This is a genomic window from Gordonia desulfuricans NBRC 100010, from assembly GCF_001485495.1.
GTDB classification, from domain to species: domain Bacteria; phylum Actinomycetota; class Actinomycetes; order Mycobacteriales; family Mycobacteriaceae; genus Gordonia; species Gordonia desulfuricans.
The window spans coordinates 1-54,295 of the sequence record NZ_BCNF01000057.1 but is presented as its reverse complement, the minus strand read 5'-3'; the positions used below and the strand labels follow the sequence as shown (position 1 = coordinate 54,295).

Genomic DNA, 54,295 nt, shown 5'->3' with positions numbered 1-54,295 from the left:
TCGGGCCCAGGTTTTTCCATCTGGATCGGTGGATTCAGGTTGAGCCGCTGAGGAGCGTAGCGACGAGACGTGTCGAAACCTCTGTTGGCCGAATTCGGTGGCGTGACCACCTTGGAGGTGGTCGATTCCTGACGTCGGGTTGCGGGGATTTCGACTCGGGTCCTCGCTACGCTCGGTCCCGGCTCAATCAACGTGGAACGCCCGGCTCAATCAGCTTGCCCCACACGATGGTTGAGCCGACGAGGAGCGCAGCGACGAGACGAGTCGAAACCTCAGACAGCCGAACTCGGAACCGGACCACCTCAGAGGTGGTCACCACCCCGAGGAAACCCACAGAGATTTCGACACGGGTCCTCGCTACGCTCGGTCCCGGCTCAATCATCAAAGGACGCCCGGCTCAATCATCAACAGGAATCACCAGCTCAATAGCCAACGCCCAGTTGATGGTTGAGCTGAACCCGGGACGGTTACTGCTGGCGGTCGAGGACGGCGAGCCAGGCGTCGGGGCCGTCGAGGGTGATGCCGTCGATCCGCGCCTGCTCCTCGACCGCCCGGACCTGATCCATCAGGTCCAGGGTGCGTTCGCGCGCCTGCGCCTCGACACTGTCGTCACCGGCCACCACGGTCACGGTCAGCACCGCCGGGTCGATCCGTTCCACCGGATAGCCGGCCGCGGTCAGGCGCTCGAGCACCTTCTGCGTCAACGCGAGGGCCGGCGCCGTGGTGGCGATCCCGTCGAGGACCGAACCGCGCTGCTTCTCGGCGGCCTTGCGTTCCTCCCACTCCCGGATCTGGGTCTCCAGATCGGAATGCTCCCCCGACAGCACGCCCGGGGTACGACCGGACACCTTCTGGGTGAAGCTGCGCGCCACCGCGTCGATGTCGAACGGCGCCGCAGGATCGTCGGCGGCGATACGCGCATGGAAGAGCACCTGCAGCAACAGATCCCCCAACTCTTCGCGCAGGTCGGCCTGATCTCCGCCGTCGATCGCGTCGAGCAGCTCGTAGACCTCCTCGAGTAGATACCGTCGGAGCGAGGCGTGGGTCTGGGTGCTCTCCCACGGTCCGTTGCGGCGCAGGGTGTCCATCAACGCGACCGCCTCCAGCAGATCGCTACCGGCCGGCACCGCCGACGCGATCACCTCGTCGCCGTGTGCGATCCGGGCCTGCACCAACGGGTGCGCGGCGTCGGTGGACACCAGCGTCCCCGCGGTGTCGGTCTCGACGAACACCGGCTCGAAATGATCGAGCTGCCACAGGATCGACGTCGGGACGTCCTCGGTGACGAACACCGCACCCGCCAGGTGGGTGCGGGCCCGCACCGGGATCATGTCCGGTCGATGCGGGTCGAGCAGGACCACCGTCATCGGAATGCCTTTCGCCGTGGTGCTGGTCGGTTCGGAAGAACCTCTGCGGTAGACGTTAGTGCGTCAGCTCAGTCATCCAGTGGTTTGAGCGTCTTGAGGAATGTCACCAGATAGTCGATCAGCTCCTCGTCGCGCAGCCGCGCCGACCCGACACCCCCGGTACGCGGGATCGGCAACGTGACCAGCTCGGTGGTCGCCCGGTACGTCGCCGCCGAGTACAGCCTCTTGAGCCGGACCTGCTCACTGTCGAGCAGATAGAGCGGCGAGATCTTCACGTTGGTGCCGACCGCACCCAACTCGGCGATCCCGCGCTCACGACACCGCAACCGCAGCCGGGCGATCGCCGCCAACCGGGTGGTCTCCACCGGCGGCTCACCGTAGCGGTCGAGCAGTTCGGCCATCGCCGCGTCGACGTCGGCATCGGAGCCGGCCGCGGCGAGCTTGCGGTAGGCCTCCAGACGGAGCCGGTCGGAATCGACGTACTCCACCGGGATGTGGGCGTCGACGGGCAGATCGATGCGGACCTCGGTGGTCTCCTCGGTGGTCACCGGCTTGCCGTCGGCGGCCGCACGATAGGCCTCGACCGCCTCGCCGACCAGCCGGACATACAGGTCGAAGCCCACACCGGCCACGTGCCCGGATTGTTCTGCACCCAATACATTTCCGGCACCGCGCAGCTCGAGATCCTTGAGCGCCACCGCCATTCCCGCGCCCAGCTCGTTGTTCTGGGCGATGGTGGCCAGCCGGTCGTATGCCGTCTCGGTGAGCGGCTTCTCCGGACTGTAGAGCAGATAGGCGTAGCCCCGCTCGCGGCTGCGTCCGACGCGGCCACGCAGCTGATGCAGCTGCGACAGACCGAGGTTCTCGGCGCGGTCGACGATCAGCGTGTTGGCGTTGGAGATGTCCAGGCCGGTCTCGATGATGGTGGTACACACGAGCACGTCGAAGTCGCGGTTCCAGAACCCCGACACCGTCTTCTCGAGTTGATCCTCGTTCATCTGGCCGTGGGCCACCACGACTCTCGCCTCGGGCACCATGTCGGCGATCTGCTTGGCGGTCTTGTCGATGGTCGACACCCGGTTGTGCACGTAGAACACCTGCCCGTCCCGCAGCAACTCGCGGCGGATCGCGGCAGCCACCTGCTTGGGTGCATAGGCACCGACATAGGTGAGCACGGGGTGCCGTTCCTCCGGCGGGGTGAGGATGGTCGACATCTCGCGGATGCCGGCCATCGACATCTCCAGGGTGCGCGGGATCGGCGTCGCCGACATGGTCAGCACGTCGACGTGGGTACGCAGGGACTTGATGTGTTCCTTGTGCTCGACGCCGAATCGCTGTTCCTCGTCGACGATCACCAGCCCGAGGTCCTTCCAGATGACACCGGTCTGCAGCAGACGATGGGTGCCGATCACGATGTCGGCCTCACCGGAGGCCATCTCGGCGATGATCTCCTTGGACTCCTTGGCGTCGGTGAACCGGGACAACCCCCGCACCCGTACCGGGAAACCGCTCATCCGCTCGGCGAAGGTCTGCAGATGTTGTTGCGCCAGAATGGTGGTCGGGACGAGTACCGCGACCTGTTTGCCGTCCTGGACCGCCTTGAACGCCGCGCGTACCGCGATCTCGGTCTTGCCGTAGCCGACGTCGCCGACGATCACACGGTCCATCGGGACCGCCTTCTCCATATCGGCCTTGACCTCACCGATCACCGTCATCTGGTCGACCGTCTCGGTGAAGTCGAACGCATCCTCCATCTCGTGCTGCCACGGCGTGTCCGGGCTGAAGGCATAGCCGGGGGCGGCGTGCCGCGCCGCATAGAGCTGGACGAGTTCACCGGCGATCTCGCGAACCGCCTTGCGCGCCTTGCGTTTGGTGTTCTGCCAGTCCGAACCGCCGAGCTTCGACAACGACGGCTGCTCACCGCCGACATACCGCGACAGCTGGTCGAGGGCATCCATCGGCACATACAGCCGGTCACCGGGCTGCCCCCGCTTGCCCGCGGCGTACTCGAGCACGAGATATTCACGGCGCGCGCCGGATACGGTGCGTTCGATCATCTCGACGAACTTGCCGATGCCGTGCTGGTCGTGCACCACCAGATCGCCGGCACTCAGGGCGAGCGGATCGACCTGGTTGCGCCGTTTGGCCGGGAGCTTGCGACCGTCACGGACGGTGGCGACCCGCGATCCGGTCAGATCGGCCTCGGTGACGACGACCAGCCCGGCCGACGCCGCGATGATGCCGTGCCGCAGGGTTCCGCCGTAGACGGTGACCTCCCCCGGCGCCGGACGCGCACCCGGCTCGGCGACGGTGTGCGGGACCTCGGCGTCGGCGAGACGCTCGGCGATTCGCTGTGCGGTTCCCTTGCCCGCCACCACGATTGCGGCGGGCTTGCCGGTGGCGACGTGTGCTCGCAGCGTGGTGAACGTCGCGGCGATCTCGTCTTCTTTGCCGTGCGGGGCCGGGCCCGGCTGGAGGTCGAGCTCGAGTTCCTCACCGAACCCGGTGGACAGCGGGCTGATCGTCCACCACGGCCGTCCGGCCTCGAGGGTCGCGGCGAGTACGTCGTCGAGCGGCCGATAAGCACTGGCCTGCAGGTTGATGCCGGTACCGCCCTCGGCGCCGCGCCCGTCGATCGGGGCGGTGGCCCCCATCGCCGCGGCATTCCACGACGCCTCGAGGAACTCCGCGCCGGTCGCGGCGAGATCGGCCGCCCGGGTGCGGACCTTCTCCGGGTCGAGCACCAGGACACGCGTGCCGCCCGGGACCACCTCTGTGAGCAGCTGCATGCGTCCCTCGACGAGCGCCGGGATCAGCGCCTCCATACCCTCCACCGGGATGCCCTCGGACAGTTTGGTGAGCATCTCGGCCAGCGAGGCGTCGCCCGCGTTCTCCGCGGCGAGATCGGCGGCACGGCGCCGCACCCGGTCGGTCAGGACCAGTTCACGGCAGGGGTGGATCTGCACCACCGATGCGTCGACCTCGGGCTGACTGCGCTGATCGGCCACCGAGAAGGCCCGCATCTCGCTGATCTCGTCGCCCCAGAACTCCACCCGCACCGGATAGTCGGCGGTGGTCGGGAAGACGTCGAGGATGCCGCCGCGGACCGCGAACTCGCCGCGGCGACCCACCATGTCGACGCGCTCGTAGGCCATCTCGACGAGATCCTCGAGGAGTCTCTCGAAGTCGAGCTCGATGCCCTCGCGCAGGATGATGGTCCGGACCTCCCCCAACCCCGGGGCCATCGGCTGCACCAGCGAACGCACGGTGGTGACGATGACCCGCAGCGGATGGTCGCCGGGCACGGCGAGGCGATGCAGCACGGCCAGTCGCTGACCGACGGTGTCGGCGCTGGGTGACAGCCGTTCGTGCGGCAGGGTCTCCCAGGACGGGAACTGCGCCACCGACGCCGGGTCGTCGAGCAGTTCGCGCAGTTCGGCGGTGAGATCGTCGGCCTCACGGCCGTTCGCCGAGACCACCAGCAGCGGCGCCGGCGTGGCCTGTGCGAGCGCGGTGACCACGAAGGGCCGGGCGGCGTCGGGGGCGGTGATGTCGAGGCGATCGGTGTCGCGCCGGTCGGCCAACGCCGCCAGAGACGAATCCGAGCAGGTGACCGCGGCTAGCCCGGAGAGGGCGGGTGAGGACGACACTCTTACAGATTCTAAGCCGTGACCTCTGGTCGACACCGGCGGCATCCGGACGCCGGAACCCGCCGTCGCCCACCCGGGCGAACATCGCGGAAACAAAACGGACCGGAGTACTGTTTTGTAGGATATGACCATGTCGGAAGCACCGTCACGCACCCCAGCCCTGTTCCTCAGCCACGGGGCCCCACCGCTCGTCGACAGCAAGCGGTGGGTCGGCCAGCTCACCGAGCTGTCCGGCGAGCTGCCCCGCCCCACCGCGATCCTGGTGGTCTCGGCGCACTGGGAAGCCGCCCCGCTGACCATCGGCTCCACCGACCCGCACACCCCGCTGACCTACGACTTCTGGGGCTTTCCCGAGCGCTACTACCGGACCACCTACTGGTCGCCCGGCGCACCGGAGCTGGCCGCACGCGTCGCGGCGATGATGCCCGACGGCGAACCGATCGCCCACGACCAGCGACGACGCCTCGACCACGGCGCCTACGTACCGCTCACCGTGATGTACCCCGACGCCGAGATCCCGGTCCTGCAGATCTCGCTTCCCACCCTCGATCCCGAACGGCTGATCTCCCTCGGGCGGCGGCTGGCCCCGCTGCGCGACGAGGGCGTGCTGATCATCGGCTCCGGATTCACCACGCACGGTCTGCCCTACCTCACCGACCCGCGCCCGGAGGCCACCCCGCCGACCTGGTCCGCGGAGTTCGACGCCTGGACCCACGAGCGTTTCGCCGCCGGCGACGTCGAATCGCTCATCGACTTCCGCCGGCGCGCCCCGGGCATGCCCTATGCACACCCGACGATCGAACACTTCGCGCCGATGTTCGTCGCCCTCGGCGCCAGCGACGACCCCGAGCAGCATCCCGACCAGGTGATCGACGGCTTCTGGATGGGACTGGCCAAACGCAGCATCGTGCTGAACTGACCGGTCCGGCTCCCGCTAGTCCGCGGCGGGTGCCGCCTCGTCGGTGACCGGCGCCTCGTCGGTGACCGGTACCTCATCGGGTCCGGGCGGGCCGTCGGCGGTGGTCCGCGCGGTCTGCTCGGAGTAGTCCGGGCCCACCAGGTGCGGATGCGGATCGAGCCGCGTCAGCCCGTTCCAGCACAGGTTCACCAGGTGGGCGGCCACCACTTCCTTCGACGGTTCGCGGACATCGAGCCACCACTGCGCGGTCACCGAGACCATGCCGACCAGCGCCTGCGCATAGAGCGGAGCGAGCTTCGGATCGAATCCACGCCGCTCGAAATCACCGGCCAGGATGTGCTCCACCTGGCTGACCGCATCGTTGAGCAGACTCGAATAGGTGGTGGCATCGCTACTGGCCGTACTGTCGCCGCGCACGAGAATCCGGAACCCGTCGGTGCGTTCCTCGACATACGTCAGCAGGGCGAGGGCCACCTGCTGGATGCGGTAGAGGGAGCGGTTGCGGGTCAGTGACGACGTGACCATCTCCAGGAGGGTCTCCATCTCGCGGTCGACGACCACCGCGTACAGCCCTTCCTTGCCGCCGAAATGCTCGTAGACGATCGGCTTGGAGACCCCGGCACGCTGGGCGATCTCCTCGATCGACGTCGCCTCGAAGCCCCGCTCGGCGAACAGCCCCCGGGCGACCTCGATCAGCTGGAGCCGACGCTGTGCGCCGGTCATCCGCGAGCGGGGGGCGCGCTGCACCGCGCCGCTCTTGTCGGGGGGTCGACTCACTGCCATGGATCCACCTTATCGAGCGGTGACGACACCGGCCGACACGTCGTATCCCGTCCGATTCCGATCGCGACGAGCCGAAGTGACCAGACTGTGACCTCATCGATATGTTCCCAGGTAGTCACAGCGGGATCACGGACGAACCCGCCGCGGTGGTCGACCGATCCCACCGAATGGGACGGATTCACCAATTGTCCCGTCTACGGTCAGTTGAGGACCCGCCCAGATGTGGCGGGCAGTCACCGGCGCCCATGGAAGGGGTTTCGATGTGCATCTCTGGGACTACATCAGCAACCACGCGAGCAATCTGACCTTCCTCACCTATCAGCATGCGTCGCTGGCGTTTCAGACCGTTCTGATCGGAACGCTCATCGCGATCGTCGTCGCCGTGGCCGTCTATCGACTCTCGCTGGGGTCTGCCCTGACCCTGACGACCAGCCGTGTGGCGCTGACGATTCCGTCGCTCGCCCTCCTCGCACTGCTGATCGTTCCCTTCGGCCTCGGGGTCGTACCGTCGTTCATCATGCTGGCGTTCTTCGCGACGATGCCGGTGGTCGGCAACGCCATCGTCGGCCTGCGCTCGGTACCGCCGGCCGTGGTGGAGTCCGCGCGCGGAATCGGGTTGCCGCGCTGGCGGATTCTGCTCACCGTGGAACTGCCCATCGCATGGCCGGTGATCCTCACCGGGATCCGCGTCTCCACCCAGATGATCGTCGGTGTCGCGGCGATCGTCGCCTACGTGCTCGGCCCGGGGCTCGGATCGTTGATCTTCAGCGGACTTTCGCGCCTCGGCGGCGCCAACGCACTGGAAATGGCCTTGACCGGAACGATTCTCATCGTGATCGTCGCACTCGTCTTCGACGCGTTGCTCGTTCTGCTCGGTCGGCTCACCATCTCGAGGGGACTGACATGACACCACCGGACACGGTCACCGGAGCGTCCATCACGCTCGACGGCGTCGTGAAACGCTATCGCGGACAAGCCAAACCGGCAGTCGAGAAGCTCGACCTCGAGATCGAGGCCGGCCACATCGTGGCCTTCGTCGGACCGTCGGGATGTGGTAAGACCACGACGCTGAAGATGATCAACCGCCTGATCGAGCCCACCGAGGGACGCATCTTCATCGGCGGGCGCGATGTCACCCGCGAGAACCCCGACAAACTGCGCCAGTCCATCGGATACGTGATCCAGTCCGGCGGGCTGTTCCCGCACTGGGACGTCGCCAAGAACATCGGCGCCATCCCCCGCGTGCTCGGCTGGGACCGCAAACGCATCACCGAACGCACCGAGTACCTGCTCGATCTCGTGGGCCTCGACGTCGCCGATTTCGCCCACCGGCTGCCCAAGGACATGTCCGGTGGCCAGCAGCAGCGCGTCGGTGTGGCCCGTGCGCTGGCCGCCGATCCGCCGGTCCTGCTGATGGACGAACCGTTCGGCGCGGTCGACCCGATCACCCGGGTTCGATTGCAGGACAGTCTGATCGGAATCCAGAAGGAACTCGGCAAGACCATCGTTGTCGTCACCCACGACTTCGAGGAGGCCACCAAACTCGGCGACGAGGTGCTGATCCTGTCCGAGGGTGGCCACATCGAGCAGTACGCGACGCCGGAGGAGATCCTCGCCAACCCGGCCACCCCGTTCGTCGAGGAATTCGTCGGATCCGGTGCCACCCTGGCCCATCTCACCCTCGCCCGTGTCCGCGACGTCACCCTCGACTCGGTGGTCACCGCCCGCGTCGGCGAGTCCTCCGAGGCGGCTGTCGGTCGTGCCCGTGCCGCCGGACAACGGTGGCTGGTCACCGTCGACGTCCACGGACGTCCGCTCGCCTGGCCGTCACTCGACGAGGTGGCCACCAAACCCCAGGTCAACGCATATGTCGACCACCGCCTGCCGGTGGTGGCGTCGTCGTCGACGCTCAACGACGCCCTCGACAGCATGCTCGCCGCCAGCCAGGGCGGCACGCTGGTCACCGATTCGCGCGGGGCGGTGATCGGTTCGCTCGCGATCGGGTCGGTCATGGAGATCATCCAGGGCCGCATCGCCGAGGTCCGCGACGACGACCACTCCACCTACACCGAACACACCGAACACACCGAAGGCAGCGAACAGACATCTGACGGCAGACCGACCGGGGACAGCGAACCGACCGAGAGCGGCGCCTCGTCATGACCGCCCTGTCCGCCCGGTTCCGGCGTCTGCCGATGGACGTGTGGTTCGAACCACTGCTCATCGTCGTCGTGGGCGCGGGCTATCTGATCTGGTATCTGAACACCACCTTCACCGAGACCGAGAGCGCCGCCCTGACCTGGTCGAGCCTGCAGACGACCATCCTCGACCACATCAAGCTCACCGCGGTGGCGACCGCGATCGTGGTGGTCATCGCGATCCCGCTCGGGATCGTGCTGACCCGCCCGTGGGCCAGGCTGCTCAACCCGATCGCGATCAACCTCGCCAACGTCGGGCAGGCCGCGCCCGCCGTCGGTCTGCTGGTGCTGTTCACGTTCTGGCTCGGCACCGGTTTCCGCACCGCGGTCATCGGACTGGTGGTCTATGCGGTGCTGCCGATCCTGCAGAACACCATCGTCGGCCTCCGGCAGGTCGACCAGCGCACCGTCGAGGCCTCCCGTGGGATCGGGATGTCGGCGGTACGCACCCTGGTCCTGGTGGAACTGCCCCTGGCGGTACCGGTGATCCTCAACGGCGTGCGCACCGCGCTGGTGATCCTGGTCGGCACCGCCACCCTGAGTACCTTCATCGGCGCGACCAGCCTGGGCACCCTGATCACCACCGGGGTGACCCTGTTCCTGCCGAAGCTCCTCATCTCCGGCGCCATTCTGGTGGGCCTGTTGGCGCTCATCGTCGACTGGCTCGGCCGGCTCGTCGAGCTGGCCGCGACCCCACGGGGGATCTGATGCTCATCGCACGGCTCCGCAACACGACACTCGGACTCGCGGTGGCGATCCTCGGCGTCCTCACCATCGCCGGGTGCGGTCTCGTCAGTTCGTCGGGCACCTTCCACGAGGCGAAACTGCCGGACGGGAAGACACCGCTGGCCGGTGCCCAGATCACCGTCACGTCCAAGAACTTCACCGAGAGCATCCTGCTCGGCAAGATCGCCGCCACCTATCTCGCGGCGGCGGGTGCCGATGTCAGCGACCTCACCAATGCGCCCGGATCGGCGTCGAGCCGGCAGGCGATGCTCAACGGGAGTGCCGATCTCGCCTGGGAGTACACCGGCACGGCGTGGGTGACCTACCTGCACGAGACCGACGTGATCGCCGACCCCACCGAACTGTGGCAGAAGGTCCACGACGTCGAACTCGCCGAGAACCACCTGGTGTGGCTGCCGCCGGCGAACTTCAACGACACCTATGCGTTCGCGATGTCCTCGGCCACCGCGCAACGCCTCGGGATCACCCGGATGTCGCAGATCGCCCAGCTGCCGGTGTCCGAACGCACCTTCTGCGTCAACGAGGAGTTCTTCTCCCGCCCCGACGGCTTCCTGCCGATGCTCAAGACCTACGACATGCCCTACAACACCCCCGACGGTGTGCCGTCGGGCAATGTGACCCAGATGGACTCGGGTGTGGTCTACACCTCCACCGCGAAGAGCTCACCGTGCAACTTCGGGATGGTCTACACCACCGACGGACGGATCAAGAACCTCGATCTGACGGTTCTCGAGGACGACGAGCACTTCTTCCTGCCCTACAGCGGAACCGTCGTGGTCCGCGAGGACGTCCTCGACGCCCACCCGGAGATCGCGCAGTTGATGGCCACCGTGTCCGAACGCCTCACCGACGACCTGCTGCAGGAACTCAACGGCCGCGTCGACATCGACGGCCAGGATCCGTCCGACGTGGCCTACGACTGGCTCGTCAGTGAGGGACTGATCACCTGACCGCCCGGCACGTGCGGTCAGTCCTTGGTCGAGAACGCCCGCCGCACCGCTTCCAGGGTGTCGCGGTGCGCGATGTTCATCTGGTCCTCGGTGAGCGCGGCCACGGTCAGCTCCGAGCGCACCGGCTCGGTCCGGATGCTGTCGAGCAGCAGTTCCCGGTAGCGACGCCAGGTGCCGGGTACCGCCGACTCGGTGACCTCGGCGACCGCGGTGAGCATGGCCACGATCGCGAACATGTCACTGGCCGCCAGATCCGGGCGCAGCACACCGGCGGCCACCGCCCTGTCGAACACCGCCCACGCCTGCTCACCGAGGTCGGTCTTGAGTGCGGCGATCTCGGGCTGCTCGTGATCGGAGCGGGTGATCACCGCCCGCAGCCCGCGGTCGGCGGCCATCGATCCGACGACACCGTCCACCATCTCCACCACACCCGACCACGGGTCGGGGTTGTCGCGCGCTGCGCGGGCATGGTCGACGACCTCGTGCAGATGCTCGACGAGCACGCCCGCGATCAGCTCGTCACGGTTGGCGAAGCGCCGGTACACCGTGCCCACCCCGACACCGGCATGCTCGGCGACGTCGTCGAGTGAGACGTCGAGTCCGCGGTCGGCGAACAGTTCCCGCGCGGCGGCGATGATGCGCCGCCGGTTGCGTTCGGCGTCGACGCGCAGCGGACGCCGGTTCTGCTCTGATCCGCTCCCCATCGTCACAGGCTAGACGCTCGACATACCCGGTCCGAGGGCGGTGCCGGGTCCGATCTGTCGGATACCACGGTCCCCGGCGCGACCACACCGTCCGAACAGTCGACACATCCATCCACCGACTGCGAGTCCGGCTGCCCCGACGTCCGATGAGCGGGTAGCGTACCCGCAAAGAACCGGCGCCCAGGTGGCAGGAGGACACACCGCACGATGCATGACCCTGCCGATCGGAGTGGCTCCACGCTGGGTGACTACACCCTCGAGCGGCTCCTGGGTCGCGGCGCGATGGGCGAGGTCTATCAGGCCCGCGACGAGCGCCGCGGACGCACCGTGGCGTTGAAGCTGCTGGCGCCGCAGTACGCCGGGGACAGTGTCTTCCGCGAACGGTTCCTCCGCGAGTCCCGGATGGCCGCACAGCTCAACGACCCGCACATCATCCCGATCCACGACTGGGGTGAGATCACCGGACATCTCTTCCTCGACATGCGCATCGTGTCCGACGGTGCCGATCTGCGGGGTCTGCTGGCAGGTGGGCCGCTGCCCGCCGATCAGGTCGTGTCGATCGTCGAACAGGTCGCCCACGCCCTCGATGCGGCGCACGCGGCCGGACTGGTCCACCGCGACGTCAAACCCGACAACGTCCTGATCGACGGCGGCGACTTCGCCTACCTCACCGACTTCGGGCTCGCCCAGACCACCACCGATCCGCGACTCACCGACACCGGTGCGGCGGTCGGGTCGTTCGCCTACATGGCGCCGGAACGATTCGGTGCGGGCAACATCGCCACCCCCGCCGCCGACATCTACGCCCTCACCTGTGTCCTCGTCGAATGTCTGACCGCTGCACCGCCTTTCGGCGCGGGCGATCTCCAGATACTGGTGGCCGCCCACCTGAACCAGCCACCACCGGTACTCGGCAGCCCCTTCGATCCGGTGATCGCGCGCGGGATGGCGAAGAATCCGGTCGACCGGTTCGCCACGGCCGGCGAGATGGCCCGCGCCGCACGCGATGCCCTCGAGGGACGTCTGGTGATGCTGCCTCCGCCACACGCACAGGTCCCGCATGCGGCCGCCCCGATGCCCTCGGCCCCACCGGTCCCGCCCACCCCGCAGGGGCTGCCGGGCGCGAATCCCGGCCTGCCGCCGATCATCCCGATCCCGCCGGTGGCACCGCAGATCACCGGTGCCGGTCCGGTCCCGTTCGGGCAACCGGCCCCGATGGCCGGACCGTCTGCCACATCGGGACCCCCTGCGATGTCGGGACCACCTGCGATGTCGGGACCCCCGGGACCACCTGGGCCCTACCGCCCCGACGACTCCGGCGTCCGGGTCGCGGTGATCGTCGGCGCATCGCTGTTCGTCCTGCTGATCGTGCTGGTGGTGGCGGCGATCGCGATCATCGTCTCCTGACGTCCCCGCGCATCCGTTCCATCCAGGCGGCCAGTTCGGGATCGTCCATGCCCGAGACGATGGCGCGGAAGTCGTGGTCGTTCTCGTCCTGCCCGAGTTTGAACGTCGAATGGACCGCGTCGACGTGCGCGCGGAACGCGGTGATGTAGCGCCGCAACAGGTCATAGCGCTCCCCCATCTCCGACGGCTCCCACGGCTCACGGTGGTCGGCCTCGACGGCGGTCGCGAGCGTGCTCAGTGCGTCGTCGAGCTCGTCGGGAACCATCTCGATCCGCGCCCGCACCCGGATCACCGCGTAGTTCCAGGTGGGACCCCACGTCGGATCGCCGACCAGGCGCGGCGAGATGTAGCCCTGCGGCCCCTGGAACAGGATGGTGACGGTGGGGTCGTCGGCGAGTACCGCGAGCATGGGGTTGCGGCGGGACAGATGCCCGAACAGTGCATCGAGTTCGGTGCCCGCCATCTCCGGCAGCAGCGGCAGCGGTGTGGCGGTGAACGGGTCCGCGGTCGGGATGACCCAGGCGAGCGGATAGGCGCGGATCAACGCCTCGACGTCGCCGGGATGGTGCGGCGGATACTGCGGGTAACCCATGGGTTCAGTATCACCGTGGGCTCGGAGGAGGGCTCCGGCCGGTGTCCCCCGGGCCGACGACACCGACGCCGCATTCCCTGGAGATGATCGTATGATCAGCGAACGTGCAGACAGAGTCGCCGCCGTGGGCGTCACCACCGGATCAGTTGGCCCGCGAGTTCTCTTCCGGACCAGACGGACTCAGCGCCGACGCCGCCCATGCCGCGCTCCCTGCCACCCGCGCGCGTGCAGTGTCGACGTCGCACGCCAACTCGGCCTGGCGTCTGCTGGTGCACCAGTTCACCAGCCCGATCATCCTGATCCTGGTGGTGGCCACCCTCATCTCGGGGCTGCTCGGCGACTGGCTCGACGCCGCCATCATCCTGACGATCGTGCTCCTGTCGGGACTTCTCGACTTCGTCCAGGAACGCGGCGCCCAGTCGTCGATGGACCGGCTGCTCGGCACCATCCGGTTGTCGGCGACGTGCCGGCGCGACGGCGCCGAGGTCGAGGTCCCGTTCGACGAGGTCGTGCCCGGTGACGTGATCGTCATCCGTGCGGGCGACATCATTCCGGCCGACGCGGTGGTGGTGGCGGCCACCGATCTCCAGCTCGACCAGTCGAGCCTCACCGGTGAGACGTTCCCGGCGACCAAGTCACCTCAGGTCCTCGACCCCGGGACCGAACTCGCCGACCGCGCCAACATGGTCTTCGCCGGCACCCACGTCCAGTCCGGATCGGGGCGGGCGATGATCGTGGCCACCGGTCGGGACACCGAGTTCGGTGGCGTGGCAGCATCGTTGGGGAAGAAGCAACATCCGACCGGATTCGAGCGCGGGATGACCCGGTTCGGCCTGCTGTTGACCCGGGTGATGGTGGTGCTGGTCGCGGTGATCTTCGTGGTGAACCTCGTCCTGCATCGCGCAGTGATCGACTCCGCCCTGTTCTCGTTGTCGCTCGCGGTGGGACTCACCCCGCAGCTGCTGCCCGCCATCGTCGGCCTCTCCCTGGCACAGGGATCGAAGGTCATCGCCCGTCATCGGGTGATCATCAAGCGACTCAACGCGATCGAGGATTTCGGCGCGATGACCACGCTGTGCACCGACAAGACGGGCACGATGACCCTCGGCCGGATCGACCTGTCCGGGGCCCTCGACCTGACCGGTCAACCCGATGCCGGCCTGCTGCGTGTCGCCGCGCTCAACGCGACATTGCAGACCGGTCTGGTCAACGCGATGGACGCGGCCATCGTCACCGCGGCGACGGCCGCCGGCGTCGACCTCGACGGTGCCCGGGCGCTCGGCGAGGTGCCCTACGACTTCGTCCGCAAGCGTCTGTCGGTCCTGGTCGACGACCGGGCCGGGAGTGCCGGCCGCCCGCTGCTGGTCACCAAGGGCGCGGTCGAGAAGGTCTTCGAGGTCTGCGACACCGCTCGGACCGCCGACGGCCTCGTCCCGCTCGACGATGTGATCGCGTCGGTCCGCGACGTCGTCGCCGGGCTCGGAGCGCAGGGATTCCGGGTGCTGGCGGTCGCGACAAGGGAATCCGCGTCCGCGGCTGTGGAGATGGGTCCGGCCTCGGAGACCGGGCTGACCCTGGTCGGGCTGCTGAGCTTCGCCGACCCGGTGAAACCCGACGCGGCGAGCACCGTCGCGGGCTTCGCCGACGCCGGGGTGACTGTCCGGATGATCACCGGTGACGCACTGCCTGTGGCCACCCACATCGCCGGCGAGCTCGGCCTCGATCCTCGGGCGGTGATGACCGGTCGGCAGATCGACGACGCCGACGACGCCGAGCTCGCACGCCGACTGCCGGCCGTCCGCGTGTTCTGTGAGACCACCCCGCACCACAAGGAGCGGATCGTCACGGGTCTGACCGCCGCCGGGCAGATCGTGGGATACATGGGCGACGGGATCAACGACGCCCCGGCGCTGCACGCCGCCGATGTCGGGATCTCGGTCAAGGGCGCCGCCGACGTCGCCGCGTCGTCGGCGTCGATCGTGATGCTGGAGAAGGACCTTCGCAGCCTGCTCGACGGGATGCGTGCCGGGCGTCGCACCTTCGCCAACACGATGAAGTACATCCAGATGACGACGAGCGCGAACTTCGGGAACATGATCTCGATGGCGATCGCGTCACTGGTGCTGCCGTTCCTGCCGTTGCTGGCCGCGCAGATCCTGGCGATCAACCTGCTGTCGGATCTGCCCGCGGCGGCCATCGCGACCGACCGCGTCGACGATCGGCAGGTGGCCTCGCCGCAGCGCTGGGACATGCGGTTGATCGTCAACTACATGGTGGTCTTCGGGGCGATCAGCTCGATCTTCGACCTGGCCGCGTTCGCGGTGCTGCGGCTGGCGGTCGGCGCCGGGGAGAGCGAGTTCCAGGCCGCATGGTTCCTGGCGTCGGTGCTGACCGAGGTGTTCATCCTGTTCATCCTCCGGACCCGCGGTCCGGCTTGGCACAGTCGTCCGAGCGGCATGCTGATCGGGTTGTCGGCGGGTGTGGTGGCGGTGGCCTTCGCATTGGTGCTGACCCCTGCCGGCACCATCCTGCGGTTGTCGGTGCTGCCGCTGTCGCTGGCCGCGCTGATGCTGGCGATCGCCGTGGCCTACGCGGCGGCCACCGAGATCGCCAAACCACTGTTCTGGCGACGCAACGAGCATCTCGCCCGACGGGCGGGCGTCGAGTCCGCCTAGCGGGATTCACAGGCCCTCGGGTTCGGGGCCACCCGCCCGCCGAGTCTCGACCACACGCCTCGGGCCTGTCGTACGTTCGGGTGGATCGTCGCCGTTGGTCATTGTGCTGCAGGCTGACACACGCCGGGGTGCGTGCAGTCAGTCGTGATGACCGACCGATCGGCACGGGCGCCGGTTTTCTCCCCACCAACGCCGGGGGGTGCGACACACCTTGGTGGCCGCCCACGTCGGCGTGCGCAAAGGCGTTCTGGCATATCGGAAACTCGGGTTCAGCACCGACTCGCCGACCGTCGACGTCTGTGATCGATTCCGAGTGAAGCTGCGAACTACGTTGTGCCACTTACCACCACGAGCCGCCTGCATATGCCACGACTCGACAGTTGACCGGCACTGCAGGCGTAATCGGCAGCGCGTCGGTGAGCGGCGGACTCCCGGCCGACCCGATGGAGATCCTGGCCGAACCCTCGCCAGACCCAGGCCGGTGCGGGTGACACCTGATCGGAATCGTTCGTCTTTCGTATGGCCACGTGCGACATCCGCGAGACATCCGCATCCAACGAATGGAGCGTAAGCAAAACCAGCTCTGGGCTGGCCGTGCCCGCTGCTCCCCCACCAGGGCTCGAACCTGGAATGCCTGAACCAAAATCAGAAGTGTTGCCGATTACACCATGGGGGAATACTGCGCAGACGATTGTGCCACAGGCCTCGCCGCGCAGCGTGATCGGTACCGGCAGAGCGCGATACCGATCGGCGATCAGTCCTTGGGGCCACCGGCGACGTAGATGACCTGGCCCGACACGTAGCCCGCACCCTCGCTGGCGAAGAACGAGACGGTGTGCGCGATGTCCTCGGGCACGCCGACGCGGTTGACCGGGGTCTGGCCGGCGATGGCGGCCTTGAAGTCCTCGAACGGCACACCCATGCGGGCGGCGGTCGCGGCGGTCATCTCGGTCTCGATGAAGCCCGGGCCGATCGCGTTGGCGGTGACACCGAACTTGCCCAGCTCGATCGCGAGGGTCTTGGTGAAGCCCTGCATGCCGGCCTTGGCGGCCGAGTAGTTGGCCTGGCCGCGGTTACCGAGCGCCGAGGTCGACGACAGGTTGACGATGCGGCCCCAGTTGGCGTCCACCATGTGCTTCTGGCAGGCCCGGCTCATCAGGAACGCGCCGCGCAGGTGCACACCCATCACCGCATCCCAGTCGGCGACGGTCATCTTGAACAGCATGTTGTCGCGGATGATGCCGGCGTTGTTGACCAGCACGGTCGGCGCACCGAGTTCGGCGGCCACCTTCTCCACGGCCGCGGCCACCGACGCCTCGTCGGACACGTCCGCGCCCACCGCGATCGCCTTGCCGCCGGCCTCGGTGATCGCCGAGACCGTGGCCGCACAGTCCTCTTCCTTGAGGTCGAGCACCGCGACGGCCAGGCCGTCGTCGGCCAGCCGCTTGGCCACCGCGGCCCCGATCCCCCGAGCCGAACCGGTGACGATTGCAGTCTTCTGAGCCATTGAGTTCTCCTTCATGGTCGAGCAGTCGATGTGATGAGAGTCCCACTGGTTTCTATCAGGCGGTGCGACGCGCCGGGGGACGAGACCACGCCCAGGAGGCGACTCAGTACTATCGGTCCGTTGCCGCGCCGACCGCTGTCGGCACCTGGCCTCCCCGGGCCAGACAGGAATCCCGACATCGGAGTCCGTCATGTCACAGACGTCCCAACCGACGACCGCCGTCATCGTCCTCGCTGCGGGCGCGGGCACCCGGATGAAGTCGAAGACCCCCAAGATCCTGCACGCGCTGGCCGGTCGCACCCTGGTCGCCCACGCCCTGCACGGCGCCGCCGAACTGGATCCGGCCCACCTGATCGCCGTCGTCGGCCACGAACGCGAACGCGTCTCGGCCGAGGTGCAGGCCGTCGCCACGCAGCTCGGCCGGCCCGTCGTCCTGGCCGTGCAGGAGCAGCCGCTGGGCACCGGCGATGCCGTGCTCGCCGGGCTGCGGGCACTGCCCGACGACTTCACCGGCACCGTGCTGGTCACCGCCGCCGACGTGCCACTGCTCGACGGCGCCACCCTGGCCGCGCTGGTCGCCACCCACTCCGGCGACGACGGTGCGGCGGTCACGCTGACCGGCTTCGTCGCCGCCGATCCCACCGGCTACGGGCGGATCCGTCGCGACGCCGACGCCGCGGTCCGCGCGATCGTCGAGCACAAGGACGCCGACGCGGCCGAGCTCGCCATCACCGAGGTCAACGCCGGTGTCTACGCCTTCGACGCCGCCGTGCTGCGCGCCGCACTGGGCAACCTGTCCACCGACAACGCGCAGGGCGAGTACTACCTGACCGACGTGGTGGAGATCGCCGACAGCGACGGCCAGACCGTGCGCGCACACATCGTCGACGACCCGATCCTGGTGGCCGGCTGCAATGACCGCGCCCAGCTGTCGGAGCTGGCCGGTGCCCTCAACCGTCGGATCGTGCGGGCCCATCAGCTCGCCGGGGTCACCATCGTCGACCCGGCGACCACCTGGATCGACGTCGACGTCCGGATCGGCGCCGACACCCGCATCGAGCCCGGCACCCAGCTGCAGGGCGCCACCGTGATCGGCGAGGACGTGGTGATCGGACCCGACACCACCCTGCGCGATGTCTCCGTGGGCGACCGCGCCCAGGTGATCCGCACCCACGGCAGCGATGCGGTGATCGCCGACGACGCCACCGTCGGACCGTTCGCCTATCTGCGTCCCGGCACCGACCTGGGCGCCGGCGGCAAGATCGGCACGTTCGTCGAGACCAAGAACGCGCGGATCGGCGCGGGCAGCAAGGTCCCGCATCTGACCTACGTCGGCGACGCCACCATCGGTGACGAATCGAACATCGGGGCGTCCAGTGTGTTCGTGAACTACGACGGGGTGAACAAACATCAAACGGTGATCGGCTCACACTGCCGCACCGGTTCTGACAACATGTTCGTCGCACCCGTACGGGTCGGTGACGGCGCCTACACCGGTGCGGGTACCGTCGTGCGGGACGATGTCCCGCCCGGGGCACTCGCGGTGTCCGCGGGTCAACAACGCAACATCGAGAACTGGGTGGTTCGCAAGCGGCCCGACACCGCTGCGGCCCGAGCCGCCCGTGCATCGGGTGCCGACCGGTCCGACCCCGACGGCTCCTGACCCCGGTGCAACCGGCAGCCCATCGTCCACCACGGCCCACATCCGTTCGAGTAGAAGAGTTTTCATGACCTGGACCACCGATAACCAGAAGAACCTGATGTTGTTCTCGGGACGCGCCCACCCCGAGCTCGCACAGGCCGTCGCCGACGAACTGGGCATCAAGGTCACCCCGCAAACCGCACGGAACTTCGCCAACGGCGAGCTGTTCGTCCGGTTCGAGGAGTCCGTCCGTGGGTCGGACGCATTCGTCCTGCAGAGCTGCCCCGCCCCGCTCAACGAGTGGGTGATGGAGTCGCTGATCATGATCGACGCCCTCAAGCGCGGCTCCGCCAAGCGCATCAGCGTGATCCTGCCGTTCTACCCCTACGCCCGTCAGGACAAGAAGCACCGCGGCCGTGAGCCCATCTCCGCCCGGCTGATCGCCGACCTGATGAAGACCGCGGGCGCCGACCGCATCATCACCGTCGACCTGCACACCGACCAGATCCAGGGCTTCTTCGACGGCCCGGTCGACCACATGCACGCCCTCGGCCAGCTCGCCGACTACGTGCGCTCCAACTACGGCACCGACAACATCGCCATCGTCTCCCCCGACTCCGGTCGTGTGCGCGTGGCCGAGAAGTGGGCCGACGCCCTCGGTGGCGCACCGGTGGCCTTCATCCACAAGACCCGCGACCCGCTGGTCGCCAACCAGGTGGTCGCCCACCGCGTCGTCGGTGACGTGCAGGGCCGCACCTGCGTGCTGATCGACGACATGATCGACACCGGCGGCACCATCGCCGGCGCGGTCAGCAAGCTCAAGGACGCCGGCGCCGGTGACGTCGTCATCGCCACCACCCACGGCGTGTTCTCCGAGCCGGCCACCGAGCGGCTGGCCAGTTGCGGCGCCAAGGAGGTCATCGCGACCGACACGCTGCCGATCCCGGAGTCCAAGCGCTTCCCGACGCTCACCGTCCTGTCGATCGCCCCGCTGCTGGCCCAGACCATCCGCGAGGTGTTCGAGAACGGTTCGGTCACCAGCCTGTTCGACGGCATCGCCTGACCGGTCACCGTCCGGATCACTCACCGCGCCGGGTCGTTCCTCGTGAACGACCCGGCGCGGCTGTTTTGGTGCGTCCCCCGGAGCCGGCGCGTGCCGCCGCCGGGTCACGATGCCGGTGGCGGCCGGGCTGATCACCCGGGCCGACGGTGCGGCGAGGACGGCCCGGGTGATCTCGTCACGCAATCCGGATGGTGGCTTCGCAATCCGGATCGATGTGGTGTGACCTCGGTCATAGATTGGGTTCCACGGCACACGTCCACCGCCTTCCCACCGATCGAGAAGGTGCCGAGCCACGGAGGCTGATCCCCATGAACGAACGCACGATGCGCAGCATCTTCGGCCAGTTCGCCAGTGGTGTCACCGTCATCACCTGCACCGACGACGAGGGCGAGACCCACGGCGCCACGGTGACGGCGTTCACCGTCATCTCCCTCGAGCCGCGGCTGTGTCAGGTGACACTCACCCGCCGATCCCCGGCGTGCGGATACCTCCACGACGCCCCGTTCGCGGTGAACATCCTCTCCGCCGACCAGCTCGACACCGCGATGCACTTCGCGGGCAAACCACGGGTTCCCGGACCCGAGTGGAGCTCGACGTGGCCGGTCCCGGCGCTCACCGGCAACGCCGCGACACTGATCTGCAATCCCTGGGCGTCCTATGACGGCGGCGACCACATCATCTTCGTCGGCGAGATCGTCGACGCGCACGTGGACACATCGTCGGAACCACTCCTGTTCTACCGCAGCAAGTTCCACGATCTCGGCGAGACGACGGCGACCGCCGCCCACTGCAGCGACCTCGACGACCCGCACAGGCGCTGGTTCGGCGCGACGGCCAGGTTCACCCCCACCTGCGTGCCCATCCCGGACTCCGTCCCCGCCTGACGCATCGACTCCCGACGAGTGAGGACACCATGACCGCCATCGACCTCTCCCCCGACACCGTCGTCGACCGCTCCGGGCATCCGATCACCCTCGGCTCCGGGAGCGCGGCCACGGCCTTCGTCGAGCACCACATCGACGCGATCGACGCACGAGAGTTCCCGGGCCCCACGGGAAGTGTCGAGGGTTCGTACTACCTCGCCGATGCCCCGCTGCTCCCCGCCAGGTGCACCCTCCCGATGCGCTCACGCGACCGGGCGCAGCCCCCACTGGTGCTGTACGGCCAGGTGCTCGATGTCTCGGGTGCGCCGGTACCCGGAGCCACCCTCGAGATCTGGCACGCCGACGCCGAGGGCCACTACTCCGGGTACACCCGGCACGTCCCCGACTGGAATCTGCGGGGCACGGTCGTGACCGACGGTGCGGGACGCTATGAGATCACCACCATCGCGCCTGCGCCCCAACAGATCCCGGCCGACGGCCCGACCGGGACGTGCGGCGGGGCAGCAGACCGGCATCCGCGGCAACCGGCACACCTGAATCTGCGTGTGTCCGGCAAGGGGCAGCATCCGGTCATCACCCAGCTCTACCTCACCGGTGATCGACGGCCCGGCGGCGATGTCACCCCGGCGGCCGGGCCCGGATCACTCCTCGACCCGGAACCCGATGAGCAGGGGCGTGATTCGGTACGTCACGACTTCGTCCTCGACCCCGGGTGACACGACCTCGTCGCCCGGGGCACACGGCTCCGGGCGACGATGTCGTGGCGCTACAGGATCTCGTCGAGCTTCTCGAAGGGCCTTGGAATCCGGGTTCCCTTGTCGGTCACCACGATCGGGCGTTCCACCAGAATCGGATGCTGCACCATCGCATCGAGGATCTCGTCGTCGGAGGCCTCGGCGAGACCGAGTTCGGCATACAGCGCCTCCCGCTTGCGCACCGCCTGCTTCGGCGTGAGCCCCGCGTCGGCGAACAGCTCCACCAGTCTTTCGCGCGTGTACGGCTCGTCGAGGTACTTGACGATGGTCGGTTCGACACCGGCGTCGCGCAGCGCCTGCAAGGCCTTACGCGAGGTCGAACACCTCGGGTTGTGATAGATCGTCGCATCCACGCTCACACCGTACCCGCGGACCGGCCGGCCATCGCAGCACTCAGGGCCGGTTCGTGGACACCGCCCCCGGCGCCGGCAACGGTGTCACCAGCGACGGCACCGCCAGGGCCGCGAGTCCCCGCAGCAGCGCCTTGGTCATGTCGAGGTAGTCGAAGTAGTCGCGCCACACCACGATCTGCGCGTTGCGCACCTCGAATCGCCCGCACACCCAGAACTGCAGGTGCAGACGTCCCAGCGAGATCTCGTCGATCCGTTCGGTGAGCACCACCGTGCCGTCCTCGGCGATGTTGACCATCTCGAGGTTGAACCGCAGGCGGGCCGGCTTCATCGCGGCAAAGATCTTGGCCACCTTACGTTTTCCACGAACGGTGGGTAGCGAGACGTTGGTGTAGTCGATGTTGTCGGCGACGTCGAGCATCGCGGCGTCGACGTCGCCGCGGGCGAGCGAGTCGAGGAATCCGGTGACGATCTCGATCGGGGTCCGTGAGGTCATGACGGCCAGTATGCCCGCGAGCACATCACACGGAGCACCTTTTCGCCCGGGACGCGCTCGGGGGCATCCGGCCCCGGATATGACATCGGCGCAGGTGATCGGCTATCCTTTTCGGGTTGTCTCGGCGAGGGTGAGCAGTCACCGTTATCGGCGCGACCACCACACATCTGTTCCGGTGCCCTCTCTGTGCGCATCGTGGCGGTCGTGGGGCGGCGTGTCTGCCGGGACCCGACCACCGACCGGCATCCGAGCCGGCCGCCCACAAAGGAGATGCCCATGGCAACCGAGACCAACAACATCGCCGTCACCACCCGCACCGAGAAGGGCAAGGGTGCCGCCCGTCGCGCCCGTGCCGGCGGCCAGGTCCCCGCCGTTCTGTACGGCCACGGCACCGACCCGCAGCACCTGAACATCCCGGCCCGCGAGTTCGCCGCCATCCTGCGTAACCACGGCACCAACGCCGTGCTCGAGCTCGACATCGAGGGCACCAACCAGCTCGCGCTGACCAAGCAGGTCGACGTCCACCCGATCCGCAACTACATCGAGCACGCCGACCTGCTGGTCATCAAGCGCGGCGAGAAGGTCACCGTCGAGGTCAACATCGTCGTCGAGGGTGACGCCCAGTCCGGCACCCTGGTCGTCCAGGACGCCAACGCCATCGAGGTCGAGGCCGACGCCCTGTCGATCCCCGAGCAGATCGTCGTCGACGTCGACGGCAAGGTGGCCGGAACCACCATCCATGCCTCCGACCTGGAGCTGCCTGCCGGTGTGACCCTGATCAGCGACGCCGAGACCCTGATCGTGGCCGTCAACGAGGCCACTGCCGCCGCCGAGGACTCGGGCGCCGAGGCCGCCGAGGGTGCTGAGGCCCCCGCCGAAGCAGCCGAGTGATCACGGTCCGAACGGACTGATCCACCGACCAACAGGAGTGTCTTCACGTGAAACTCATCGTCGGGCTGGGCAATCCCGGACCGAAGTACGAGAAGACACGACACAACATCGGCGCCATGGTCGCCGATCGTCTGGTCGCCGCCGCCGGCGAGCGGTACACGGTGCACAAGCGCTCCGGCGCAGAGGTCGCATCGGTACCGCTGGCCGGCGGTTCTGTGCTGGTCGCCAAGGCCCGCACCTACATGAACGAGACCGGGCGCCAGATCGGGCCGCTGGCCGCCTTCTACAAGGTGGCGCCGGCCGATCTGATCGTGCTGCACGACGAGCTCGACATCGACTTCGGCCTCGTCCGGCTCAAGCGCGGCGGCGGCGAGGGCGGCCACAACGGTCTGCGTTCGATCAGCCAGGCCATCGGTACCCGCGATTATCTGCGGGTCCGCCTGGGCATCGGGCGTCCGCCGGGCCGCCAGGATCCCGCCGACTACGTCCTCAAGCCGTTTCCGTCCGGGGCGCGTGACGAGGTCGATCTGCTCATCACCAACGGTGCCGACGCCGTGGAACTACTGATCGCCAAGGATCTCGAGGTGGCGCAGAACGTCGTCCACGCCTGGTGATCGGCGGCTCACAGCCGGGCCCGACAGCGTCGACGGTAACGCGCCGAACAGGACCTTGGTCCGATGGTGAGCACACCCTCACGTCTTAGAATCGGCAGGCGTATCCGCAACGGGGTGGGTGCGCGGAGGGTTCGAGGAGTGGCAGACACGGTGGCACAGATCGCAGCGAAGACCGGACATCAGAACGTCGCGATGCTCGGGATCGGCGCTTATCGACCGAAACGTCTGGTCAGCAACGACGAGGTGTGCCAGGTCCTCGACAGCAGTGACGAGTGGATCTTCGAGCGAAGCGGCATCCGTAACCGTCGCTGGATCAGCGGCGACGAGACCGCCCGGTCGATGGCAGCCGCGGCCGCCGAACGTGCGATCGCCAATTCCGGTGTGCCCAAGGAGAAGATCGGCGCCCTGGTCCTGGCCACCAACAGCTGGAAGACCAAGATCCCCCACGGTGGCCCGATCATCGCCTTCGACATCGGGCTCAACGGCATTCCCGCCTACGACGTCGCCGCCGGCTGCGGTGGATTCGGGTATGCCCTCGGGATCGCCGCCGACACCGTGCGCGCCGGTTCGGCCGAGTACGTCCTGGTGGTCGGCGTGGAGACCATGTCGGTGGTGATGGAACCCACCGATCGCAACACCGCCTTCATCTTCGGCGACGGCGCCGGCGCGGTGGTCGTCGGGCCGAGCGAGGAGAACGGAATCTCCCCCACCGTCTGGGGCAGCGACGGCGAGAGTGCCGACGCCATCGGCCAGAACTTCGACATCCCCGCCTACATGGATCGGGCACAGGAGTTCCAGCACAAGGACCCCGAGACCGAGCCCGTCGGCCGGATGTTCGTCACCATGCAGGGCTCGCGGGTGTTCCGCTGGGCGGCGATCACCCTGCCCAAGGCCCTGGCCCAGGTGATCGAGACCTCCGGCGTGAGCGTCGACGACATCGAGGTGTTCGTCCCGCACCAGGCGAACGCCCGCATCAACGAGCTGATGAAGAAGAACCTCGGCTTCCCCGACGACCTGCCGATGGCCAACGACATCGAGAACACCGGCAACACCTCGGCGGCATCCATCCCGCTCGCCATGGAGGAGATGCTCGCGACCGGAAAGGCCAAGGGCGGCCAGACCGCGATGCTCCTCGGATTCGGCGCCGGACTCTCCTATGCGGGGGCCATCGTGACGCTGCCCCCGGCGCCACAGGTGACCAGCTTCGACGACCTCGGGTAGACCGTGACGCTGCCCCCGGCGCCGCAGGTGACCAGCTTCCGGCCTGGTACCGGAGCAGCGTCGGATCCGGTTGGGGATATGCGCATCTGAGCGGGCGTCGACGGCCGGCCTTCCGCGTGCATGGTCGGCCTGCCCGGCCCGCGTGGGCGGCGCCGAGCAGAAACATGGACTTGGGGCACAACGTCACGGGAAGGCGCTTGGAAAGTCTGCTGACCATGTCACTACTTCAGGTGTGGCTGTTGATCGCCTTCTTGGCCGCTGTCGTGGTCGCGATCAGCGAGGTGGTAAGGCGCAGAACTCAAAGTCTCGCAGCCGGGCTTGCGACGCTGGTTGGTGGTGGGATTGCCGGCTACTCGGTCTTCATTCTCGTCCTTCTCATTACGTCATACTGAGATTCCGGTGAAGCCGACGAATGCCGGCGATGGTGCCACGAGGTCCTGCACCTCAGCATCTACTGGCCACCCTGAACCACACTGTTTGGGGCCGCGAGCGTTTCCGAGACAGACAGACCGAACCAGAAACGAGCGCGGTCGACTTGCTGAACGGCTGCATCGACAAGCCGTCACGCACAGCTGGTCATCGGCCACCCCACTCTGGAGAAGCCTTGTCATGCCGCAAATCACCGACCTCGCAGGTGGCCTCGTCCTCGGCATCGCCACCGGCGACCACTGTTGATCTGGTGTAACTGGTCTTGATCACTCCCGGCCCGGGAGCGTGAGAAGTCACTGAGGCGGATCACACGCCGATGACGTGAACACTGAGGTGGATGAACCGGTGACCGGCCATGAGCCCGGCAGTCCACTGTTCCGGAGGCTCCGACCGGTTCACCGGAGCCACACCCTTTACGACCTCCCTGAAGGTCGAGCCGCGATTCGAATCCGGCAGATCAGTCTTGTCGATTTCTTCTGGTGCGGCTCGCTGGTGGATCAGCTCAGTGATGTCTCCGTCGATGGCGCCCGCGGCGTAGTTCCTGACGGTGGAGGGCATCGCGGCCTGCAGATCAGCCTGACCAGCCGGGCCGATGTTTCGGCGCGACCGATCGTCAGGTCACGGCCATTGATCTCGAGGATTCTCAGGCCCGAGACACCAAACGCGGAGCCGCTGGCATCTTCATACGGGAGGACGAGCTCGAGTACTAGGCGCTTTCCTTTCGGAACACCGCTGTGCCCCACCAGGTACCGAGGAAGCCGAGGATCAGGGATGCGACCAGTGCCCACACCACTCCCATGGTGGCGATGTTGCCGCCGAACGCATCTCGTACACCGTCGACGACCCAGCGGAACGGCATGATCGCGCTGACGTGACGCAACCATTCGGGGCCGAGTGTCATCGGCAGCAGGATCCCCGACAGCAACAGCACCGGCATCATCACCATGTTGATCACGGGCGCCATCACGTCCTCGGATTTGGTGGTGAGCGCCAACGCATTCGACGACGCCGCGCATGCGCCACCGATGATCAGGGTGATCACGATGCCGACGATCACCCCGACGATCGAGCCGCGCATGCCCATCGCCCAGCCGAGCAGCACCAGGATCAGGGCCTGCACGAACAGTTGCAGCACGTCGCGCATCAGCCGCCCGGTGAGCAGTGCGGTGCGGCTGGCCGGGGTGACGCGTTCGGCCTCCACCACGCCCTCGCGCCATTCGCCGATCAGGCTGAAGCCGGCGAAGAAGGCACCGAACATGCCCAGCTGCACCAGGAGTCCGGGAACGAGGAAGGTGTAGGCGTTGTCGGAGCCTCCGGGGAACTGGGAGACAAGGGGTTTGAGCAGCGGGCCGAACAGCACCAGGTAGAGCACCGGCTGCATCACACCGATCAGCACCCACGCGGGGTTGCGCAGGTTCATCCGGATCTGGCGGCGGAAGACGATCTGGGATTCACGCAGGAAGGTCATCGCAGCGCCCCTTCGTTGTCGAGTTCGGTCTCGGCGGCGTCCTCGGTGGTGGCCTGGGCGTCGCGCAGGGATCGTCCGGTCATGGTGAGGAAGACGTCGTCGAGGGTGGGGCGGATCACCTCGATGGAATCCAATTCGATTGCGGTGCTGGTGAGATCGCGAAGCAGGCCGGGTACCTCGCGACCGGCGCGACGCACGCGTCCTCGCACGTGTCGTCCTTCGGTCTCGATGTGTCCGGCGATCGAGGCGAGTTTCTCGGCGGCCACCCCGACATGGGCGAGTTCGGTCACCTCGAGGTCGACGAGGTCTCCGGAGACATGCGCCTTGAGATTGTCGGAGGTGTCGGCGGCGACGATCTTGCCGTTGTCGATGATGATGATCCGGTCCGAGAGTTCGTCGGCCTCGTCGAGATAGTGGGTGGTGAGGAACACCGTCGCGCCACGCTCGGTGCGCAGCGCACGGATGTGCTCCCACAGATTGGCGCGGGCCTGCGGATCGAGTCCGGTGGTCGGCTCGTCGAGGAAGACCAGCGTCGGGTCGTGGACGAGTCCCATCGCGATGTCGAGGCGTCGTTTCTGGCCGCCGGACATGTTCTTGGGCATGCGTTCCCAGAGTCCGTCGAGCTGGAACTTCTCGAACAACACCTTGCCGCGGCGGGTCGCCTCCGCCCGGCTGAGTCCGTAGAGCATGCCGTGATCGACCACCTCGTCACCGGCCTGCGCCTGACTGAAGGTGCCGCCCGCCTGCGAGACATAGCCGATGCTGCGGCGCACCATCACCGCGTCGTCGACGACGTCGTAGCCGTTGACCGTCGCGGTGCCCGCGGTGGGACGGAGCAGCGTGGTGAGCATCCGGAGCGTGGTGGTCTTGCCCGCACCGTTGGGCCCGAGGAAGCCGACCACCTCCCCTTCGGCGATGTCGAGGTCGACGCCGTCGACGGCGCGCACCTCTCGTTTCTGCTTGCCGCGCCCGGTCCGGAAGGTCTGGACGAGACCTCGTGCGTGGATCATGATCGCTCTCCTGTGACCTGAGAAGCCGACTTCCGTCGACTATTCAAATTTGAACATATGATGGTGATGTACGCCACACCCCTTGGCGACGGCGTCCACCGACATCCACCGGTACCGACCGGCTCGACGAGAAGAATTCATCGAATAGCGGACAGCTACGGTCCGCGACATCACAAAGACCCGGACCGACCGGCCTGATAGGGGTTATCACCATGCGATCGACGTCGACCCAGATGCTGCTGCTGGGCGCGGTCGGCCTGTTCGGACCGGTGAACGGCTACCAGATCCGGCGCGAGTTGCTGTCCTGGCAGGTCGATCGCTGGCTGAACGTGCAACCGGGCTCGATCTACCACGCGCTCACCCAGCTGAGCCGATCCGGCCTGCTCACCCGCCACGACCTGCGTGACGGCTCCCGCGACGTCGCCGTGTACGAGCTCACCGCCACCGGCACACGACGGCTCCACGAACTGATCGCCGAGGCCGTCCTCGACGTGGACATCTTCGACCGCACCGCATTCCAGGCGGCATTCGGCCTGCTCCCGCTGATCGGTGACGAGCATGCGCTCGAACTCCTCGACGAGCGTCTCCGACGGGCCACCGCGGAGCTCCAACGCCACCGCGACGACGGCGACCCGTCGGCCAACCCTTATGCTCCCCCTCATGCACTGCGTGCACTCGCCCTGTTCGGCGACCTCGCGCAGGCGGAACTGACCTGGCTCGCCGACGTCGTCGCCGACCTGCGGTCGGGACGGCTGCGGCTCGCCTCCACGGCGTGGGCCCCGCCCGCCGACGACCCGGGGCATCAGATGACCGCCGACCGCGCCCGCTACCACGAGATGATCGCCCGGCGATCCGTCGAACAGGACACCGCTACTTCCGAGTAGTGGGTGAATGTGAGACGGTCTATGTCGGGTCGCATAACGGAAGGAACCATCATGGCCGTGATCGCCGAAACCTCCGGGGTGAACAACATCGGCATGCTCGGGATCGGTGCATACCGTCCCGAACGCGTGGTGACCAACGAGGAGATCTGTCAGCAGATCGACTCCTCCGACGAGTGGATCTACACCCGTACGGGCATCAAGTCACGCCGGTTCGCCCGCCGCGACGAGGACGTCACCCAGATGGCCGTCCATGCCGGCCGCAAGGCCATCGCGAATGCACTGCTCTCCGGCTCCGACATCGATGCGGTGATCCTCGCGACCAACACCCACCTGCTCCTCACCCCGGCCGGTGCCACCACTGTCGCCACCCAGCTCGGCTGCAACGGTGTGCCCGCCTTCGACGTCACCGTCGGCTGCGCCGGTTTCGGTTACGGCATGGCGCTGGCCTCCGACATGGTCCGCGGCGGCAGTGCGACCCACGTGCTGGTGATCGGCGCCGAGCAGCTGTCGGTGGCCCTCGACATGACCGACCGCACCAACTGCTTCATCTTCGGTGACGGCGCCGGTGCCGTCGTGGTGGGCCCCACCGAGCAGCAGCAGCTCGGCCCGGTGATCTGGGGCAGCGACGGCAGCCAGTACGACGCCATCCGCCAGGACATCGACTGGGTCACCTTCCTCGACGGCGACCGCGTCCAGCGTCCGTTCCTGCGGCTCGAGGGCACCGCGGTCTTCCGCTGGGCCGCCTTCGAGATGGGCAAGGTCGCCCAGCGTGCACTCGAGGCCGCGAAGGTCGACGCCACCGACCTCGACGTCTTCGTCCCGCACCAGGCCAACTCGCGGATCAACGATCTGCTCGCCAAGAACCTGCACCTGCGTGAGGGCGCCGTCGTCGCCAACGACATCGAGCACACCGGCAACACCTCGGCCGCCTCGATCCCGCTCGCGATGGAAGACCTGCTCTCCACCGGCAAGGCCCGGCCCGGCGACACCGCACTGCTGCTCGGCTACGGCGCGGGCCTCAGTTACGCCTCGCAGGTGGTCACCCTGCCGCCCGTCCCGTTCGAGTAGACCCCGGATGTGAGTGGTGGCATTCCGGCCCCGGATTCCGGGCCGGCATGCGACCGCTCCCCGGGGGAGGTTGTGGGCGCCACGACCTCGCCCGATAGCCTCGATGGGTGAGTTCTGTTGCCGATGAGGTCAAGCGCCGACGTACCTTCGCGATCATCTCCCACCCCGACGCGGGTAAGTCGACGATGACCGAGGCCCTGGCGCTCCATGCCCGCATGATCAGCGAGGCGGGCGCCATCCACGGCAAGGCCGGCCGCAAGTCCACCGTCTCCGACTGGATGGAGATGGAGAAGGCCCGCGGTATCTCGGTGAGTTCCACCGCGCTGCAGTTCAACTACACCCCGGCCGGCTGGTCCGACGACGACGAGCCCGCGGTGATCAACCTCGTCGACACCCCCGGTCACGCCGACTTCTCCGAGGACACCTACCGGGTGCTCACCGCCGTCGACGCCGCGGTGATGCTGATCGATGCCGCCAAGGGCCTCGAGCCGCAGACCCTCAAACTGTTCCAGGTGTGTCGTCATCGCGGCATCCCGGTGATCACCGTCATCAACAAGTGGGACCGTCCGGGACAGACTCCGCTGGAACTGATCGACGAGATCAGCGAACGCATCGGCCTGACCCCCACCCCGCTGTACTTCCCGGTGGGTATCGCCGGCGACTTCCGTGGCCTGCTCGACCGCCGCACCGGCCGGTACATCCACTTCACCCGCACCGCCGGCGGCGCCAAGATCGCCCCCGAGGAGATCATGGACGCCGAGGCCGCCGCCGCCCGCGAGGGCGACGAGTGGGTCGCGGCCAGCGAGGAGAGCGCACTGCTCACCGAGATGGGCCAGGACCACGATCAGGAACTGTTCCTGGCCGGTGAGACCTCACCGATGATCTTCTCCTCGGCGATGCTCAACTTCGGTGTGCGACAGCTCCTCGAGACCCTCGTCGAGCTCGCCCCCGCCCCGGCCGGCCGCACCGACCTCGACGGCACCGTCCGTGAACCCACCGACCCCTTCAGTGCGGTGGTGTTCAAGGTCCAGGCCGGCATGGACGCGAGCCACCGAGATCGCTTGGCGTACATGCGGATCGTGTCCGGCGAGTTCGAGCGCGGCATGGTGGTCACGCATGCGCAGACCGGAAAGCCGTTCGCCACCAAGTACGCCCAGGCGGTGTTCGGCCGCGACCGTTCCACCGTCGACACCGCCTACCCCGGTGATGTGGTGGGTCTGGTCAACGCCACCGCACTGGCCCCCGGCGACACCCTCTTCAACGACCCCAGGGTGCAGTTCCCGCCGATCCCGTCGTTTGCGCCCGAACACTTCTCGTCGTTGCGGGCCACCACCGCCGACAAGTACAAGCAGTTCCGCAAGGGGATGGATCAGCTCGACAGCGAGGGCGTGGTGCAGGTCCTGCGCAACGATCTGCGCGGTGATGCCTCGCCGGTGCTCGCAGCCGTCGGACCGATGCAGTTCGAGGTGGTCACCGCGCGGCTGAAGTCGGAGTTCAACGTCGACACCGTGATCGATCCGCTCGGCTACACCCTGGCCCGACGCACCGATGCCGAGAGCGCCGACGAGCTGAACCGTCAGCGCGGTGTCGAGGTGTTCACCCGCACCGACGGCGCCCTGCTCGCCCTGTTCAGCGACAAGTGGCGGCTGCAGTACATCGAGAAGGAACACCCCGACCTGACCCTGGAGCCCCTGGTCGCCACCGCCGACTGAGACGTCATGCGCGTCAACCGTTCTCGCATGCCCATGACTGTCACCGGTCTGGGGCTGGCCGGTGTCCTGCTCACCGGATGCGCCGGTTCCGACGCCGCGTCGCCCGCCTCGTCCGAGGCGTCGCCGACGTCACCGGCGGTCTCGGTGCCCCTGGATGCGAAACGCTGCGCGCAGGACCCGCCGGCCGGGCGGGTCGACCGCAGCGGCACAGGTCTTCGGTTCACCCACGGCCACATGCTGATCGCGATCGCCCCGGCCACCGGTCCCGAGGGCGCGTCCGAGACGTCCTGCTACGAGTTCGACAAGTCCGGCAACCCGGCCCCCGAGGTGCCGCCGGACACTTTGCTGTTCACCTTCGCCGGGCCGGGAACCGATGGGGCGCAACTGGAATTCCTCGTCGGCGAGCTCACCGGCGGGGTGTTGCCGCCGATCGGTGCCGTCCGGCCCACCGTCGGACCGCTGACCGGGGTGATCACCGCACAGGTCGGGGTGTCGGTGGGCGGTGTCTACCGGACGTCGTCCACGTGCCGCCTCGCGCTGACCACCGTCACCGGGGAGCGGATGGCCGGCCACCTCGACTGCCCGACCGCGGTCACCACGCGGGCCAATCCGTTCGCCCCGAGCGAGGACATCACCGACGACGAGGCCACTGCGAGCGCCCCGGATGCGCCCGCGGCCCCGGCACCGGGTCCCCCGGTGTCGGCACCGCAGGCGCCGACGATGTCGGAGCAGCCGACCCGCCTGTCCGGCTGGTTCGACCTGACGCCGTGACGCCTCAGGCGCCGACGATCCGTGCCACCTCGGCGGGGTCGACGTCGTCGACCGATGCCGGCGAGAACGACGGATCACGGTCCTTGTCCACCAGAACGGCCCGCACGCCTTCCACGAAATCCGTTGTGAGGGTGATCTTCTCGGCAGCATGAAGCTCGCGCTCGAGGCACTCGTCCAGCGATGACGCCTCGCCGAGTTCGAGCATGCGGGCGGTCACCGCCAGACTCGTCGGCGATGCCGCCGCGAGCAGGTCGAGCATCTGGGCCGCCCAGTCGTCGCCGACTGCGCCACGCAGTCCGCCGATGATCGCGGCGACATTGGTGTCGGCGAAGTACTCCCCGATCTTGTCCAGCGGCAACAGTGGGTGCCGATCGAGTTCGGCGGGTTCAGGCGCGAGTGCCTCACCCAGCGGCGCCCCGGCCCGAATCCGTTCGGCCACCGCACCGATCCGCGCCGACGGGACGAAGTGGGTGGCCAGTCCCACCGACAGCGCTTGCTCTCCGAGGACGCGGGAACCGGTGAGTCCCAACCACATTCCGACACCCATCGGCAGGCGCGGCAGGAAGTGGGTGGAACCGACGTCGGGCAGGAAGCCGATCGCGGTCTCGGGCATCGCGATCATCGCCTTCTCGCTGACCACCCGCACCTCCCCGTGCACGCTGATCCCGAGGCCACCGCCCATCGCGGGCCCGTCGACCAACGCGACATAGGCCTTGGGGTAGGTGGCGATGAGCTGGTTCAGCCGGTATTCGTGGGCGAAGTAGCGGGTGATGGCCTCGGTGTCGCCCTCGAGGGCGGATTCCCGGATCGCCCGGATGTCACCACCGGCGCAGAAGGCGCGCTCGCTCGCCGAGGTGACCAGCACGGTCTCCACATCGTCGTCATCACCCCACTCCCCGAGGATCTCGTACATGTCGTCGACCATCGACTGGTCGAGTGCATTAAGGGCTTTCGGGCGATCGAGGATGACCTCTCCCACCCCGTTGGCGACGGAGGTGCGGATGAACGACATGGTGCTCACGCTATCGCGTGCCGACCGAGTTCCTTGACAGGGCGCCGGGATCACGCGCTATGGTGGTCCCCGTCCTTGTCGTCAACCAGAGGAGTGATCCGCAGAATATGAACATCTGAGGTCGGTTTCCCGCAGCGCCGCGAGTCTCGCCGCGCTCTGCCCACCACCTCAGGAGCCTCACATGGCATCGTTTTCTGCGCACGACCTTTCCTCCTCGATCACCCTCTCGGACGTCTCCTTCACGTGGCCCGACGGCTCGGTGGTCTTCGACGGCCTGTCGTTCGTCGTCCCCTCCGGCGTGTGTTCGCTGGTCGGTGTCAACGGTGCCGGGAAGAGCACGCTGCTGCACCTGATTGCCGGCACGGTGCGACCGACCCGCGGCAGCGTCTCGGTGCCGGGGCGAACCGCACTGGTCCCCCAGCATCCCGACGCCGATCCGCACGCCACCATCAGTGATGTCCTCGGGATCACCGAGACCCGAACAGCGTTGCGGCGCATCGAGAACGGTTCGGTCGACGAAGCCGACTTCGACATCGTCGGCGACGACTGGGACGTCGAAGAACGCGCTGTCGCCGAGCTGTCGGCACTGGGTCTGGTCGCCGATCTCGACCGCACGGTGGGCACGCTCTCCGGTGGGGAGTCGACGATGCTGGCGATCGCCGCGCGACTCGTGCACCGCCCCGACGTCCTGCTGCTCGACGAGCCGACCAACAATCTCGACGAGGGGTCGCGGGGCCGGTTGTTCACGATGATCGAACGGTTCGCCGGCACCATCGTGCTGGTCAGCCACGACCTCGAACTCCTCGAACGCGTCGACACGACACTCGAGCTCTACCACGGTCACATCCGTCAGTTCGGTGGTCCGTACTCGGTATATCGGTCGATGATCGACGCCGAACAGGCTGCTGCGGCCGACGCGGTGGCCAACGCGGCCAACGACCTTCGCCGGCAGAAACGCGAGATGGTCGACGCCCAGATCGCCCTGGGCCGGCGGGCCCGCACCGCCGCCCGCGCCGAGCGGGAGAAGCGGGTACCCAAGATCGTCGCGGGACTGCGTCGGAACGCCGCGGAGGTGTCGGCGGGTAAGTTCCGTACCGCGCACCGAGCCGACGTCGATGCGGCTGCCGGCCGTCTCGCGTCCGCCCAGGACGGAATCCGCGCCGACCACACCGCACACATCGCGATGCCCGACCCCGAGATGGGTACGCGCGTACAGGTGATCGACGACGAGCGGCTCTACGTCGACGGACCGGAACGAATCGCCCTGGTCGGGCGCAACGGGGCCGGGAAGACCACCCTCATCCGGGAACTGATCACCTCCGGGCGAGTGCTCGTCCCCTATGCGCTGGTGCCCCAGCGGATCACGTTCGACGATCCCACCCGCACGATCGCCGAACACCTGATGGCCGAGCATCCCGACCGCACGGTCCAGCAGGTGCGGTCGCACCTGGCCCGATTCCTGTTCCGCGGCAGGGCCGCCGACCGGCCGCTGACCGAGCTGTCCGGTGGCGAACGTCTGCGGGTCGCGTTGGCGTCGGCGTTGCTCGCCGATCCGATCCCCAAGCTCCTGATCCTCGACGAGCCCACCAACAACCTCGACATCACCACCACCGAGGAACTCGTCGAGGCACTGCAGAAGTGGACCGGCGCCCTGATCCTGGTCAGCCACGACGCCGGTTTCCGGGAGCAGGTCGGGATCGACCGCGAGGTCCGCGTCGGCGAACCCGACGACGACGAGGGTGACGACGGTGAGGGTGACGTCGGCGGTGAGGGTGACGAGGCCGCGCCGGAAGCCGATGGCGACGTGAACACTGTGTGAGCAGACGTGAACACTGCGTGCGGGGCCTGGACCGGGTTCGGCGGGCCCGGCACACTGGCCCGCGATGATCTGCGACGACTCCGACATCACCCTCGAACCCACGCCGTCGAGCACTCCTTCCCCAGTGCTCGACGACGCCACCCCCGTGGTCCTGATCCACGGGCTGCGGGTCAGCGGGACATCGATGCGCCGGATCGCCGCAGCAATCGACGGGCGGGCGGTCCGCACCCCCGACCTCCCCGGCCACGGACAGCGGTTCGCCGAGAAGTTCAGCCTCGACGACGCGGTTCAGACCGTCCTCGACACCGCGGACGAGTTCGGCAGACCCGTTGTCCTGGCCGGGATCTCACTCGGCGGATATGTGACGATGGCAGCCGCGGGCCGTCACCCCGACCGCATCGCCGGCCTGGTGGTGATGGGTTCCACGGCACAGCCGAGTCGGATGCTCGCCGCACCGTTCCGGCTGTTCGGCTTCCTCACCGGCATGCTGCCCGGCGGATCGGCGGTGATCAGCAAGATCCTGACGCGGCTCGCCGTCGGCCGTCAGGTCGCCGAGGACATGGAGGCCGGTGGTCTCGCCCTGCACTCGATAGCCGACGTCGTCGACGAGGTGGCCCGCTTCGACGCACTGGCCGAACTGTCGCGCTACCGGGGTCCGACGCTGCTCGCCAACGGTGCATGGGACCAATTCCGTATGCACGAACAGCGATTCGCCGCATTGTCCCAAGACACCGAGGTCCGCGTGATCCCGCGTGCCACCCACTTGTATCCGCTGATCCAGCCCGAGGTGACCGGGGCCATGATCGGCGATTTCGCTGCACGACTCGACCAGGTGCGCAGCTCCGACGCCGGGTGAACCGGCAACCAGCTCAACGACCAACCCACGATGTTGGGCCGACGACGAGCGCAAGCGACCAACCCACGATGGTTGAGCAGCGAGGAGCGCAAGCGACCAACCCACGATGGTTGAGCAGCGAGGAGCGCAAGCGACGACGCGCCCGTCGAAACCTCCGCCACCCAACAACGGCACGCAACCACCACCACGCTCACCGACACCGACAACCCACCAGGTTTCGACAACGGCCAGCCTCGCTATCGCGAGGATGACCTGCTCAACCACCAAAAGCACACCCGCAGCACCTCATCCCCACGATGGTTGAGCAGCGAGGAGCGCTAGCGACGACGCGCCCATCGACCAACCAACGATGGTTGAGCAGCGAGGAGCGCTAGCGACGACGCGCCCGTCGAAACCTCCGCCACCCGACGTCGACACGCAACCACCATCAGGACGGTCGCCGACACCGACGCGGCTCTCACTCAGCGGCGAGAGACCTCAGCCGAGTTGCTCCGACAGTTCGAGCCAGCGCTCTTCGGTCTCGGTGACCTCGTCTTCGAGTTCACGTAGCCGTGCGGTGTGCTTGGCCAGGCCTTCGTAGTCGCCCTGGTCGTGGGCGGCCATCTCGTTGTGCACCTTCTCGATGGTGGTGCCGAGCTTCTCCAGGCGGCGTTCGAGGGCCGACAATTCCTTCTGTGCCGCACGCAGTTCGGCCCCCGACAACCCTTCCTGCGTTTCCGCCGCCGATGACGACGAGCTCGCGCTGGTCGGATTCTCGTGTGCTGCAACATGTGCCGCACGCAGGGCGAGATACTCGTCGACGCCGCCGGGCACATGCCGCAGCCGTCCGTCCAGGACCGCGTACTGCTGGTCGGTGACCCGCTCGAGCAGGTACCGGTCGTGCGAGACGACGATCAGCGTGCCCGGCCACGAGTCGAGCAGGTCCTCCATCGCGGCGAGCATGTCGGAGTCGACGTCGTTGGTCGGCTCGTCCAGCACGATCAGGTTCGGTTCGCTGAGCAGCAACATCAGCAGCTGCAGACGTCGCTTCTGTCCGCCCGACAGGTCGTCGACACGTGCCGAGAGATGTTCGCGCGCAAAGCCGAGTCGTTCGAGTAGCTGCGCCGGTGTGTGGTCTTTGCCGTCGATGGTGAAGGTGGTCTTGGTCTCGGCCAGCACCTCGCGCACCCTGTCGCCGCCGATGTCGGCCAGCTGCGAGAACTGCTGGTCGAGCATGCCGATCCGAACGGTCTTCCCGCGCTTGACCTTTCCGCTGGTGGCCGCCACCGTGCCACAGACCAGGCCGAGGAGGGTCGACTTGCCGGCACCGTTGGCGCCGAGGATGCCGGTGCGCTCGCCGGGTCCGATCCGCCAGGTGATCTCCCGCAGCACCTCACGCTCGCCGAAGCGGACCCCGACCTCCTCGAGGTCGACGACCTGCTTGCCGAGCCGGGCGACGGCCAGGCGCTGCAACTCGATCGGATTGCGGACCGGCGGGACGTCGGCGATCAGCTGGTTGGCGGCCTCGATCCGGAACTTCGGTTTGGACGTGCGGGCCGGCGCACCGCGGCGCAGCCAGGCCAGCTCCTTGCGCATCAGGTTCTGGCGCTTGGATTCCATCGTCGCGGCGATCCGGTCACGCTCGACGCGCTGCAGCACATAGGCGGCGTAACCGCCTTCGAACGGTTCGACGATCCCGTCGTGCACCTCCCACGTCTCGGTGCACACCTCGTCGAGGAACCACCGGTCGTGGGTGATCACCAGCAGTCCGCCGGAGTTCTTCGCCCACCGACGTTTCACGTGGTCGGCCAGCCACGCGATACCTTCCACGTCCAGATGGTTGGTGGGCTCGTCGAGGGCGATCAGATCCCACTCCCCGACCAGCAGCGCCGCGAGCGCCACCCGGCGGCGCTGACCGCCGCTGAGCCCGCCGATCCGCGCATCCCACGGGATGTCGGCGACCAATCCGCTGATCACATCCCGGATCTCGGGGTCGCCGGCCCATTCGTGTTCGGGACGGTCGCCGACGATCTCGTGGCCGACCGTCGACTCCGGGTCGAGCTCGTCGCCCTGGGCGAGAACCCCGAAGCGCACGCCGCCACGCCGGGTAACGCGTCCGGCCTGCGGCTCGATCCGGCCCGCCAGCATGCCCAGCAGGCTGGACTTGCCGTCGCCGTTGCGGCCGACGATGCCGATCCGGTCGCCCTCCTCGATGCCGAGGGTGAGCGAATCGAAGACGACCTTGGTGGGGAACTCCAGGTGCAGGCCTTCGGCACCGAGCAGGGGTGTGGCCATCAGCGGACCTCCCCCGTGGTCGACGGGTCGATCAGTACCGATGAGCAGGCAGAAAGCACTGGTAGACGATAACAACGACGCGTGACACGCCACCCGACGGGGCCACAGCGTCCCGGTCGGCGCCGGTCCCGGGCCGGCGCCATCAGTCGCGGCCGAACGCCGACGACACCGACCCGATCACCTCGCCGAGCGCCTTGGTCACGACGTCGGTGTGGTCGGCGCGCAGATGTGTGTGCAGATCGACGGCGGTCCCGGCCGAACGCATCGAGCGGACCAGCGATGCGGTCAGCGTGTACGGGACCACCGGGTCGAGAACGCCGTGGTCGATCCGGATCGGCGCCGGATAACCACTGGTCGGGACGCTCATGTAGTCGGTGAGGGCGTCGGTGAACTCCGTGGTGCGCAGCGACGAGTCGAGCAACGCACCGGGCGCCACCGACCGCATCGCCTCGGACACCTCGCCGTTGCAGGCCGAACGGGCCAGGTCGAGGTAGCGCTTGCCGTCGGCGGTGAGGTGGTCGGTCACGTGCAGGTCGGGTCGGGCGTGGTCGAGACCGGCCAGGATATAGAGGAACAGCGCGCTGACGACGTTGAGTTTGCCCAGACTCGGCACGTCGGGGGTGAACACACCGGCCATCAGCCTTTCGACGCCCGACGCCGGGGCGAAGGCGACGATCTCCCGTAGCCGCAACTCCGGTGCATACGACGGCGCCTCGTGTCCGGCGAACAGCGCGGCGTGCCCGCCCTGCGAGTGCCCCACCGACACCCAGTCGGCGCTCAGTGAGGCATCCCGGGCCCGGGCCGCGCGGATCAGGTCGAGCACCGAGTGCGCCGCGGCCTTGCCGCCGAGATATTCGGTCTCCCCGGCCGATCCGAGTCCGGCGTAGTCGGTGGCGGTGACCGCATATCCCGATCTCAGTGCGTCGCGGATCGGGGCGTCGACACCGTCGCCCTTGCGGGTGCGGCTCGGTGCGCACTCGTCGGCGATCCCGGTGGTGCCGTGCGCCCAGGAGAAGATGCGGCGTCCCCCGGTGGGTGCCGGCGTCGACGGGATGTAGACGACCCCGGTGGAGATGGCCGGCCGGCCGTTCTGGTCGCGGGTCACATAGGTCAGCCGGGTGCCGGAGGCGGCACCGGACGGGAGGTCGGCACCGGCGATCGCCTCGGTCGACAGCACACGTCCCGCATCGGGTGCGGCCGATGCCGGTGCGGTGGTGACCACACCCGCGCCGGCGAACACCGCGAGCGCCCCGACCGTCGACACGAGCCGACGCAGCGGTCGCGTGGGCGACGACGGGCCGGTTCGGGTTCGGGTGGCAGGACGCACCCGATCGAGCTTAGCGAGAAGTCGACGAGACCGGGGTCACTCCTCTGGCGGCTTGCGGGTGGCACCGGGCACCGGACCGGCGGCGGTGCGCACCGAGCGGGCCACCCCGGCCCCCGACAGTTCGGCGGCCACCGCCACCGCATCCTCGGCGCCCGAGCACAGGAATGCGCATGTCGGACCCGAGCCCGACACGATGCCGCCGAGCGCCCCGGCGTCGATCCCGGCCCGCAGGGTGCGCCGTAGTGCCGGTTGCAGACTCAGCGCGGCCGGCTGCAGATCGTTGTGCAACAGCGGGGCGATCTCCTGCGGCCGGCCACCGGCAAGTGCCTGCACGAGCGCGTCCGGACGGGGGTTGGCACCGGAGTACTCGTCGGCCCGGTTCTCCCGCAACCGATCGAGCTCGGCGAAAACCTTTGGTGTCGAGAGACCTTCGCGTGCCAACGCCAGTACCCAGTGCAGTTCACCGCGGGCGAGTACCGGCATCAGCTGCTCGCCGCGACCAGTGCCGAGTGCGGTTCCGCCCTGCACCGAGAAGGGGACGTCGCTGCCGAGGCCGGCCGCGAGTTCGAGGATCTCGGCGCGGGAGATGTCGAGCTTCCACAGGGCCGCCAAGGCCACGAGCGCACCGGCGGCATCGGCGCTGCCGCCGGCCATCCCCCCGGCGACGGGGATGCGTTTGACGATGTCGATACTCACCCGCGGATCGCGTCCGACGTGTTCGCCGAGCGCCCGGGCGGCCCGTACGGCGAGGTTGTTCTCGTCGAGCGGCACCGATTCGGTGTCGGCGCCGCGACCACCCGACCGCGACATGGTGACGGTCGTCGCGGCCGACCGCGCGACGGTGACGTCGTCGTAGAGCGACAACGCCTGGAAGATGGTGACGAGGTCGTGGTAGCCGTCGTCGCGCAGCGGACCGACGCCGAGATGCAGATTGATCTTGGCCGGGACGCGCACCGTGACGGCACCCGAGATCACCGACAGGGATGCGGGAGACACGCGTCAAGGATAGTGAATGCCACCGCTCCGGCGGCCATCGAGACGCGTCGGCGCGCTGCCGTGTCGCCGAACGGGGACCGCCGAGCAGGTGCCGTCGAGCAGGTGCCGTCGAGCAGGTGCCGTCGAGGATTCAGGCGGGTTCGACGGCGGCCAGACGCACGAAGTCGTCGACGTCGAGCTTCTCGCCGCGGATCTGCGGGTCGATCCCGGCCGCACGCAGCCGCCGTTCGGCCTCGACCGGTGATCCGGCCCAGCCGGCCAGCGCCGAACGCATCGTCTTGCGGCGCTGGGCGAATGCCGCGTCGATCACCGCGAACACCCGTGCGCGCGCGGCGGGATCGGCGGAGTGGGCGTCGGTCCGCTGCACCCGCACCAACCCGGATTCCACCTTGGGTTCGGGCCAGAAGACGTTGCGGCCCACCGCGCCTGCACGGCTGACGTCACCGAAGTAGCGGGCCTTGACACTGGGCACACCGTAGACGCGGTTGCCGGGGGGTGCGGCGAGACGGTCGGCCACCTCGGCCTGCACCATCACCAGAGCGGTTGTGATCGAAGGACATTCGGCGAGCAGATGCAGCAGCACCGGGACCGCGACGTTGTACGGCAGATTGGCGACCAGGGCCGTCGGCGCATACGGCAGATCGGTGGCGCGCACGCTCATCGCATCGGCGGTGACCACCGACAACGACGCCGACCGGCTCGGTGCCTGTTCGGCGACCGTGGCCGGCAGGCGGGTGGCCAGGACCGGGTCGATCTCCACCGCGATGACACGCGAGACGGTACCGAGCAGCGCCAGGGTCAGCGACCCGAGGCCGGGACCGACCTCCAGCACGGTGTCGTCAGCGCCCACCCCGGAGGCGGCGACGATGCGTCGCACGGTGTTGCCGTCATGGACGAAGTTCTGCCCCAGGGTCTTGGTGGGGCGGACGCCGAGCTCGTCGGCAAGGCGCCGGATCTGGGCCGGGCCGAGCAACCGGACATCGGTGTCGGCAGGCGTGTCGTCGGTGCTCAGCGCAGGCCCAGCCTGGACGAGCAGGACGGCCAGGCACCCCAGCCCTGGGCGGCCTGGGTCTTGGAGGCGACGGCGATCTGCTCCTCACGGGAGGCGAGATCGGCGCGCGGTGCGTACTCGAGTCCGCCCCAGCGCTCCCAGGTGTTCTGGTCGAACTGGACACCACCGTAGAAACCGTTGCCGGTGTTGATCGCCCAGTTGCCGGTGGCCTCACACTGCGCGAGGGCATCCCACACCGAACCGAGCGGCACGAACGGGGCGCCGGGCTTGGTGCCCACCTTGACCGTCGCGGCGACCGGTTCGGTCAGCACCTGCTGACCCAGCTTGGTGCGCTTGACGATCTTGCCGTTGACGGTGGTCACCTCGTAGGTGACGTTGGCCCGCCCCGGGGTGCCCTTCTTCACGACGACGCGACGGTTCTTGATCAGCGTCGGATCGTCCTGGGTGACATCGGGAGCGGTGATGTCCTCTTCGACGGTGGTCTCCGAGGTCCGGATCCGGGTGACGTCGAGGGTCATGTCGTCGCGGACCTTGGTGTCGGCGGCCGGGGTCACCTCGTCGGCTGCGGTCAGCGGGGCACCGAGACGTTCGAAGACCTCGGCGACGGTCTCGGCCGGGACCGACTTCACCGACTTCACCCCGCCGTCGACGATGGTCAGCTTCTTGGGGAGGGTGACGTCGACGACGGCTCCGTCCACCGGGATCGGGCCGGCGGCGTTGAAGTTCGGGTCGTCGGCGGCCTGGTCGAGCCCCTGCTGTGCGAGCAGCTGGGCGACGTTGACCGCGGTGGTCTGCACCGTGCGCCGCTCCCCCTCGATGTCGAGGGTGACGGTCTTCTGCCGGTGGAAGGTGATGGTCTGGCCGTCGGAGAACCCGGCGTCGAGCGCCGGCGAGACGATGTCGCCGTCGGCGGCGTCGTAGCCCTGCGACTCGAGCAGGGAGTCGACGTCCATCGACATGGTGGCGACCTGGATCTTCTGGCCGTCGACGTCGAGGGTGACGTTCTTGTGCATCGTCACGCCCATCACACCGCCGGCGGCAACAGTGACGAGCACGGCCCCGATGGCCACGCGCGCACGCATCGATTCGAGCTGGTGGATTCTGGCGATTACAGACAAGAGCAGCATCCTGGTCGACTACATGGTCCCCCCGTGCCGCGAACTGAATCGGCGACGGATCACAATACGATAACGAGCCGGGGTGATTACTGCAAAGGTGCCTGATAGGCGCGTCGCGCATTGCCGCCCAGGATTCCGGCCATCGTCTCGTCGTCGGTTCCGCGGATGGCGGCCAGTGCGCGGGCGGTGTACGGCAGGCAATACGACTGATTCGGCTGGCCACGGTAGGGATGTGGGGTCAGGAACGGCGCATCGGTCTCCACCAGGATCTGCTCGTCGGGCACCAGGAGAGCCGCCTCACGAAGTTCGTCGGCATTGGCGAAGCTCACAGTCCCGGAGAAGCTCAGCAGGTACCCGCGGTCGACACATTCGCGTGCAACATTTCGGTCACCGGAGAAGCAATGCATGATCACGACCTCCGGTGAGCCCTCGGCCGCCAGGATGTCGAGCAGATCCTGGTCGGCCTCCCGGTTGTGGATCATCAGCGGCTTGCCGATCCGCTTCGCCAGGTCGATGTGCCAGACGAAGGCGTCCTTCTGCACCTCGGGGGATGCCGCCGACTCCGACTTGCCCGGCCAGTAGTAGTCCAGCCCCGTCTCACCCACCGCCACCACACGCGGATCGGCGACCATCTCCTCCAGCTCGGCGCGCGCGGCGTCGTCGAGCTCACCGGCATGCGTCGGGTGCAGGGCGACCGCCGCGAAGGCCCGCTCGTCCCAGTGCGCGGCCTGTACCGCCCAGCGGGCGTCGATCATGTCGTCGGCGACGGTGACCACCGCCTCCACCCCCACCGCCTGGGCGTGGTCGAGGATCGCGCGGACCGACTCGGCATCCCGGCCACCGCAGGCGGCGAGGTGGGTGTGCGCATCCACCAGGCCCGGCAGCGGCGCCGGGTCCGGCGGTGGCTCCCGCCGACGACGCTTCTTGGCCTCCTTGGCCGACTCGGTCTTCATCGAACCCGACTGCTGCGAACCGTTCTGCTGCGAACCGTGCTGCTGCGCAGCGTCGGGCAGGGAGGAATCGGACATGCGCCCAACTCTAGAGAGCGACGCTCCCGTCGATCACGGTGGCACTGCGCCCGCCCACCCAGATGTGATCCCCGTCATCGTCGACGTAGACCCGGCCGGCGCGGCCGAGCACGGTCCCCTGCGACACCACATAACTCGGCGGCAGCACCCCCTCGCCGCGCAGCCACACCGCCAGCCCGGCGTTGAGGCTGCCGGTCACCGGGTCCTCGGGCACCGCCACGCCCGGCGCGAAGGCCCGCACCTCGAAGCCCACGTCGGTGCCGGGCCGGCTGCCCTCGTCGTAGGCGCCGATCAGTCCCACATCACGCGCGCCGAGGGCGGCGTAGTCGGGTCGCACGCCGAGGACGCGCGCGGCGGAGTCGAGCCGCAGACCCATCCACGGCGGACCGTTGTCCACCCAGGCGGCGCCCAGGACGTGGCCGGCGTCGAGGCCGAGGGCCTCGCGCACCCGCGTGAGATCGTCGTCGGCGATCGGGCCCGACCGCCGCAGCCCGGGGGCGGCGAACGCCAGACGGTCGGCGTCACGACGGATCTCCACCAGGCCGATCCCGCACTCCTGCACGATCACCTCGCCGCGCGGCAGCCCGCCGGCGGCCAGCCAGGCATGCGCCGAACCGAGCGTCGGATGACCGGCGAACGGCAGTTCCCCGTCGACGCCCGCCGGGGTCGGGGTGAAGATCCGCAGGCGATAGTCGGCCGACGGATCGGTCGGCGGCAACACGAAGGTGGTCTCCGACAGGTTGGTCCAGCGCGCGAACGCCGCCATCTGCTCACCGGTCAGACCCTCCGCGTCGAGGACCACTGCGACCGGATTGCCGGTGACCGGACCGGAGACGAACACATCCACCTGGGCGAAGCGACGAGACATGGCCCCATCTTTGAACATTCACCGACCTGCGGTCCACCCCACATCGCCATCGTCTCGTCGCCGACACGCCACCGCACGGACACGGTTACGTCGCATAGCGCGCCGAGCACGCCACCGGCGGGTAGCGTTGCGAATCGTGTTGGGATTGCCAGATACCGTCACCGTCGCCCTGTTCGACCTCGACGGTGTTCTCACCAGTACCGCGGTGCTGCATCAGCAGGCGTGGAAGGCGGCATTCGACGCCTTCCTGCGGCAACGTGACGGAGCCGACTTCGTCCCGTTCACCGAACAGGACTACCTCGACTACGTCGACGGCCGTCCCCGCGACGACGGCATCGCGGCCTTCCTCGCCGCGCGCGGGATCACCGACGTCGACCCGGCCACCGCTGCGGCGATCGGCTCCGGCAAGAACGAGTTGTTCCTGAAAAACCTGGAAAGCGGTGGGGTCATGCCCTATCCGGGATCGGTCCGCTACCTGCAGGCGGCTCGCGACGCCGGGCTGCGGATCGCTGTGGTCACCTCGTCGAAGAACGGCAAGGCCGTCCTCGACGCGGCCGACCTGTCGAAGTTCGTGGAGGTGCGGGTCGACGGACTCGTCACCTCCGAGCGGGGGCTGCGCGGCAAGCCCGCCCCCGATTCGTATCTTCTCGGCGCGGAGCTGATGGGTGTGCCACCCTCGGCGGCCGCGGTGTTCGAGGATGCGATCTCCGGAGTGCAGTCCGGCGCCGCCGGCCACTTCGGCTATGTCGTCGGCATCGACCGGGTCGGCGGCACACAGGCTGCGTCCATGACCGCGGCCGGTGCGTCCATCGTCGTCAACGATCTCGAGGAACTGCTGCCTGTATGAGCAACACTGATCACGCCTACGGCTTCGACGTCCACCCCTGGCAGCTGCGCTGGCGCGGGCTCGACATCGACATGCTCGGTCGCACCGAGACCCTCTTCGCGCTGTCGAACGGGCACATCGGGTTGCGCGGCAGCTTCGAGGAGGGCGAGCCGGTCGACCATCCCGGTACGTACCTGAACGGCTTCTACGAGCAGCGCGGTCTGCCATATGCCGAAAGTGGTTACGGCTACCCGGAATCCGGGCAGACGGTGGTCAACGTCACCGACGGCAAGATCATCCGGTTGCTCGTCGAGGACGAGCCGATGGATCTCCGGTACGGGCGCACCGAGGAACACGAGCGTGTACTCGACTTCCGCACCGGCACCCTGCGGCGCAACACCCTGTGGACCTCCCCCACCGGCCGGACCGTGCGGATCAAATCCGAACGCCTCGTCTCGTTCACCAAGCGCACCATCGCCGCGATCCACTACGAGGTGGAGCCGGTCGGCGAGGACATGAAGCTGGTGCTGCAGTCGGATCTGCTGGCCAACGAACCGATCCCGACGCCCGGCAACGATCCTCGTCTGGCGGCGGCCCTGGACGCACCGCTGGTCTCCGACCTCGCGACCTGCCGCAACTACTGGGGAATCCTGGTGCACCACACCAAGTCCTCCGGGCTGCACATGGCGGCGGGCATGGACCACCAGATCGACTTCCCCGATCGCGCGGACACGTTCATCCGTGCCGACGGCGACCTCGCCCGGCTCACGGTGGCCGCGAACGTTCCGCAGGGCAGCCGGCTGAGCCTGACCAAGTACATCGGCTACGGCTGGTCGGCACGCCGGTCGGTGCCCGCCCTGCGAGCACAGGTCGACGCCGCCCTGGCGATGGCGATGGAGACCGGCTGGGAGTCGCTGAAGGCCGACCAGGTGGCCTACCTCGAGGACTTCTGGCGTGACGCCGACGTCGAGATCGACGGCGATCCCGAACTGCAGCAGGCGATTCGGTTCGCGCTCTACCACGTCCTGCAGGCCGGTGCCCGCGGTCAGTCGCGGGCGATCCCGGCGAAGGGCCTCACCGGTCCCGGCTATGACGGCCACACCTTCTGGGACACCGAGAGTTTCATCCTGCCGATGCTCACCTACACCGTCCCCGCCGCGGCCGGCGAGGAGCTGCGGTGGCGGCACGCCACGATGGACAAGGCCAAGTCCCGGGCCGCCGAACTCGCCCAGCGCGGTGCGATGTTCCCGTGGCGGTCGATCAACGGTGACGAGTGTTCGGGCTACTGGCCCGCCGGTACCGCCGGTGTGCACGTCAGCGCCGACATCGCCAATGCCACCGGACGATATCTGCGTGCCACCGGCGACGAACAGTTCGAGGAGGAGTGCGGCGTCGAACTGCTGGTGGAGACCGCGCGGCTGTTCGCCGGGATGGGTCATCACGACGCCGACGGCAACTTCCGGATCGACGGCATCACCGGCCCCGACGAGTACACGGCCGTGGTGAACAACAACATCTTCACCAATCTCGCCGCCCAGCAGAACTTCCGGGATGCGATCACCGCAGTGCACCGTCGCCCCGACCTGGCGCACAAACTCGGGGTCACCAATGCCGAGACCGCACACTGGGAATCGTGTGCCGACGACATGGTGCTGCCCTACGACGAGGCACTCGGGGTGCATCAGCAGTGTGAGGCCTTCACCCACCTCGGGGTGTGGGACTTCGAGGCGTCACGCGGCAAATACCCTCTGCTGCTGAACTATCCGTACTTCGACCTGTACCGCAAGCAGGTGGTCAAACAGGCCGACCTGGTGTTCGCGATGTACATGTTCGGTGACCGGTTCACCCCCGAGCAGAAGCTGCGGAACTTCGACTACTACTACCCGATCACCGTGCGCGACTCGTCGCTGTCGGCGTGCTGTGAGGCGGTCACCGCGGCCGAGGTGGGCTATCTCGACCTGGCCTACGACCTGCTCGTCGAATCGGTGTTCACCGATCTCCACGACCTGCACGACAACGTGACCAGCGGTCTGCACATCGCCGCGCTGGCCGGGGCGTGGACCGACTGTGTGGCCGGGTTCGGCGGTATGCGCGACTTCGGCGGCAACATCACCTTCGCACCGCGGCTGCCGTCGCGGCTGGACTATCTGTCCTTCCGCATGGTGGTCCGCGACTCGAAGATCGTGGTGGCCGTGGACAAGTCGATGGCCACCTACCGGTTGCTGTCGGGGCCGCCGATCGACCTGGCCCATCACGGCAAGCAGTTCACCCTCACCGAGGGTACCCCGGTGAGCCTGAGCATCCCGGAGATCGAACTGCGGGAGCCGCCCAAGGCACCGCCGGGCTGCGAACCGTACCGCCGCATCTGACCCGACCCTCGCCGGCACGTGACCCCACGTGCCGGCGAGACCGGCACACCCGTTGTGGCCCTACCCGGTGTGCACTGCTCAGTGTGTCGGCCGGGCATCCGGGTCGGGGGTGACGTGCTTGTCGGCGAGCTCGCCGAGCTTGCGCAGCACCCGCTTGGACGACTCGGCCCACGGCATGAGGATCGGGAACACGTGGAACATCCCTTCCTCCTCCATCACCGACAGCGGCACACCGGCATCGCGCAGCACCTCGACGAAGCTGCGGATACCGTCGCGGAACATCTCACGTTCACCCCAGCAGACGAATGTCGGCGGGAACCACTCCGGATCGGGGTGTCCGTACACCGCCGACACCCTGTCGTCGTTGGGCTGCACGCCCCGAAGGTACGGCGCCACCGGGATACTCCACGGCAGGATGTCGAAGGGGGCGTTGTCGACCACCGAATCGTGGTCGAGGTCGAGGTCGATCTCCGGCGAGAACAGCGCCAGCGCAGCGGGTTTGGGTAGATCGTTGTCACGCAGGTAGGTGATCAGCGACGTCGCGAGACCACCGCCGCCGGAATCGCCGGCGACGATCAGGTGGTCGGCGTCGATTCCCCGGTCGAGCAGTCCTCGATAGACGTCGGCGGCGTCGTGAAGTCCTGCGGGGAAGGGGAATTCGGGGGCCATCCGGTAGTCGGGGATGAAGATCTCGGTCCCGGTCAACCGCACCAGCGCCGCGGCGAACGCCGCGTACATGATGGGCGAGGTGCCGATGTAGCCGCCGCCGTGCAGGTACAGCAGTGTGGCGTCGATAGCCACCTTCTCCTCGCCGTCGTCGACGTAGGAGTCCGAGCTGGCCTTCGCACGGCACCAGAGTCCGCGCACCCCGGCGATCTCGTCGCTGGTGATCTCGACGCCTCCGGCGTTACCGATCACCGGAGGCAGCACGACGTTGCAGATCCCGTCGAGGACCTTCTCCACCGAACGGAACTCCTCGATGGGCAGGCCCATCGAGTACCCCATGAACGACCGCACGGCCTGACGGGTGAACGACTGACCGAGATTGTCGAGCAGTCCCGCGGGCCCGCGCCAGGGTTGCTGGAACGGCACCCGGGCCAGTCCGTTGGTCACGTTCTGCACCAGCCCCCATACGGCCAAGGCCGCCACCGGTGTCGATGCTGTTTCCACTCCGTCACGATCGGCCATCACCATGGCGCTCAGCCTAGGGGTTCCGGACGAACCGGACCACATGGAGCATCGCCCACACAGGGCTCAGTGCGTGGCCGTGGCCGCCGGATCCGGGGTGACGTGCCGGTCGACGAAGGCGTCGAGTTCGCGATACACCTCGTGTGAGCTCTCCGCCCACGGCATCAGGATCGGGAACACATGGAACATTCCCCGGCCCTCCACCGAGCACACCTCGACCTCGGCCTTCTCCAGGACGGCGACGTAGTCGCGGACGGGATCGCGGAACATCTCGGAACTGCCCCAACAGACGAACGCCGGCGGAAACCACTCCGGGTCGGGCTCGGCGCGGGCCGCCGACACCCGCTCGTCGTCGGGCTGGATGCCGTGCAGGTAGGGGGTGACCGGCACGTTCCACGGCAGGATGTCGGTGGTGGCGTTCTCGGTGATCGACGGGTGGTCGAGATCCAGATCGACCTCCGGGGAGAACAGGGCCACCGCCGCGGGCCGGGGCAGACCCTCGGTCCGCAGATGGTTCACCACCTGCGTCGCCAGGCCGCCGCCACCGGAGTCACCGGCGATGATCAGGTGGTCGGCGTCCACACCGCGGTCGAGGAGCCCGCGATAGACGTCCGTCGCGTCGAGCACCCCGGCCGGGTAGGGAAACTCCGGCGCCATCCGGTAGTCGGCGATGAACACCTCGCATCCGGTACCGCTGACCAGCGACGCGGCGAACGCCGAGTACATCATCGGGGTGGTGCCGATGTAGCCGCCGCCGTGCAGATACAGGATGGTGCCCTTGATGGTCTTCTTGTCCTCGGCGTCGTCGACGTGCTCGTCGGCGCTGGCCCGGGCACGCAGCCACAGCCCGGGAACCCCGGCGATCTCGTCGGTGGTGACCTCGACGCCGTCGGTGAGACGGATGAACGGCGGGATCACCACCTGGCAGAGATCGTCGAGCACCTTCTCCATCGAGCGGAACTCCTCGATCGGCAGTCCCACGATGTAGCCCATGAACGAGCGAATCGCCTGGCGGGTGACCGACTGGCCGACGTTGTCGAGCAGTCCGCCCGGGCCGTTCCAGAACTTGCGGAAGGGGACTCGGGCCAATCCGTTGAGCATGTTGTCGGCGAGTCCGACCATCGTCAGCGCCGTCACGGGGGTCGAGGCGGTCTGGACTTCAGGTCGATCGGCCATCACCATGTGGCCAGCTTAAACGCGACACGTATTCTTGGCACCACTATGTCCTCTGATCTGACCAGCACCGACGCGGCCGCCTCGTACGGCGCCGGACGCCCGTACTACCTCACCACCGCGATCGCCTACCCCAACGGCGCACCGCACATCGGGCACGCCTACGAGTACATCTCGGCCGATGCTCTCGCGCGTTTCAAACGGCTCGACGGATTCGACCTCCGATTCCTCACCGGAACCGACGTCCACGGCCAGAAGATGCAGCAGACCGCGGAGAAGGAGGGCATCCCCACCGCCGAGCTCGCCCGCCGCAACTCCGACAGCTTCCAGGCGCTGCAGGATCGGCTCGGCTCGAGCTACGACCGCTTCATCCGCACCTCCGACGACGATCACAAGCGTGCCTCGGAGGCCATCTGGCAGCGGATGAGTGCCAATGGGGACATCTACCTCGACACCTACGCCGGCTGGTACGACGTCCGCGACGAGGCGTTCTACGCCGAGGCCGACACCACCGTCGACGACGACGGCAACCGCGTCGCCACCGATTCCGGGCATGTGCTGACCTGGACCGAGGAGCAGACCTACTTCTTCCGGCTGTCGGCGTACCAGGACAGGCTGCTCGACCTGTACGAGAGCCACCCGGAGTTCATCGGCCCCGACACCCGCCGCAACGAGGTGATCAGCTTCGTCAAGGGCGGACTGACCGACCTGTCGGTGTCGCGCACCACCTTCGACTGGGGTGTGCCGGTCCCCGATCACCCCGGCCACGTCATGTACGTGTGGGTGGACGCGCTGACGAACTACCTGACCGGTGTCGGCTTCCCCGACGACCAGGCCACCTACGACCGGTACTGGCCGGCCGATCTGCACATCATCGGCAAGGACATCATCCGGTTCCACTGTGTGTACTGGCCGGCGTTCCTGATGAGTGCCGGCCTGCCCCTGCCGAAACGGGTCTTCGCACACGGCTTCTTGTTCAACAAGGGCGAGAAGATGAGCAAGTCGATCGGCAACGTCGTCGACCCGGACACCCTGATCGACGAGTACGGCCTGGATCCGGTGCGGTACTTCTTCCTGCGCGAGGTCTCCTATGGGCAGGACGGGTCGTATTCCACCGATGCAATCGTCGCCCGGATCAACGCCGACCTCGCCAACGAGTTCGGCAACCTGGCCCAGCGCACCCTGTCGATGATCGGCAAGTACTTCGACGGCGCGGTCCCCACCCCCGGCGAGTACACCGACGCCGATCGCCAACTCCTTTCCGCCGCAGACGGATTGCTGTCGGCGGTGCGCAACCACTTCGACGAGCAGGCCATCCATCTCGGCCTCGAGGCGCTGTGGTCGGTGCTCGCCGACACCAACCGCTACATCTCGGCGCAGGAACCCTGGAAGCTGGCCAAGACCGATCTCGATCGCACCGGCACCGTGCTGTACGCGTGTGCCGAGGTGGTGCGGATCGTCGCGCTGCTGGCCCAGCCGGTCCTGCCGACATCCTGTGGCACACTGCTCGATCTGCTCGCCGTGGGCGAACGCCGGGACTTCACCGCCGTCGCCGACCGTCTGACGCCCGGGACCGAACTGCCCAAGCCCACACCGGTTTTCCCCCGCTACGAGGGATGATCACCCGGTCCGGTCAGCGTCGATGAGCGCCACCGCACTCGACCTGTTGCACGCCCTCGACGTCGAGTCGGGGCGCCTCGGGCTGCCCGGACCCGCGGCACTGATCGGCGACTGGTGGGATGCCGACGCGGTGATCGCGCCGTCGATCGAGATCCTGCGCGACACCCCGCCCCCGGCGAACCCCGACCGCTTCTGGTTGGGCTATCTGGGATTCGGCGGCCCCCGCGCGGGCGAGGGACCGCTGCCGGAGTGTGCGGGCGGCCTCACCGATCGTCTGCTGGTGCTGCGCGACGGCCGGTGGGAGCATGTGGCACCGGCGGGTTCGCCGATGCCCGACTGGATCGAGCGATGCCTGGCCGACCCGTCGGCCATCATGTCAGCAGACGGATGCGGTGATGCGTGGTCCGCCGAATGGGTTGCTCCGCAGCGCGATCCCCACCTGCTCGCCATCGAGGAGTGTCTGGAGGCGATCCGCGCCGGCGAGGTGTACCAGGCATGTGTGTGTACCCGCTTCACCGGCGTCGTCCACGGTTCGGCCCTGGCCTTCTACACCGATCTGACCGCCGCCACCCGTCCGGCGAAGTCGGCTTTCCTCCAGGGTGATTGGGGGTCGGTGGCGAGCTTCTCGCCGGAGACCTTCCTGCGCCGCACCGGCAACATCGTCTCGTCGTCGCCGATCAAGGGAACCCTGCCCGCCGATGCCGACCCCACCGCACTCGCCGCGTCCGCCAAGGACATCGCCGAGAATGTGATGATCGTCGACCTGGTCCGCAACGATCTCGGCCGGGTCGCGGTCACCGGATCGGTCCGGGTGACCGATCTGCTCACCGTGGTCCCCGCACCCGGGGTGTGGCATCTGGTGTCGACGGTGCAGGCGATCGTCGATCCCACCGTCGGCACCTCCCGCCTGCTCGAGGCGACGTGGCCACCGGCATCGGTGACCGGCACCCCGAAGCTGCGTGCATGGGATCTCACCGCACAGTGGGAGGCCGAGGCGCGCGGCGTCTACTGCGGCGCCGTGGGCCTGGCCGGGCCCGACCACCTGCTCGATCTGAACGTGGCGATCCGCACCGTCGAGCTCACACCGTCGGGGACCGCCGAACTCGGTGTGGGCGGCGGGATCACCATCGATTCCGTCCCCGAGCGGGAATGGCAGGAATGTCTGGACAAGGCCGCGAGCATCGTCGGCTTCGAGAACACGGTAGAGGTGATCTGATGCAGCGAATCGTTGCACTCACCGGTGCCGCCACCTGGCGGACGCCGGTCGCATTGGTCCAGGGCCTGCGCGCCCGTAAGACGGTGCTGCGTCTGCCGCAGGCGGTCGGCGATCACGACGTGATCGGTGACGACCGCGATGGCCCGGTCACCCGCCTGGTGGTGCTCGGCGACAGTCTCGCCGGCGGCGTGGGCGTCGACCATCATCGCGACACCCTGGCCGGCGGGGTCGCACGACGCCTCGCCGCCCGCGTCGACGGGCCGGTGGAATGGCATGTCTACGCGCGGACCGGTTTCACCGCACGCGAGGTGGTCACCCTGATCGATCCGCAGGCACTGTCGGCGGCCGACGTCATCGTCGTGTCGGTCGGCGCGAACGACACCAAGAACATGGTGCGCTCGCAACAGTGGCGGGCCGACCTGACCACGCTGATGGACACCGTCGTCGACGGCGCCGCCGAGTCGGCGCAGATCGTGCTGCTGCCCGTCCCCATCCTCAACATGTGCCCCGCACTGCCCGGCACCCTTGCCACCACCCTCGGCCGGCGGGCCGCCCGGTTCGACGCGGTGGCCGACGAGGTGGCCGCCCGCAACACCCGGATTCGCCGCTTCGATCGTTTCGTCCCGCCCGGCGACGACCTGTTCGCCGCCGACGGCTTCCATCCATCGGAGTCGTTCCACGACATCTACGCCGGCCTCATCGATTCCGTCCTGACAGACCCGATCCCCCGCTGATCAAGGCGACTTCCTCGCCATGGCGCAGCCGGTCGGCCGTCGCTCGGGCTGAGCAGCGACGAAGGAACGGCCCGTTGCTGATTGAGCCGGGACCGAGCATCG

At 68.0% G+C, this 54,295-nt stretch carries 47 protein-coding genes and 1 tRNA gene; 26 read left to right on the top strand and 22 right to left on the bottom strand.

The window, feature by feature from the left end; all coding sequences use genetic code 11:
* Positions 1–467 precede the first annotated feature (467 nt).
* Together GD1_RS10220 and mfd are read right to left on the bottom strand one after the other, a co-directional pair.
* The gene (locus tag GD1_RS10220; RefSeq protein WP_020792379.1) at positions 468–1,367 is read right to left on the bottom strand and encodes a nucleoside triphosphate pyrophosphohydrolase; all 900 of its coding nucleotides are present in this window, start codon (positions 1,365–1,367) and stop codon (positions 468–470) included.
* A 68-nt stretch (positions 1,368–1,435) separates the two neighbouring features.
* Complete coding sequence (gene mfd / locus GD1_RS10215; protein ID WP_059036923.1) at positions 1,436–5,017, bottom strand: transcription-repair coupling factor; 3,582 nt, start codon at positions 5,015–5,017, stop codon at positions 1,436–1,438.
* A gap of 124 nt (positions 5,018–5,141) precedes the next feature.
* Between mfd and GD1_RS10210 the strand changes: the two genes are divergently transcribed.
* Positions 5,142–5,936, top strand: coding sequence for a dioxygenase family protein (locus GD1_RS10210; RefSeq protein ID WP_059036922.1), 795 nt, complete (start codon positions 5,142–5,144; stop codon positions 5,934–5,936).
* A 15-nt stretch (positions 5,937–5,951) separates the two neighbouring features.
* Here the strand turns inward: GD1_RS10210 and GD1_RS10205 are convergent, their stop codons facing one another.
* Positions 5,952–6,719, bottom strand: a complete 768-nt coding sequence (locus GD1_RS10205) for a TetR/AcrR family transcriptional regulator (protein ID WP_053778433.1) — start codon at positions 6,717–6,719, stop codon at positions 5,952–5,954.
* Between the two features lie 262 nt (positions 6,720–6,981).
* Between GD1_RS10205 and GD1_RS10200 the strand changes: the two genes are divergently transcribed.
* The 4 genes from GD1_RS10200 to GD1_RS10185 are packed head-to-tail and all read left to right on the top strand — an operon-like array spanning position 6,982 to position 10,614.
* Complete coding sequence (locus GD1_RS10200) at positions 6,982–7,626, top strand: ABC transporter permease (protein ID WP_059036921.1); 645 nt, start codon at positions 6,982–6,984, stop codon at positions 7,624–7,626.
* Positions 7,623–8,882, top strand: a complete 1,260-nt coding sequence (locus tag GD1_RS10195; protein WP_059036920.1) for an ABC transporter ATP-binding protein — start codon at positions 7,623–7,625, stop codon at positions 8,880–8,882. The genes GD1_RS10200 and GD1_RS10195 overlap by 4 nt, the downstream gene beginning before the upstream one ends.
* The gene (locus tag GD1_RS10190) at positions 8,879–9,625 is read left to right on the top strand and encodes an ABC transporter permease (RefSeq protein ID WP_059036919.1); all 747 of its coding nucleotides are present in this window, start codon (positions 8,879–8,881) and stop codon (positions 9,623–9,625) included. The genes GD1_RS10195 and GD1_RS10190 overlap by 4 nt, the downstream gene beginning before the upstream one ends.
* Positions 9,625–10,614, top strand: coding sequence for a glycine betaine ABC transporter substrate-binding protein (locus tag GD1_RS10185; RefSeq protein WP_059036918.1), 990 nt, complete (start codon positions 9,625–9,627; stop codon positions 10,612–10,614). Before GD1_RS10190 ends, GD1_RS10185 begins: the two co-directional genes overlap by 1 nt.
* 17 nt (positions 10,615–10,631) lie before the next feature.
* Here the strand turns inward: GD1_RS10185 and GD1_RS10180 are convergent, their stop codons facing one another.
* On the bottom strand, positions 10,632–11,318 hold the full coding sequence (locus tag GD1_RS10180) for a TetR/AcrR family transcriptional regulator (protein ID WP_157079433.1): 687 nt from the start codon (positions 11,316–11,318) through the stop codon (positions 10,632–10,634).
* 207 nt (positions 11,319–11,525) lie between these two features.
* Here GD1_RS10180 and GD1_RS10175 point away from each other — a divergent pair, with 207 nt between their 5' ends.
* Complete coding sequence (locus tag GD1_RS10175) at positions 11,526–12,725, top strand: serine/threonine-protein kinase (protein WP_059036916.1); 1,200 nt, start codon at positions 11,526–11,528, stop codon at positions 12,723–12,725.
* Here GD1_RS10175 and GD1_RS10170 read toward each other — a convergent pair.
* A complete protein-coding gene (locus GD1_RS10170) occupies positions 12,712–13,317 on the bottom strand; it encodes an FMN-binding negative transcriptional regulator (RefSeq protein ID WP_020792556.1) in 606 nt (201 codons plus the stop codon). The genes GD1_RS10175 and GD1_RS10170 overlap by 14 nt on opposite strands.
* A gap of 104 nt (positions 13,318–13,421) precedes the next feature.
* On the opposite strand from GD1_RS10170, the gene mgtA reads away from it, so the two are divergent.
* The gene (mgtA, locus tag GD1_RS10165; RefSeq protein WP_059036915.1) at positions 13,422–15,992 is read left to right on the top strand and encodes a magnesium-translocating P-type ATPase; all 2,571 of its coding nucleotides are present in this window, start codon (positions 13,422–13,424) and stop codon (positions 15,990–15,992) included.
* Positions 15,993–16,596: 604 nt separating this feature from the next.
* Here mgtA and GD1_RS10160 read toward each other — a convergent pair.
* Positions 16,597–16,668: transfer RNA gene (locus GD1_RS10160), tRNA-Gln, on the bottom strand.
* A gap of 78 nt (positions 16,669–16,746) precedes the next feature.
* Positions 16,747–17,499: an SDR family oxidoreductase gene (locus GD1_RS10155; protein ID WP_059036914.1), complete on the bottom strand. Its 753-nt coding sequence runs from the start codon at positions 17,497–17,499 to the stop codon at positions 16,747–16,749.
* 190 nt (positions 17,500–17,689) lie between these two features.
* On the opposite strand from GD1_RS10155, the gene glmU reads away from it, so the two are divergent.
* The 4 genes from glmU (at position 17,690) to GD1_RS10135 (ending at position 21,804) form a co-directional block, all read left to right on the top strand.
* Complete coding sequence (gene glmU / locus GD1_RS10150) at positions 17,690–19,162, top strand: bifunctional UDP-N-acetylglucosamine diphosphorylase/glucosamine-1-phosphate N-acetyltransferase GlmU (RefSeq protein ID WP_059036913.1); 1,473 nt, start codon at positions 17,690–17,692, stop codon at positions 19,160–19,162.
* A gap of 64 nt (positions 19,163–19,226) precedes the next feature.
* Positions 19,227–20,204 (top strand): ribose-phosphate diphosphokinase, encoded by a 978-nt coding sequence (locus GD1_RS10145; RefSeq protein ID WP_053778470.1) that lies wholly within the window; start codon positions 19,227–19,229, stop codon positions 20,202–20,204.
* 308 nt (positions 20,205–20,512) lie between these two features.
* On the top strand, positions 20,513–21,088 hold the full coding sequence (locus GD1_RS10140; protein WP_059036912.1) for a flavin reductase family protein: 576 nt from the start codon (positions 20,513–20,515) through the stop codon (positions 21,086–21,088).
* A 29-nt stretch (positions 21,089–21,117) separates the two neighbouring features.
* Positions 21,118–21,804, top strand: coding sequence for a dioxygenase family protein (locus tag GD1_RS10135; RefSeq protein ID WP_059036911.1), 687 nt, complete (start codon positions 21,118–21,120; stop codon positions 21,802–21,804).
* Between the two features lie 50 nt (positions 21,805–21,854).
* On the opposite strand, the gene arsC is transcribed toward GD1_RS10135, so the two are convergent.
* Both arsC and GD1_RS10125 read right to left on the bottom strand, forming a co-directional pair.
* Positions 21,855–22,196: an arsenate reductase (glutaredoxin) gene (gene arsC / locus GD1_RS10130; protein ID WP_020792483.1), complete on the bottom strand. Its 342-nt coding sequence runs from the start codon at positions 22,194–22,196 to the stop codon at positions 21,855–21,857.
* Positions 22,197–22,236: 40 nt separating this feature from the next.
* Entirely contained in the window at positions 22,237–22,689 is a 453-nt protein-coding gene (locus GD1_RS10125) for a limonene-1,2-epoxide hydrolase family protein (RefSeq protein WP_053778490.1), read from the bottom strand.
* A gap of 276 nt (positions 22,690–22,965) precedes the next feature.
* Between GD1_RS10125 and GD1_RS10120 the strand changes: the two genes are divergently transcribed.
* The 4 genes from GD1_RS10120 to GD1_RS10105 all read left to right on the top strand — a co-directional run bounded on the left by GD1_RS10120 (position 22,966) and on the right by GD1_RS10105 (position 25,807).
* Complete coding sequence (locus GD1_RS10120; RefSeq protein WP_053778491.1) at positions 22,966–23,580, top strand: 50S ribosomal protein L25/general stress protein Ctc; 615 nt, start codon at positions 22,966–22,968, stop codon at positions 23,578–23,580.
* A gap of 47 nt (positions 23,581–23,627) precedes the next feature.
* Entirely contained in the window at positions 23,628–24,194 is a 567-nt protein-coding gene (gene pth, locus GD1_RS10115; RefSeq protein ID WP_059036910.1) for an aminoacyl-tRNA hydrolase, read from the top strand.
* A gap of 150 nt (positions 24,195–24,344) precedes the next feature.
* Positions 24,345–25,415 (top strand): beta-ketoacyl-ACP synthase 3, encoded by a 1,071-nt coding sequence (locus GD1_RS10110; protein ID WP_053778492.1) that lies wholly within the window; start codon positions 24,345–24,347, stop codon positions 25,413–25,415.
* A gap of 215 nt (positions 25,416–25,630) precedes the next feature.
* On the top strand, positions 25,631–25,807 hold the full coding sequence (locus GD1_RS10105; protein WP_157079432.1) for a hypothetical protein: 177 nt from the start codon (positions 25,631–25,633) through the stop codon (positions 25,805–25,807).
* A 343-nt stretch (positions 25,808–26,150) separates the two neighbouring features.
* Here GD1_RS10105 and GD1_RS24690 read toward each other — a convergent pair whose 3' ends face one another.
* The 3 genes from GD1_RS24690 to GD1_RS10090 form a co-directional block, all read right to left on the bottom strand.
* Positions 26,151–26,402 carry a hypothetical protein gene (locus tag GD1_RS24690; protein ID WP_059036908.1) on the bottom strand — a complete coding sequence of 84 codons (252 nt, stop codon included), beginning with the start codon at positions 26,400–26,402 and terminating at the stop codon, positions 26,151–26,153.
* 148 nt (positions 26,403–26,550) lie between these two features.
* Complete coding sequence (locus GD1_RS10095) at positions 26,551–27,312, bottom strand: ABC transporter permease (RefSeq protein ID WP_020792876.1); 762 nt, start codon at positions 27,310–27,312, stop codon at positions 26,551–26,553.
* Positions 27,309–28,322, bottom strand: a complete 1,014-nt coding sequence (locus GD1_RS10090) for an ATP-binding cassette domain-containing protein (protein WP_059036907.1) — start codon at positions 28,320–28,322, stop codon at positions 27,309–27,311. Before GD1_RS10090 ends, GD1_RS10095 begins: the two co-directional genes overlap by 4 nt.
* 212 nt (positions 28,323–28,534) lie before the next feature.
* Here GD1_RS10090 and GD1_RS10085 point away from each other — a divergent pair, with 212 nt between their 5' ends.
* The 4 genes from GD1_RS10085 (at position 28,535) to GD1_RS10070 (ending at position 32,757) form a co-directional block, all read left to right on the top strand.
* Positions 28,535–29,206: a PadR family transcriptional regulator gene (locus tag GD1_RS10085; RefSeq protein WP_053778473.1), complete on the top strand. Its 672-nt coding sequence runs from the start codon at positions 28,535–28,537 to the stop codon at positions 29,204–29,206.
* Between the two features lie 51 nt (positions 29,207–29,257).
* Positions 29,258–30,274: a beta-ketoacyl-ACP synthase III gene (locus tag GD1_RS10080; protein ID WP_020792065.1), complete on the top strand. Its 1,017-nt coding sequence runs from the start codon at positions 29,258–29,260 to the stop codon at positions 30,272–30,274.
* A gap of 107 nt (positions 30,275–30,381) precedes the next feature.
* Positions 30,382–31,986: a peptide chain release factor 3 gene (locus GD1_RS10075; RefSeq protein ID WP_059036906.1), complete on the top strand. Its 1,605-nt coding sequence runs from the start codon at positions 30,382–30,384 to the stop codon at positions 31,984–31,986.
* A 27-nt stretch (positions 31,987–32,013) separates the two neighbouring features.
* Entirely contained in the window at positions 32,014–32,757 is a 744-nt protein-coding gene (locus tag GD1_RS10070) for a hypothetical protein (RefSeq protein WP_157079431.1), read from the top strand.
* A 4-nt stretch (positions 32,758–32,761) separates the two neighbouring features.
* Here GD1_RS10070 and GD1_RS10065 read toward each other — a convergent pair whose 3' ends face one another.
* Complete coding sequence (locus tag GD1_RS10065; RefSeq protein WP_059036926.1) at positions 32,762–33,769, bottom strand: enoyl-CoA hydratase/isomerase family protein; 1,008 nt, start codon at positions 33,767–33,769, stop codon at positions 32,762–32,764.
* Positions 33,770–33,950: 181 nt separating this feature from the next.
* Here GD1_RS10065 and GD1_RS10060 point away from each other — a divergent pair, with 181 nt between their 5' ends.
* Positions 33,951–35,588 (top strand): ABC-F family ATP-binding cassette domain-containing protein, encoded by a 1,638-nt coding sequence (locus GD1_RS10060; protein WP_083534042.1) that lies wholly within the window; start codon positions 33,951–33,953, stop codon positions 35,586–35,588.
* Between the two features lie 64 nt (positions 35,589–35,652).
* Complete coding sequence (locus tag GD1_RS10055; RefSeq protein WP_020792544.1) at positions 35,653–36,444, top strand: alpha/beta fold hydrolase; 792 nt, start codon at positions 35,653–35,655, stop codon at positions 36,442–36,444.
* A gap of 477 nt (positions 36,445–36,921) precedes the next feature.
* Here the strand turns inward: GD1_RS10055 and GD1_RS10050 are convergent, their stop codons facing one another.
* From GD1_RS10050 to GD1_RS10020, 7 genes are all read right to left on the bottom strand, one after another.
* Entirely contained in the window at positions 36,922–38,718 is a 1,797-nt protein-coding gene (locus tag GD1_RS10050) for an ABC-F family ATP-binding cassette domain-containing protein (RefSeq protein ID WP_053778476.1), read from the bottom strand.
* 142 nt (positions 38,719–38,860) lie between these two features.
* Complete coding sequence (locus GD1_RS10045; RefSeq protein ID WP_059036925.1) at positions 38,861–39,982, bottom strand: lipase family protein; 1,122 nt, start codon at positions 39,980–39,982, stop codon at positions 38,861–38,863.
* 99 nt (positions 39,983–40,081) lie between these two features.
* Positions 40,082–41,041 carry a 4-(cytidine 5'-diphospho)-2-C-methyl-D-erythritol kinase gene (locus GD1_RS10040; RefSeq protein WP_053778477.1) on the bottom strand — a complete coding sequence of 320 codons (960 nt, stop codon included), beginning with the start codon at positions 41,039–41,041 and terminating at the stop codon, positions 40,082–40,084.
* 130 nt (positions 41,042–41,171) lie between these two features.
* A complete protein-coding gene (gene rsmA, locus GD1_RS10035; RefSeq protein WP_059036905.1) occupies positions 41,172–42,086 on the bottom strand; it encodes a 16S rRNA (adenine(1518)-N(6)/adenine(1519)-N(6))-dimethyltransferase RsmA in 915 nt (304 codons plus the stop codon).
* Positions 42,050–43,180 carry a resuscitation-promoting factor gene (locus GD1_RS10030; RefSeq protein WP_020792816.1) on the bottom strand — a complete coding sequence of 377 codons (1,131 nt, stop codon included), beginning with the start codon at positions 43,178–43,180 and terminating at the stop codon, positions 42,050–42,052. Before GD1_RS10030 ends, rsmA begins: the two co-directional genes overlap by 37 nt.
* A 77-nt stretch (positions 43,181–43,257) precedes the next feature.
* A complete protein-coding gene (locus GD1_RS10025; RefSeq protein ID WP_059036924.1) occupies positions 43,258–44,124 on the bottom strand; it encodes a TatD family hydrolase in 867 nt (288 codons plus the stop codon).
* 85 nt (positions 44,125–44,209) lie between these two features.
* Positions 44,210–45,067: a PhzF family phenazine biosynthesis protein gene (locus GD1_RS10020; protein WP_059036904.1), complete on the bottom strand. Its 858-nt coding sequence runs from the start codon at positions 45,065–45,067 to the stop codon at positions 44,210–44,212.
* A 136-nt stretch (positions 45,068–45,203) separates the two neighbouring features.
* On the opposite strand from GD1_RS10020, the gene GD1_RS10015 reads away from it, so the two are divergent.
* Both GD1_RS10015 and GD1_RS10010 read left to right on the top strand, forming a co-directional pair.
* A complete protein-coding gene (locus GD1_RS10015; RefSeq protein ID WP_059036903.1) occupies positions 45,204–45,914 on the top strand; it encodes an HAD family hydrolase in 711 nt (236 codons plus the stop codon).
* Positions 45,911–48,262, top strand: a complete 2,352-nt coding sequence (locus tag GD1_RS10010; protein WP_020789739.1) for a glycoside hydrolase family 65 protein — start codon at positions 45,911–45,913, stop codon at positions 48,260–48,262. The genes GD1_RS10015 and GD1_RS10010 overlap by 4 nt, the downstream gene beginning before the upstream one ends.
* A gap of 78 nt (positions 48,263–48,340) precedes the next feature.
* Here GD1_RS10010 and GD1_RS10005 read toward each other — a convergent pair whose 3' ends face one another.
* Positions 48,341–49,456 carry an alpha/beta hydrolase gene (locus GD1_RS10005; protein WP_059036902.1) on the bottom strand — a complete coding sequence of 372 codons (1,116 nt, stop codon included), beginning with the start codon at positions 49,454–49,456 and terminating at the stop codon, positions 48,341–48,343.
* A gap of 60 nt (positions 49,457–49,516) precedes the next feature.
* Positions 49,517–50,632 carry an alpha/beta hydrolase gene (locus GD1_RS10000; RefSeq protein WP_020789729.1) on the bottom strand — a complete coding sequence of 372 codons (1,116 nt, stop codon included), beginning with the start codon at positions 50,630–50,632 and terminating at the stop codon, positions 49,517–49,519.
* A 39-nt stretch (positions 50,633–50,671) separates the two neighbouring features.
* Between GD1_RS10000 and metG the strand changes: the two genes are divergently transcribed.
* The 3 genes from metG to GD1_RS09985 are packed head-to-tail and all read left to right on the top strand — an operon-like array spanning position 50,672 to position 54,193.
* The gene (metG, locus tag GD1_RS09995) at positions 50,672–52,243 is read left to right on the top strand and encodes a methionine--tRNA ligase (RefSeq protein WP_020789741.1); all 1,572 of its coding nucleotides are present in this window, start codon (positions 50,672–50,674) and stop codon (positions 52,241–52,243) included.
* Positions 52,244–52,265: 22 nt separating this feature from the next.
* On the top strand, positions 52,266–53,459 hold the full coding sequence (locus tag GD1_RS09990) for an aminodeoxychorismate synthase component I (RefSeq protein WP_020789734.1): 1,194 nt from the start codon (positions 52,266–52,268) through the stop codon (positions 53,457–53,459).
* On the top strand, positions 53,459–54,193 hold the full coding sequence (locus GD1_RS09985; protein WP_238403597.1) for an SGNH/GDSL hydrolase family protein: 735 nt from the start codon (positions 53,459–53,461) through the stop codon (positions 54,191–54,193). Before GD1_RS09990 ends, GD1_RS09985 begins: the two co-directional genes overlap by 1 nt.
* The last annotated feature ends 102 nt before the right edge of the window (positions 54,194–54,295 follow it).

Coding starts and splice junctions, on each gene's coding strand:
- GD1_RS10220 (WP_020792379.1), bottom strand. CDS start 1,367: ATGACGGTGGTCCTGCTCGACCCGCATCGACCGGACATGATCCCGGTG.
- GD1_RS10210 (WP_059036922.1), top strand. CDS start 5,142: ATGACCATGTCGGAAGCACCGTCACGCACCCCAGCCCTGTTCCTCAGC.
- GD1_RS10205 (WP_053778433.1), bottom strand. CDS start 6,719: ATGGCAGTGAGTCGACCCCCCGACAAGAGCGGCGCGGTGCAGCGCGCC.
- GD1_RS10195 (WP_059036920.1), top strand. CDS start 7,623: ATGACACCACCGGACACGGTCACCGGAGCGTCCATCACGCTCGACGGC.
- GD1_RS10190 (WP_059036919.1), top strand. CDS start 8,879: ATGACCGCCCTGTCCGCCCGGTTCCGGCGTCTGCCGATGGACGTGTGG.
- GD1_RS10185 (WP_059036918.1), top strand. CDS start 9,625: ATGCTCATCGCACGGCTCCGCAACACGACACTCGGACTCGCGGTGGCG.
- GD1_RS10180 (WP_157079433.1), bottom strand. CDS start 11,318: ATGGGGAGCGGATCAGAGCAGAACCGGCGTCCGCTGCGCGTCGACGCC.
- GD1_RS10175 (WP_059036916.1), top strand. CDS start 11,526: ATGCATGACCCTGCCGATCGGAGTGGCTCCACGCTGGGTGACTACACC.
- GD1_RS10170 (WP_020792556.1), bottom strand. CDS start 13,317: ATGGGTTACCCGCAGTATCCGCCGCACCATCCCGGCGACGTCGAGGCG.
- GD1_RS10155 (WP_059036914.1), bottom strand. CDS start 17,499: ATGGCTCAGAAGACTGCAATCGTCACCGGTTCGGCTCGGGGGATCGGG.
- glmU (WP_059036913.1), top strand. CDS start 17,690: ATGTCACAGACGTCCCAACCGACGACCGCCGTCATCGTCCTCGCTGCG.
- GD1_RS10145 (WP_053778470.1), top strand. CDS start 19,227: ATGACCTGGACCACCGATAACCAGAAGAACCTGATGTTGTTCTCGGGA.
- GD1_RS10140 (WP_059036912.1), top strand. CDS start 20,513: ATGAACGAACGCACGATGCGCAGCATCTTCGGCCAGTTCGCCAGTGGT.
- GD1_RS10135 (WP_059036911.1), top strand. CDS start 21,118: ATGACCGCCATCGACCTCTCCCCCGACACCGTCGTCGACCGCTCCGGG.
- GD1_RS10125 (WP_053778490.1), bottom strand. CDS start 22,689: ATGACCTCACGGACCCCGATCGAGATCGTCACCGGATTCCTCGACTCG.
- GD1_RS10120 (WP_053778491.1), top strand. CDS start 22,966: ATGGCAACCGAGACCAACAACATCGCCGTCACCACCCGCACCGAGAAG.
- GD1_RS10105 (WP_157079432.1), top strand. CDS start 25,631: ATGTCACTACTTCAGGTGTGGCTGTTGATCGCCTTCTTGGCCGCTGTC.
- GD1_RS24690 (WP_059036908.1), bottom strand. CDS start 26,402: ATGCCCTCCACCGTCAGGAACTACGCCGCGGGCGCCATCGACGGAGAC.
- GD1_RS10095 (WP_020792876.1), bottom strand. CDS start 27,312: ATGACCTTCCTGCGTGAATCCCAGATCGTCTTCCGCCGCCAGATCCGG.
- GD1_RS10090 (WP_059036907.1), bottom strand. CDS start 28,322: ATGATCCACGCACGAGGTCTCGTCCAGACCTTCCGGACCGGGCGCGGC.
- GD1_RS10085 (WP_053778473.1), top strand. CDS start 28,535: ATGCGATCGACGTCGACCCAGATGCTGCTGCTGGGCGCGGTCGGCCTG.
- GD1_RS10080 (WP_020792065.1), top strand. CDS start 29,258: ATGGCCGTGATCGCCGAAACCTCCGGGGTGAACAACATCGGCATGCTC.
- GD1_RS10070 (WP_157079431.1), top strand. CDS start 32,014: ATGCCCATGACTGTCACCGGTCTGGGGCTGGCCGGTGTCCTGCTCACC.
- GD1_RS10065 (WP_059036926.1), bottom strand. CDS start 33,769: ATGTCGTTCATCCGCACCTCCGTCGCCAACGGGGTGGGAGAGGTCATC.
- GD1_RS10060 (WP_083534042.1), top strand. CDS start 33,951: ATGGCATCGTTTTCTGCGCACGACCTTTCCTCCTCGATCACCCTCTCG.
- GD1_RS10055 (WP_020792544.1), top strand. CDS start 35,653: ATGATCTGCGACGACTCCGACATCACCCTCGAACCCACGCCGTCGAGC.
- GD1_RS10050 (WP_053778476.1), bottom strand. CDS start 38,718: ATGGCCACACCCCTGCTCGGTGCCGAAGGCCTGCACCTGGAGTTCCCC.
- GD1_RS10030 (WP_020792816.1), bottom strand. CDS start 43,180: ATGCTGCTCTTGTCTGTAATCGCCAGAATCCACCAGCTCGAATCGATG.
- GD1_RS10025 (WP_059036924.1), bottom strand. CDS start 44,124: ATGAAGACCGAGTCGGCCAAGGAGGCCAAGAAGCGTCGTCGGCGGGAG.
- GD1_RS10020 (WP_059036904.1), bottom strand. CDS start 45,067: ATGTCTCGTCGCTTCGCCCAGGTGGATGTGTTCGTCTCCGGTCCGGTC.
- GD1_RS10010 (WP_020789739.1), top strand. CDS start 45,911: ATGAGCAACACTGATCACGCCTACGGCTTCGACGTCCACCCCTGGCAG.
- GD1_RS10005 (WP_059036902.1), bottom strand. CDS start 49,456: ATGGTGATGGCCGATCGTGACGGAGTGGAAACAGCATCGACACCGGTG.
- GD1_RS10000 (WP_020789729.1), bottom strand. CDS start 50,632: ATGGTGATGGCCGATCGACCTGAAGTCCAGACCGCCTCGACCCCCGTG.
- metG (WP_020789741.1), top strand. CDS start 50,672: ATGTCCTCTGATCTGACCAGCACCGACGCGGCCGCCTCGTACGGCGCC.
- GD1_RS09990 (WP_020789734.1), top strand. CDS start 52,266: ATGAGCGCCACCGCACTCGACCTGTTGCACGCCCTCGACGTCGAGTCG.
- GD1_RS09985 (WP_238403597.1), top strand. CDS start 53,459: ATGCAGCGAATCGTTGCACTCACCGGTGCCGCCACCTGGCGGACGCCG.